The organism is Streptomyces sp. NPDC020917, assembly GCF_044333795.1.
Lineage (GTDB): Bacteria > Actinomycetota > Actinomycetes > Streptomycetales > Streptomycetaceae > Actinacidiphila.
On sequence record NZ_JBIRRR010000014.1, the window covers coordinates 172,185 to 229,680 of the forward strand.

Genomic DNA, 57,496 nt, shown 5'->3' on the forward strand with positions numbered 1-57,496 from the left:
GCGTGGATCTTTCCGATGGGGGTGCGGAGGGACAGGTTCCAGGTGCCTTCTGCGGACATGCTGAGGGTCTTTCTGACAGGTGGGACGTCTGGTCGACAAAGGGGGGCCGCCGAACCGGCGGCCGGGGCCCGGAGGTGGTTCAGAAAGCGGCGGGCGCCGGGCCTCGCGCGCGCCAGACGGTGCCGCGCCGCTCGTGGGCGAACAGCTCCTCGACGGCGTGGGCGACACGCGGGCCCACCTCGCGCTCCAGCAGGTACAGGCCCAGATCGAGTCCTGAGGTCACGCCAGCGCCGGTCACCAGGCCGCCGTCGTCGACGACCCGCGCGGCGACGGCGCGCGCGCCGGTGGCGTCGAGCATGTCCAGACCCAGGTGGTGGGTGGTGGCGTGGCGCCCCTCCAGCAGGCCGCACATGGCCAGGACGAGCGAGCCGCCGCAGACCGCGGCGACCGTCACCTCGGGGTCGTCCATCGCCCGTTTCAGCAGCGCGGGCAGTCCGGTCGTCAGCGTGCGGGCGAGCACGACCGGGATGAGCTCGTCCTCCCTCCCCGCGGCGGCTCCCACCGCGCCGTCCGGCCCTTCCCCGCCCGGTGCCTCCTGCTGCGGCACCTCGCCGGGTGCGCCCACGCGGCCGGATGCACCCGGGACCAGGACCAGGTCCGCGCGTTCCGGGTCGAGGGCGGCGGTGGCGCGCAGTGCCAGGCCCCCGGTGCCGCTGACCACCTCTCGGGGGCCTTCCGCGGACACCAGCTCCACGCTCACCGCGCCCCGCGAGGCGACGCCGCCGGCGTGCAGCACCTCGTAGGGGGCGACGACGTCGAGCGGGTCGAAGCCGTCGAAAAGGACGATCTGGATGTGCATCGACGTTCCTTCGGTGTCGATCTCTGTTGGTCGCTGCGAAGTCAACCCGCTGCCGGCGCGGCGTCCCAGTGGCGTGAGTGACGTGTTTCAACGGAATATCGCCAACCGCTGGATGAGGGCCCGCAACGGCGGTGACATGGGGATATCCGCGGATCCTGGCCGAAGCGGCAGATCGTCGAGGAGGTAGGTTCCTGCCATGCACACCGTCGCCGTGCTCGCGCTGGACCAGGTGATCCCATTCGACCTGTCCACTCCGATCGAGGTCTTCACGCGCGCCCGGCTGCCCGACGGGCGCCCCGGTTACCAGGTGCGCGTGTGCGCCGAGCGCGAGGAGGTCGACGCGGGGACCTTCACGCTGCGCGCCCGCTGGGGCCTCGACGGGCTCCGCGACGCGGACACCGTCATCGTGCCCGGTGTCAGCGACCCCACGGCCCCGCTGCCCCCGGACGTCCGCGACGCGCTCCGCGCGGCCGCCGCCGACGGCACGCGCATCGCCTCCATCTGCACCGGCACGTTCCCGCTGGCCGCCACCGGGCTGCTCGACGGGCTGCGGGTGACCACCCACTGGCTCGCGGCCGGGCTGCTTGCCGCCACCCACCCGGAGCTCGAGGTCGACCCGGACGTCCTCTACGTCGACAACGGCCTGATCCTCACCTCGGCCGGCGCCGCCGCGGGCCTGGACCTGTGCCTGCACATGATCCGCCGCGACTACGGCTCCGCGGTCGCCGCCGACGCCGCCCGGCTCTCCGTTATGCCGCTCGAACGGGAGGGCGGGCAGGCGCAGTTCATCGCCTACGACCACGCGCCCACGCCGCAGGGCTCCGCTTTGGAGGCGCTGCTCGACTGGCTGCGGGACAACCTCGGCCGCGAGCTGACGCTCGCCGACATCGCCGCCCAGGCCGGCACCAGCACCCGCACGCTGATCCGCCGCTTCCGCGAGCAGACCGGCAGCACCCCGCTGCAGTGGCTCCACCGGGCCCGCGTCCGCCAGGCGCAGCACCTGCTGGAGACCACCGAGCACTCCGTCGAGCGCATCGGCTCCCAGGTCGGCTTCGGCTCGCCGACGGCCTTCCGCGACCGTTTCAAACGCACGACCGGCGTCAGCCCGCAGGCGTACCGGCGCACCTTCGGCTGACCGCCCGCGAGACCCGCTGCCGAGGGCAGGAACTGCCCGAGCGCGAAGGATCTGCAAGGATGTGCGGTGGATTGTCCTCAGGAGGCCACATGCCGTACACCGTCGACTTCGAGAACGTCGCCACGACCGGCCTGGAATCGTCCCCGGTCGCCGATGCCCTGGCCGGACTGCGCGCCAACGAGGCACGCTACTACCGGAACAAGTACGACCACGTCTTCACCGTCAGCCCCGCGGGCGAGGCGCCCGAGGTGCTCGACTGGGTGAACCGCATCCTCTCAAAGGAGCGCGACCTCGCCATCTCCTCCCGCCCGCTGGAGGTGACGTCCTTCGAGGTGGACGGCCTCCGGATGGCCTACGTCTTCTACGAGTCCGGCCTGTCGATCAACGTGATGTACGGCATCGAGGACGGCAAGAAGCGCGCCGTAGGCTTCAAGCTCTCCCAAGGCATGGAAGTACCCGAGGAGTTGGCCTCCCGCTTCAAGTTCGCCCGCCAGAAGTCCAAACTCGCCGGCGAGATCCGCGGCTCCTTCTTCGTGATCAAGGGCGAGTACTGATCCGCGCGGCGCCCGGCCTCGGGAGCCGGGTGCCGCGCGGTGCGGCCGGGGTGCCGCCCGGGGAGGGACGGGGCGCGGTCAGGGGGTGAGCTGGGTGCGGGCGCGGGCGGCGGCCGCGACCACGGTGTCCTTCTGCGCCGCGGTGAGCAGGCCGCGGCCCTGGAAGTCGTCCGCGGTGCGGGCCACGGCCGAGACGAAGTCGCCGTGCGTGTGGAACGGGGCCTGGTCCCACACCACGTCCAGGAACGTGAGGCCGTCGTGGCCCGGCGAGGCGACGCCCTCGACCGGCATGTCGTAGGCGGGCAGCCCGTCGTCCCGCTTGACGTTGGGCACTCCGGTGGCGACCGGACCGAAGACGATGTCGGGTTCGACGCGGCGGAAGTAGGCCGACTGCGGCTGCGGGTCCCCGACGTACCACGGCTGCAGCCGCAGCGTCCCCGCGGTGAAGGTCGGGTCGCCCGCGGCGGTCGGCGCGCCCGGCGTGAGGGCGGCCCGGGTGTAGTCGCCGTCGCGCTTCAGGCCGGAGTAGAGCGTGAGCCGCCGGTACGCGCCGTTCCCCGGGTCGCCGAGGATCGACATCAGCACCGGCCCCCAGAACACCGACTGCGTGTCGGGCCGGTCGGTGGCGCGCTCGATGCGGATGCGGAACGGCATGGCGACGTCGATCACGTCGCCGCTGCGCCACGTCCTGCTGAGCGTGAGGTAGGTGCCCGGCTTCGCGTGCACTCCTGCGTCGACGCCGTTGATCCGGACGGTGAACCCGCCGGTGGCCCACGCCGGGACGCGCAGCTTGACGTCGAGCCGGCCGCTGCCGGTGATCGTCAGCCGGGAGGTGTCGCCGCGCGGGAACCGCGTCTGCTGGTCGACGGTGAAGCCGCGCTCGGGCCAGGTCAGCGTGGAGGCGAGGTAGAGGTTGACCCACAGCGTAGAGCCGTCCGCGGAGCGCGCGTACACCAGCTCCTGGTACTTGGTCTGGTCCTCCAGGCCCGCGCCCCCGTCGCCGGTGCCCAGGTTGCCGAAGTCCCGGCTCGCACCCGGGGCGAGCGACTGGAAGTAGGTGATGAGCGGATCGCCGGTGCTGTCGGAGTCCTGCCGCGAACCGAGGATCTGGTTGACCACCGCGCGCTCGTAGTAGTCGACGTACGCCGCGTCGGGCACGTGGAAGAACAGGTTGCGGACCAGCTTGACGAGGCTGTGGGTGGCCTCGGTCTCCGAACCGCTGTGGGTCAGCGCGTTGGCGATGTCGCCGCGGTTCTGGAACTGCTCGTCGTTGGCGTTGGAGCCCGGATACGTGCCGCCGGTGCCGCCGATGGCGTACATCCGGTGCGGGACGACCATGCCGAAGAAGTTCTTCGCGACCCGCAGGTACTCCTGCTCCCCGGTCTGCTCGTAGATCCGCAGGTAGCCGAGGTTGTTGGGGATGTGCTGGTTGGCGTGCAGGCGGTCAGGCCGCCGCGGGCCCGGGTTCCTGTCGTGCGTGACGGTGAGGATGTCCTCGTTCCGGTCGCAGGCGCCGAACAGCGACTGCCGGTTGTCGAAGAACTTCGCCGTCTCCAGGTACTTCGCGTCGCCGGTCAGCGCGTACACCTCCGCGATCGGCTCGGCGACCGCGTTGAACTCGCCCGCGATGTACGTGTCCCACATGAGGTTCAGGTCGGCCCGGGTGATCGGGCCCTGGTACTGCGGGTTGTTGACGTCGCCCAGCGTCAGCGTCAGATGCGCCCAGTCGGCCATCTTCGTCACGACCTGGAGGGCCTGCGCGTTGCCGGTGGCGTAGTGGACGTCGAGCAGGCCGCGCATCAGCATGTGCTGGGTGTACCAGGGGGCCCAGGTCCCGGTGTCGCCGCCGTAGGTGGCGAAGCGCGGCGGGCCGAGCCGCAGGACCAGGTCGTCGGGGAGCGCGCCCAGGTAGCCGGGGTGGGTGGGCACCCAGTCGGCGGGGTCGGGCGCGGGGACAACGGTGGCCGGGCGGTGGTGCGGCGAGGAGTCGACGGCCTCGGTGCCGCCGTCCTCGTCGAACCCGTACCAGGCGACGCTGCCGCCGCCGGTGGTCCCGGCCGCCGACCCGGTCAGCGACAGCACCTCCGCCTGCGTCAGCGCCCGGTCGTAGATCTGGAACTCGTCGACGGCGGCGTCCAGGGGCGGGTCGCCGTACTGGGAGCGGCCGATCCACACGTTGCCCGCGCCCGCCAGGTCGGACGGAGTGAGGGTGAGCGCGGTGTTCCGGGCCACCTGCTCGCCGCCGACGTACAGCGTGCCGGTGCCGCCCGCGAGGGTGACCGCGACATGGGTCCAGCCGGTGGGGATCGGGTCGGGCGCGTCGATCCGCTGCTCGCCCTGCGAGCCGCCGGTGGTGATCGCGAAGCGCGCGCCACCGCCTCCCGCGCTCACGGTGAGGAACATGTTGGTCCCGGTGCCGCTGCCGAAGTCGAAGACACGGGACCAGTCCTGACCGTCGGTCGAGGCCCGGTTGATCCAGGTCGCGACGGTGAAGTCGGTGAGGCCCGCGAGGACCGCGGACGGCAGCGCCACGTACTGGGCGGGAGCGTCACCGCCCAGCTTCAGCGCCTGGCCGAACCGGCCGGCGACGCGGCCGATCGGCGGCTGCGCCGCGCCGCCCCCGGCCGTCCTGGCGGAGATGGCGTCCTGCACCGCCGCCAGCTCGCGGACGATCCAGTCGCTCTTGTCCTTGAAGACCTGCTCGCCGTCGTCGCAGTAGGCGTGGGCCAGCGACGTCAGGTAGTAGCCGGTCCAGTGGCCGGTCAGCTGGCCGCCGTCCTCCCAGCCGCCGACGACGGGCACGCCCGGCGGGTTGGGCCGGCCGGCGTTCGCGTTGAACGGGACCAGGAAGCGGCGCTCGTCGAACTCCCGGATGAACGCCTTCATCCGGTCCCGCTTCTCCTGGAAGACGCTCGGGCCCAGCTTCACCTCCTGGAGCGCGAAGGGCCGCACCGGCGCGTTGCTGCCCGCGCCGGCGAACGGAGGCAGGGTGGTCGCGGCGGTCCTGCCCGCGGGGGCCGCGGCGGCCTGGGCGGGGCCGGCCAGCCCCCGGGTGGTCGCCGCGGCGGCGACCGCCACCGCGGACACCCGCATGAAGTCGCGCCGCCTCAGAGGACTCATCTGCATTCGTTCCCTTCGAAGGTGGTCGGGCAGGGTGAAGCAGCCCGTGGGTGCGTGTTGTGAGCGCTAACAATTTGTCCGGCTGGTGATCGCGGGCCTCCCGGCGGCTTGTGGTCGCGGGAATCGCAGGGGGGACATCGCCGCGGCGGCCGAGGGGCGAAACCGCGGGAGTCGTGAGGCCGAGCCGCCTGGCGCGTGGGTGAACTGATCCAGACGGCCTGAGAGTTGCTGGCGAACGGTAGGCAACTACTGGGGGAAAGTGCGGCGTTGGGTTCGCGGTGCAGCATGGCACAGCCCCCTGATCCATGCAATGTTACATGCTACGAATGCGGGGAAGGCATAAGAAGGGCTGACCGCAACTCGCCCTGCCGGTGCGGCATTTCGCCACGGTGTCGGCCGGGGGGCGGTCGTTGCTCCCCTGGTGGCGCCCTTCCCGCGGGCCGTCGCTTCTCGCGGACGTCGCGACGCCGGCAGGGGGCATCGCGCGGCCGGAGCGTCGCGCGGGCGCCGGCCCGGCCGCGCCGCACTCCGCGAGGCTGGCGTGACCAGTGGGGCTGGATTTCTCGCGGTGACCCATTGCTGTTCACTCAGCCGAGGCCCTATGGTCTGTGCAATGCCACATACCACTGGGAGACTCAATGACATCTGTGCAGATCAGGGCCGGTGCCGGCGACCGGCCGGGAGCGGTACGCACGCAAGCGGGGGCTGTGGCTCCGCTTGCGTCGGTGCGTATCACCGGCGGTTTGCTCGGTGAGTGGCAGGACCGGAACCGGCGCGCGACGATCCCGCACACGGTGGAGCAGCTGCGCGCGGCGGGCAACGTCGCGAACCTGAGCCGCCTGCTCGAGGAGGACCCGGCACCCTTCCGCGGGCGCTACCCGTTCCTCGACACCGACCTGTACAAGACCCTGGAGGGTCTGGCCTACGAGATCGGCGCGGACGCCGCCGGCGGCGCCGATGAGGAGACGCGGCGCTTCTTCGACGAGGTGGTCGGGATGCTGGAGCGGGTGCAGGCCGACGACGGCTACCTGAACTCCTTCTTCCAGGACCCCGCGGGCGAGAAGAAGCCGTGGGAGGACCTGTCCTGGGGCCACGAGCTGTACAACCTCGGGCATCTGATCCAGGCCGCGGTGGCGGCCGAGCGGCGGATGGGCGACGGCCGGCTCCTCGCCGTGGCCGTGAAGTTCGCCGACCTGGTGGTGCGCCGCTTCGGTGAGGGCGGCCAGGAGGCGGTGTGCGGCCACCCCGAGGTGGAGATGGCCCTGGTCGAGCTGTACCGGGAGACCGGCAACCGCGACTACCTCACCCAGGCCCGGCTGTTCGTGGACCGCCGCGGCCAGGGGAACCTCACCCACCGCATCTTCCCGCCCGAGTACTTCCAGGACCACCTGCCCTTCCGCGAGCTGCCGTCCGTCACCGGACACGCGGTGCGCATGGTGTACCTGGCCGCCGGCGCCACCGACCTCTTCCTGGAGACCGGCGACGAGACGCTGTTCGAGGCGCTCGACCGGCTGTGGGACGACATGGCCGCCACCAAGCTCTACTTCACCGGCGGGCTGGGCAGCCGGCACTCCGACGAGGCGATCGGCGACCGCTACGAGCTCCCGTCCGAGCGCTCCTACAGCGAGACCTGCGCCGCCATCGCCACCATGCAGTGGGCCTGGCGCATGTTCCTGGCCACCGGCCGGGCCACCTACCTCGACGTCTTCGAGCTGGTGCTGTTCAACGCCTACGCGGTGGGCCTGTCCGCCGACGGGAAGGCGTTCTTCTACGACAACCCGCTCCAGCGCCGCCCCGACCACGAGCAGCGCAGCGGCGCCGAGACCGGCGGCGAGCTGCTGCGCCGCGGCTGGTTCGGCTGCCCCTGCTGCCCGCCCAACATCGTGCGCTGGATGGCCCAGCTCCAGGACCACGTGGCCGCCGAGCGCGACGACGCCCTCTTCGTCGCCCAGTACGCCGAGTCCCGGATCGAGACCGCGTCGCTGGCGGTGACCGTGCAGACGGCCTACCCCTGGAACGGCGACGTGCGGCTGACCGTGGACCGCGCCGCCGACCGCCCGTACGCGGTCAAGCTGCGGATTCCCGCCTGGGCGCGGGACGTCACGCTGGACGGCGAGCCGGTGGCGGCCGAGGACGGCTGGCTCACGGTCGAGAGGCGGTGGACCGAGGGCGACTCGATCCTGCTGAGCATCCCGATGCCGGTCCGCGCCCACGGCTCGCATCCGCACCTGGACGCGACCCGCGGTGCCGTCGGCGTCGCCCGCGGCCCGCTCGTCTACTGCCTGGAGCAGCAGGACACGGCGCTCCCCGTCGACGACCTTGTTGTTAGCGCTAACGATGTTGCCGGGGCGGTCCCCGCGCAGCAGCCCGACGGCGAGGCGACCGACGACGCCCTGGCCGGCGCGGTCCTGCTGCGGGCCGCCGCGACCGCCGCCCCCGCGCTCTCCGCGCAGCTGTACCCCGAACTCACGGCGGGACGGACGGACGCCGCCCCGCAGGGTCCCGGCACGGCGGACGCCGCCGTACCGGAGGCCGTCCCCGTGACCCTCGTCCCCTACTTCCTGTGGGGCAACCGCAGGCCGGAGGCCATGCGCGTATGGCTCCGGGCCCACTGACCGCATCCACCCACCCCACCGATCAAAGGACTGCCCCATGAGGAGAACCACCGCCGTCACCGGCGTGACCGCCCTCGGAATGCTGATGCTCGCGGCCTGCAACGGCGGCCCGGGCGCGACCAACAAGGCCGGCGCCGGGCCCGGGCAGGCGGCCGCCAGCGGCGGCACCGTGCACGTGCTCGCCAACGCGGACTTCTCCCACCTGGACCCCGGCCTCGGCTGGGACGGCGGGGTCAACAACTTCTACCGGCTCATCTACCGCGGCCTGACCACGTTCGGCGCGGGCGCCGGTGCCAAGGGCACCAAGGTCGTCCCCGACCTGGCGACCGACCTCGGGACCCCGTCCGACGATGCCAAGACCTGGACCTACCACCTCAAGGACGGCGAGAAGTTCGAGAACGGCGCGCCGATCGACAGCGCCGCCGTCAAGTTCGGCATCGAGCGCGCCTGGGACCCGGAAATGGGCGGCTCGCCCTACCCGCGGCTGCTGATCGACGCGCCCGCCGACTACAAGGGGCCCTACCAGTCGGGTGATCTGAAGTCGATCGAGACGCCGGACGCCACGACGGTCGTCTTCCACCTCAAGAAGTCCTTCCCGGACTTCGCGAGCGCCCTGACCATGCCGAACTTCACGCCGTTCCCCAAGGGCACCGGCGCCGGGCACGCCTTCGACACCAAGCCGATCGCCTCCGGCCCCTACAAGGTGGCCAGCTACGTCCACGGTGCGTCCCTCAAGCTGGTCCGCAACCCCGAGTGGAACAAGTCGACCGACAGCATCCGCGCGGCCAAGCCCGACGGGTTCCAGTGGACCTTCGGTCTCGACGGCGCCACCATCGACGAGCGGATGCTGGCCGGGCAGGGCGCCGACGCCGACGCGATCACCGGCACCATCCAGGCGGCGACCGTGTCGCGGATCCAGACCCCGCAGCTGAAGGCCCGCACCCTGACCGGGCTGACCGGCTGTACCACCTACCTGTCGATGAACACCACGCGGAAGAACCTCGACAACCTCAAGGTCCGCCAGGCCATCGAGTACGCCGTCAACAAGGACACCACGGTGGCCGCGCTCGGCGGCTCGCAGCTCGCGGCCAAGGCGACCGCGATCCAGCCGCCGACCATGCTCGGCCGCAAGGAGTACGACCCCTACCCGTACAGCCTGGACAAGGCGCGCCAGCTGCTCGCCGAGGCGGGCCTGTCGAGCGGGTTCTCGCTGACCCTGGACGCCCGTCCGGTGGCCGCCCAGACCGCCGTCGCGGTCGCGGTGCAGGAGTCGCTCAAGCCGCTGGGGATCAAGGTCAAGATCAACAACATCGACACCTCGACGTTCTACGAGGTGATCGCGACGCCGGCCAAGCAGCACGACATGGCGCTCACCGGCTGGTGCCCTGACTGGGCGTCCGGCGCGACGTTCCTGCCGCCGCTGTTCGACGGCCGCACCATCACCTCGACCGCGAACAACAACCTGGCCCAGCTGAACGACGCCGGCGTCAACCAGCAGATCGACAAGATCGCCGCCATGAAGGACGTCGCCGCCGCCAACACCGCGTACGGCGACCTGGACCAGCAGATCATGGCGCAGGCCCCGATCGTGCCGCTGGACTACGACAAGGTCGTCACCGTCACCGGCTCCAACATCGCCGGCGCCTACCTGTCCAACTCCTACTCCGGCGGCATCGACCTGGTCTCGGTCGGCCTCAAGGACCCGGGAAAGTAGGCCCCCGATGACCACTGCCGCCGCCACCTCGCGTGACGCGCAGGCCGACCCGTCGGCGGGCGCACCCGGTGCGCCCGCCACGGCGGGGCGCCGGATCACCGGTGCCCTGCTGCACGACCGGGCGGCCGTGCTCAGCGCCGGCTTCATCGCCCTGATGGTGCTGATGGCGCTGTGCGCACCGCTGATCAGCGCGCTCACCGGCCACGGGCCGACCGCCTTCGACACCTCCGCCATCAACGTCGACAACGGCGGGCTGCCCAAGGGCTCGCTGGGCGGCATCAGCGCCGAGCACCTGCTCGGCGTCGAGCCGCTCAACGGACGCGACCTGCTGGCCCGCGTCGCCTACGGAGCGCGGGTGTCGTTCCTGATCGCCGCGGCCGCGACCGTGCTCACCACGCTGCTCGGGGTGGTGTTCGGCATGCTCGCCGGCTTCTACGGCGGATGGGTCGACCAGATCGTGTCCCGGGTCATGGACTTCCTGATGGCCTTCCCGGCGCTGATCTTCATGATCGCCATCCTGTCGTCGCTGCCGGCCGGCAACCGCTCGCTGCTGCTGGTCGTGGTGATCAGCGGCTTCGGCTGGCCGTACCTGGCCCGCGTGGTCCGCGGTCAGACGCTGACGCTGGTGAACCGGGACTTCGTCGAGGCCGCCCGTGCCTCGGGCGCCTCCACCAGGGCGCTGGTGTTCAAGGAGATCCTGCCGAACCTGCGCAGCTCGCTGATCGTGATGACCACCCTCGCGGTGCCCGGGTACATCGGCACCGAGGCCGGGCTGTCCTTCCTGGGCGTGGGCGTGAGCCCGCCGACCCCCTCCTGGGGCCAGATGATCTCCAGCTCGGTCAGCTGGTACGCGGTGGACCCGATGTACTTCGCGGTCCCCGGCGTCCTGCTGTTCCTCACCGTCCTGTCCCTCACCGTGCTCGGAGACCGCGTCCGGGCCGCCACCGACGCGGGGGAGGCCGCCTGATGGCGCGTTACATCTCGGGACGCATCGCGGGCCTGGTGCTGATCCTCTTCATGGTCTGCCTGTTCACCTATCTCATCTTCTTCGAGCTCTCGCCCGACCCTGCGCTGATGATCTGCGGGAAGACCTGCACCCCGGAGCGGGTCGACCAGATCCGCTCCTCGCTCGGCCTGGACAAGCCGTTCCTGGTCCAGTTCTGGGACTTCGTCAGCGGGCTGTTCGCGGGCCGGGACTACGGGTCCGGCGCCAACCTCGTGCACTGCGGGGCGCCCTGTCTCGGCTACTCGTTCCAGACCAGCCAGCCGGTGTGGCAGATGGTCACCGAGCGGCTCCCGGTCACCGCCACGGTCGCGGTCGGCGCGGCCGTGCTGTGGCTGCTGCTGGGCATCGCGGCCGGCCTGATCAGCGCCGTGAAGGAGGGCAGCTGGTGGGACCGCGCCATGATGGGCCTGGCCCTGGGCGGCGCCAGCATCCCCAACTACGTGCTGGCGCTCGCGCTGCAGTACGTCCTGGTGGTCAAGCTGCAGATCCTGCCGTTTCCCTCGGCGGTGTCGTTCTTCGACGACCCGGTGCTGTGGTTCGAGTCGTATCTGATGCCGTGGATCGTGCTGGCCACCGGGTACGCGTGCCTGTACGCCCGGCTGACCAGAGCCAACGTCATCGACACCCTGGCCGAGAACTTCATGCGGACCGCCCGGTCCAAGGGCCTGCCCCCGGCGCTCACCATGCGCCGGCACGCCCTGCGGCCGGCACTCACCCCGGTCACCACGATCTTCGGCATGGACTTCGCCGCGCTGCTCGGCGGCGCGCTGATCACCGAGACCGTCTTCGGTCTCAACGGCGTCGGCAAGATGGCCGCCGACTCGATCGCGAAGAACGACCAGCCGGTGATCATGGCGGTCACCCTGCTCGCCGCGTTCTTCGTGGTGGTGGGCAACCTCGTGGTCGACCTCGTCTACACCTGGCTCGACCCGAGAGTGAGGATCCGATGACCGGCGAACGCAAGGACGAGCTGCTCGTCGTCGAGCACCTCACGGTGACGCTGCCGACCTCCCGTGGGCCGGTGGACGTGGTCAAGGACGTGTCGTTCACCGTGGGCCGGGACGAGACCGTCGGCATCGTCGGCGAGTCCGGCTCCGGCAAGTCGATGACGAGCCTGGCCGTGATGGGACTGCTGCCGCGCGGCGCGCGGACCCAGGGCAGCATCCGGCTGGACGGTGTCGAACTGCTCGGCCGCAAGGACCGCGAGATGCGCGCGATCCGCGGCGAGCAGGCGTCCATGATCTTCCAGGACCCGCTGTCCTCGCTGAACCCGTACTACACCGTCGGTCTGCAGATCGAGGAGATGTACCGGGCCCACCGCGGCGGTTCGCGCAAGGCCGCGGCCAAGGTCGTCGTCGAGGCGCTGGAGCAGGTCGGCATCCCCGAACCGGAGCGCCGGGCGGGCTACTACCCGCACCAGTTCTCCGGCGGCCAGCGGCAGCGCGTGATGATCGCGATGGCCCTGGTCTGCTCGCCGGCCCTGCTCATCGCCGACGAGCCGACCACCGCCCTGGACGTGACCGTGCAGGCGCAGATCCTGCGCCTGCTGGCGGACCTGCAGCAGCAGACCGGCACCGGGATGGTGTTCATCACCCACGACCTGGCGGTGATCAGCTCGATCGCCACCCGGGTACTGGTGATGTGCCAGGGCGAGCCGGTGGAGTACGGCACCGCGGAGCAGGTCTTCGCCGAACCCCGGCACGCCTACACCCGCAAGCTGCTGGACAGCATCCCGCGCATCACCGACGACCTCCCGGCCGACGAGGTGACCCTGTGACCGACATCCTGCTCAGCGCGCGCAATCTGACCAAGCGCTTCACCACCCGCGGCCCCTACGGGCGCAAGACCGAGTTCACCGCCGTGGACGGCGTGAGCTTCGACGTGCGGCTGGGGGAGACGCTGGCGGTGGTCGGCGAGTCCGGCAGCGGCAAGTCCACCAGCGCGCGGATCGTCGCCAAGCTGATGGAACCCACCGCCGGCGTCCTGGAGTTCGAGGGCGAGGACGTCACCGGTGCGACCGGCGCGCGGCTCGCCCACTACCGGGCCAACGTGCAGGTGGTGTTCCAGGACCCGTTCTCCTCGCTCAACCCCCGCCACACCGTCGAGCGCATCCTGATGGCGCCGCTGGAGTACCAGGGCATCGCGCCCGCCGGCGGCCGCAAGGCGTACACCAAGGAGCTGATGGAGCGGGTCGGCCTCAACCCGGACCACTCCCAGCGCTACCCCGCGCAGTTCTCCGGCGGCCAGGCGCAGCGGATCGGCATCGCCCGGGCGCTGGCGGTCAACCCGAAGCTGGTGATCTGCGACGAGGCGGTGTCCGCGCTGGACGTGTCCGTCCAGGCGCAGGTCATCGAGCTGCTGCAGCGGCTGCAGCGGGAGAGCGGCTTCAGCTACGTCTTCATCGCCCACGATCTGGCGGTGGTCCGCCAGATCGCCCAGCGGGTGGCGGTCATGAGCAAGGGAAGGATCGTCGAGCAGGGCAGTTGCGAGCAGGTCTTCAACCGCCCGGACGACCCCTACACCCGGACGCTGCTCGCCGCGATCCCGCGGATCAACCCCGAATGGGAGCGCCGAAGGAGGGCTGCCACCGCATGAGCGGCATCGTCACCTACACCATCCCCGGCATGCGGGTCCGCGAACAGCTCGTGGACGTGCCGCTGGACTGGTCCGACCCCGGGCGCGGCACGATCCAGCTGTTCGTCCGCGACATCGCGGACCCGGTACGGGCCGGCGAGGACCTGCCGTGCCTGGTCTACCTGCAGGGCGGCCCCGGCGGTAAGGGCCCGCGCCCGCTGGACCGGAACGGCTGGCTCGGCGTGGCGCTGAAGACCCACCGCGTGGTGCTGGTCGACCAGCGCGGCACCGGCCGCAGCACCCGGATCGACGGCCGGCGGATGAGCGCGTTCGCGACCGCGCGCGAGGGCGCGGACTTCCTCGCCTGCTTCCGGGCGGACGCCATCGTGGCCGACCACGAGCACCTGCGCAGGACCGTCTACGGCGGCCGGCGCTGGTCCACGCTCGGCCAGTCCTACGGCGGCTTCCTCACCCTGACCTACCTGTCGCGGGCCCCCGAGGGGCTGAGCGCCTGCCACGTCGCGGGCGGGCTGCCCGGACTCGACCCGTCGGCCGCCGAGGTCTACCGGCGCACCTATCCACGGGTGGAGGCCAAGAACGCGCTGTTCTACCGGCGCTACCCGCACGCGGCGGAGTACGTCGCCCGGATCGCCGACCGGCTCGCCGAGGGCGACGTGCGGCTGCCCGACGGCGACCTGCTGACCGTCCGGCGGCTGCAGTCGCTCGGTATCGACCTCGGGATGAAGCCCGGCCACGAGCGGCTGCACTGGCTGCTCGACGAGGCGTTCAACGGCGGGGAGCTGTCGGCGACGTTCCTGCACCAGGTGCTTGCCAGGACCTCGTACAGCGACAACCCGCTGTTCGCGGCGATGCAGGAGAGCATCTACGGCCACGGCGCGGGAGCGACCGGCTGGGCGGCGCAGGCCGAGCGGGAGCGGCACCCGCAGTTCGCCGAGGACGCCAGGCCGCTGCTGTTCACCGGCGAGATGATCTACCCCTGGATGTTCGAGGAGATCACCGAACTGCGCCCGTTCCGCGGTGCGGTGGACTTGCTGGCCGCGCGGGACGACTGGCCGCCGCTGTACGACCTGGACCGGCTGGCGGCCAACGAGGTCCCGGTCGCCGCCGCCGTGTACCACGACGACATGTACGTGGACGCGGGCCTGCAACTGGACACCGCGGCCCGGGTCGGCAACACCCAGACCTGGGTCACCAACGAGTACGAGCACGACGGCATCGGCGACGAGCGGGTGTTCACCCGGCTCGGACAGCTGGTGCGCGACACAGGAGGAGGAATCACCAGTGCGTGAGGGCAAGCCCCCGAAGCTGACCGAGATCCCGGCGTTCACCGCGTACATGGGCACGCAGTGGGACACCCTGGACCGTACGCCGTCGGTCGTCCCCGGCGCCGCCGAGGCGGCGGCCGCCCACCGGGCCCGGCTCGCCGAGGCGCTGCCCGGCCGGACCGTCGTGATCGCCGCCGGCGAGGCGCCGATCCGCAGCAACGACACCGCGTACGACTTCCGCCCGGACAGCGACTTCTACTGGCTGACCGGCTGCGCGATCGAGAACGCCGTCGTGGTCGTGAACTCCGGCGACGCCGTCCTCTACATGCCGCCGCCGGCCTACCCGGGCGACCTGGGCTTCTGGTCCGACGCCCGGTACGGCGAGCTGTGGGTCGGGGCCGCGCCCGGGCCCGAGGACTGGGCGCGGGTGCTGGGCATCGACGTGCGGCCGCTGTCGGAGCTGCGCGACGAGGTGCTCGCCGACCAGGAGGCCGCCCGGACGCTGGCGCACCTGCGGATGTACAAGGACGCCTGGGAGATCGACCAGCTGCGGCAGGCGGTGGACCGCACCGTCGAGGGGTTCGCCGAGGTCGTCCGGGAGATCCCGGTCGCCGTCGCCGGGCGCGGCGAGCGCTGGCTGCAGGGCACGTTCGACCGGTACGCCCGCGCCTACGGCAACGGTCCCGGCTACGCGTCGATCGTCGGCAGCGGCAAGCACGCGCCCACCCTGCACTGGGTGCGCTGCGACGGCCCGGTGCTCCCCGAGGAGCTGCTGCTGCTCGACATGGGAGTGGAGGTCAACAGCCACTACACCGCCGACGTCACCCGGACGTTCCCGGCCTCGGGACGGTTCTCCGCCGCCCAGCGCCAGGTGCACGACCTGGTGGAGAAGGCCCACCGGGCGGGACTCGCGGCGGTCGGCCCCGGCCACGCCTTCACCGAGTTCCACCACGCCTCGATGGAGGTGATCGCGCGCGGGCTCGACGACTGGGGCCTGCTGCCGGTGTCCGTCGACGAGGCGCTGTCCGACGCCGGCCAGCACCACCGCCGCTATCTGATCTGCGGCATCGGCCACCACCTCGGCCTCGACGTGCACGACTGCGCCCAGGCCGCCCCCGAGGCGTACCAGGGTGCCACCATGGGCGAGGGGATGGTGCTCACCGTCGAACCGGGGCTGTACTTCCACGCCCACGACCTGACGGTGCCGCCGGAGCTGCGCGGGATCGGCGTGCGGATCGAGGACGACATCCTGGTGACCCGCGACGGGTCCGAGGTGCTGTCCCGCGCGCTGCCGCTGGACGCCGATGGCCTGGAGAAATGGATGGCCGGCCAGTGAGCCGGTAGACCCTCCAGGGTCTATGCGATGTGACATTGCACTGATAGTCTTTTGTTTACCATCACTCAAGGAGCCGCAGCATGACCAACCCCGCGAAGCCCTGGCACGGAGTCCACGTCGCCACCCCCACGCCGTTCCACGCCGACCTGTCGGTCGACTTCGACGCCTTCGCCGAGCATGTGCGCTTCCTGGCGGCCGGCGGCTGCGACGGCGTGGCGCCCAACGGTTCGCTGGGCGAGTACCAGACGCTGACCGTCGAGGAGCGTGCCCGCGTCGTCGAGACCGCCGTCCAGGCCGCACCGGAAGGGTTCGGCGTGATGCCGGGCGTGGCCGCCTACGGTTCCCAGGAGGCACGCCGCTGGGCCGAGCAGGCCGCCGAGGCCGGAGCCACCTCCCTGCTGCTGCTGCCGCCCAACGCCTACCGGGCGGAGCGCGCCGCGGTCGTGGAGCACTACCGCGAGGTCGCCAAGGTCGGGCTGCCGGTCGTGGCGTACAACAACCCGATCGACACCAAGGTCGACCTCACCCCCGACCTGCTCGCGGAGCTCTTCCACGAGGGCTCGATCGTCGGCGTCAAGGAGTTCACCGGCGACGTCCGCAGGGCCTACCAGATCGCCGAGCTGGCGCCCGGCCTGGACATTCTCATCGGTGCCGACGACGTGCTCCTGGAGCTGGGCATGGCCGGAGCGGTCGGCTGGATCGCCGGCTACCCCAACATGATCCCGCGCAGCACCGTCGAGCTGTACCGCCTTGCCACCTCCGGCGACCCCGCCGACCTGGCCCGCGCGCTGCCCGTCTACCGCGACCTGCACCCGCTGCTGCGCTGGGACTCCAAGACGCAGTTCGTGCAGTCGATCAAGCTGTCGATGGACATCGCCGGGCTCAAGGGCGGCGCCTGCCGGCCGCCGCGCCTGCCGCTGTCGCCCGAGCAGACCGCCGTGATCACCGCCGACACCGAGGCCGTCCTCGCCAAGGGCTACAAGTGAGGTCGCGCCGCACCTTCCACGCCGTCGACTCGCACACCGAGGGCATGCCCACGCGTGTGGTGGTCGGCGGCGTGGGCACCATCCCCGGCGCCACCATGGCCGAGCGCCGGCGCTGGTTCATGGAGAACAGCGACGACGTCCGCACGCTGCTGATGTACGAGCCGCGCGGGCACGGCGCGATGAGCGGCGCGATCCTGCAGCCGCCGACGCGCCCCGACGCGGACTTCGGCGTGCTGTTCATCGAGGTCTCCGGCCTGCTCCCGATGTGCGGGCACGGCACCATCGGCGTGGCCACCGTCCTGGTCGAGACCGGGATGGTGGCCGTCACCGAGCCGGTGACCACCATCCGGCTGGACACCCCGGCCGGGCTGGTGGTCGCCTCGGTGACCGTCGAGGACGGCGCCGCCACGTCCGTCACCATCGAGAACGTGCCGTCCTACGCCCACGCGCTGGACGCCACGGTGCAGGTGCCCGGGTACGGCGAGGTCCGCTACGACCTCGCCTTCGGCGGCAACTTCTACGCGATCGTCGAACTCGCCGACCTCGGGCTGCCGTTCGACCGGGCCCGGGCGGGCGACCTGCTCTCCGCGGGACTGGCGATCATGGATGCGGTGAACGCCGCGGACCTGCCGGTCCACCCGGAGCGCGACGACATCACCGGGTGCCACCACGTCTACCTCAAGGCCCCCGGATCGACCGCGGAACTGTCGCGGCACGCCATGGCCATCCACCCCGGTTGGTTCGACCGCTCGCCGTGCGGCACCGGTACCAGCGCGCGGATGGCGCAACTGCACGCCCGCGGTGAACTCGCCCTCGGGCAGGAGTTCGTGAACGAGTCCTTCATCGGCACCCGCTTCACCGGGCGCCTCCTCGGCGAGACCACCGTCGGACCGCGCACCGCGGTGCTGCCCTCCATCACCGGCCGCGCCTGGGTCACCGGAACCTCCCAGTTCCACCTCGACCCCAGCGACCCCTTCCCCGCGGGATTCCTGCTGTGAACGTACCTCCGACCCCCCACCTGCAGAGCCTCGGCCAGCGGGCGACGCTGCGTGAGCGCGTCCGGGACGCCCTGCGGGCCGCCATCATCTCCGGCGAGCTGGAACCGGGCGTGGTCTACTCCGCGCCCACGCTCGGCGCGCGCTTCGGCGTCTCGCCCACCCCCGTCCGGGAGGCGATGCTCGACCTGGTCAAGGAGGGCCTGGTCGTCGCGCAGCCGAACAAGGGCTTCCGGATCACCGAGGTGTCCGAGGAGGACCTGGACGACCTGGCCGCGGTGCGCCTGCTCATCGAGCCGCCGACGGTGCGCGCCTGCGTGCCCGTCATCCCCGAGGAGGACTTCCCCTCCCTGCGGGAACTGGCGCAGGCCATCGTGGACGCCGTCGAACGCGACGACCTGGTCGGCTACGTCCGGGCCGACCACGTCTTCCACCTGACCCTGCTCGGCTACAGCGGCAACCGGCACCTGGTGGACGTGGTGTCCGACCTGCGCACCCAGACCCGGCTGCTGGGCCTGTCCCCGTTGCTGCAGAGCGGCCGGCTGGGCCACTCGGCAGCCGAGCACCACGCGCTGATGGACCTCATCGAGGGCCGTGACGGGGCGGCCGCCGAGGAACTGATGCGCCGTCACATCGGGCACGTCCGCGGTCTGTGGGCGAGCGGCGCGGAGGAGTCGTGAGCGCCGCACCCCAGGGAGCCGGCCCCCGGCCGGCGGGCTCCGGGAGCGCGGACCTGGTCATCATCGGCGCCGGCGTCGTGGGGGCGGCCGCCGCGTACTTCGCGGCGCTCGCCGGCCGGCGGGTGGTCGTCGTCGAGCGCGGTGCCATCGCCGGCGGCACGTCCAGCGCGGGGGAGGGCAACCTGCTGGTCTCCGACAAGGAGGCCGGCCCCGAACTCGACCTGGCGCTGTACTCGCAGGCCGTCTGGCGGGAGGACCTCGCCGAGTACGCCGGCCGCTGGGAGTTCGAGTCCAAGGGCGGCCTCGTCGTCGCCGCGTCCGACAAGAGCGTCGCCGCGCTGCGGGAGCTGAGCGTCCACCAGCGGGCGAGCGGCGTCGAGGTCCAGGACGTCGAGCGGGCCCGGCTGCACGACTACGAGCCGCACCTGTCGAAGGAGCTGGCCGGAGCGGCGTTCTACCCGCAGGACGCGCAGGTGCAGCCGATGCTGGTCGTCGCGCACCTGCTTCGGCTGGCCCGGGACCTGGGCGCCTCGGTGCGCACCCGCACCGAGGTGACCGGCTTCCTGCGCAGCGGCGACCGCGTCACCGGGGTGCGCACGAGCGACGGGGACATCCCCGCGGGCGCGGTGCTCAACGCGGCGGGCACGTGGGCGGGCGAGGTCGCGGCCCTGGCCCGGGTGTCCGTCCCGGTCCGCCCGCGGCGGGGCTTCGTGCTCGTCACCGAGCCCATGCCGCCGCGCACCATCCGGCACAAGGTCTACGCCGCCGAGTACGTCGGCGACGTCGCCAGCTCCGACGCGGCCCTGCAGACCTCGCCGGTGGTGGAGGGCACCGACAGCGGCACCATCCTCATCGGCGCCTCGCGCGAGCGGGTCGGCTTCGACCGGACGGTGTCGGTGCCGGCGATCAGCACGCTCGCCGCCAAGGCCGTCGCGCTGTTCCCGATGCTGCGGCAGGTGCGGCTGATGCGCACCTACCACGGGTTCCGCCCGTACTGCCCCGACCACCTGCCCGTCATCGGCGCCGACCCGCGGGCCCCCGGCCTCTGGCACGCCTGCGGCCACGAGGGCGCCGGCATCGGCCTGGCCGCCGGGACCGGCAAGCTGATCGCCCAGGCGCTGACCGGCGGGCAGCCGGACCTCGACCTGGCGCCGTTCGCACCCGACCGTTTCCCCGACCGGCCCCACGACGCCGAGGGAGTTGCCCCGTGACCTACCGGATGACCTTCCGCGGCACCGAGATTCCCGCCGAGCCCGGCCAGAGCGTCGGCGCGGCGCTCGTCGCCGCCGGGATCCCCGACTGGCGCACCACCCGGAAGCAGGGCCGCCCGCGCGGCCTGTTCTGCGGGATCGGCGTCTGCTACGACTGCCTGATCACCGTCGACGGCGCCCGCGCCGAGCGTGCCTGCCTGATCCCCGCGGCCGACGGCATGCGGCTGGGCGACGCCCTGGAGACCGGCGACGGCTCGGACACCGGGCACGCCCCGGAGACCGGCGACGACGACCGCGACCGCGCCGCGCACCACGCAGAGGAGGACGGCGACGATGCCGCACACCCATGACGTGACCGTGGTCGGGGCCGGCCCCGCCGGTCTCGCCGCCGCCGTCGAAGCGGCCGAGGCGGGGCTCGACGTCGCCCTCGTCGACGCCGCAGGGCAGCCCGGCGGCCAGTACTGGCGGCACTTCGACGAGAAGCACGCCCGCCCGCAGGACCGCCGGGGCCACCACGGCTGGCCGGTCTTCACCGGCCTGCGCGACCGCCTGTACGAACTGAGCGCCGCGGGACGCGTCCGCTACCTGCCCGGCCACCAGGTGTGGCTGGCCACCCGTGACGACGGCGGGACGTTCACCCTGCGCGTCACCCCCACCGTGCACGCGCCGCAGGAGGCCGCGGGCGCGGAACCGGACGTCGCCGAACCCGTCGCCGCCCGCGCGCTGATCCTGTGCCCCGGCGGCTACGACCGCCAACTTCCAGTCCCCGGCTGGGACCTGCCCGGGGCCATGGCCGCCGGCGGCGTCCAGGCGCTGCTGAAGGGACACCGCACCCTCGCCGGCCGGCGCGCCGTCGTGGGCGGCACCGGGCCGTTCCTGCTGCCGGTGGCCGGCGGGCTCGCGCACGCCGGCGCCCAGGTCGCCGCGGTCGTCGAGGCCAACGCCACGCATCGCTGGCTGCGCGACCCGGTCGGCGCGGTGTCCGCGCCCGGCAAGGGGGTCGAGGCCGCGCAGTACGCGGCGACGCTGGCCCGGCACCGCATCCCTTACCGGACCAGGACTGTCATCCGCGAGATCCTCGGCGACGGCAGGGTCGAGGCGGTGCGGACCGCGAAGGTGGACCGCCAGGGCCGGCCGACCGGACCCGAGCGGGAGATCGCCGCCGATCTGGTGGCCCTCGGCTGGGGGTTCACCCCCTCGCTCGAACTGCCGCTGATGCTCGGCGCGGCCACCCGGCAGGACGTCGACGGCTCCCTCGTCGTCGAGGTCGACGCACTCCAGCGCAGCAGCGTCGCCGGCCTGTACGTCGCAGGCGAGGCCACCGGCGTGGGCGGCGCCGCCCTGTCGGTCAGCGAGGGCCGGCTGAGCGCCCTCGCCCTGGCCGCCTCGGTCGGCGCCGCGAAGGCGGGTTCCGGATCCGGCTCGGCCGCGGGATCCCCGGCGGCCGGCGGCCGAGCAGGGATCCGGCGCGCCCAGGCCCGGATCCGGCGGGCGCGGCGGTTCGCCGCCGCCATGCACCGCACCTACACGGTGCCGGCCGCCTGGCCGCAGTCGCTGCCGGACGCCACCGTGGTGTGCCGGTGCGAGGAGGTCACCTACGGCGACCTGCGCCACGCCCACGCCGACCTCGGCGCGACCGACGCGCGCACCCTGAAGATGCTGGCCAGGCCCGGAATGGGCTGGTGCCAGGGCAGGATCTGCGGCTACGCGACCGCGGGCATCGCGGCCTGCCTCGGCGGCCGCGAGGCCACCGCGGACGACCTGCGCCCGCTCTCCGGCCGCACCCCCGCGGTCCCGGTACGGCTCGGCGAACTCGCCGCCATAGCCGGGACCGTGACGGCGGAGCAGGCCGGCGGGGAACCCCAGACCAGCGAAGAACCAACGAACTGAGACGGTGAGTGACACGGTGACCGAAGTGCTGAGCATCGACCCGCGCACGGGGGAGTCCCGAGGACAGGTCGCGGTGGAGGCCACGGCGGCGGACGTCGACACCGCCGTACGGGCCGCCTTCGCCACCCGCGCGGCCCTCGGCGACCGCCGAAAGCGGGCCGAACTGCTGCGGACCGCGGCGGCGTTCCTGGAGAAGGACGGCGAGGAGATCATCGCGGCCGCCGACGCCGAGACGGCGCTGGGCCGGGTCCGGATCACCGGCGAACTCGCCCGCTCCTGCTACCAGTTGCGGGCCTTCGCCGACGTCGTCGAGGTCGGCGGCTACCTGGACGCGATCATCGACCACGCGGACCCCGCGGCGCAGCCCGCGCCGCGCCCGGACCTGCGCCGGGTCAAGGTGCCGCTGGGCGTGGTCGCGGTCTTCGCCGCGAGCAACTTCCCGCTGGCCTTCAGCGTTCCCGGCGGCGACACCGCCAGCGCGCTGGCCGCCGGCTGCCCCGTCGTCGTCAAGGCGCACCCCGACCACCCGCAGACCAGCGTCCTGTGCGCGCGGTCCCTGCGCGCGGCGGCCGCCGAAGTGGGGCTGCCCGAGGACGTGCTGGCCGTCGTGCACGGCTTCGACGCGGGTCCCGCGCTCGTGCGCCACCCGCTCACCGCGGCCGTCGGCTTCACCGGCTCGGTGCGCGGCGGCCGGGCGCTGTTCGACATCGCCTCCGCCCGTCCCCGGCCGATCCCGTTCCACGGCGAACTCGGCAGCCTGAACCCCGTCGTGGTCACCGCGCGCGCCGCCGCCACCCGGGCCGCGGAGATCGGCGCGGGGCTGGCCGCCTCCTACACCCAGGGGCTCGGGCAGTTCTGCGTCAAGCCGGGCCTCGTCCTGCTGCCGGCCGGCGAGGACGGCGACGCCGTCGCGCAGGCGGCCGTCGCGGCCCAGGTGCCGTCCGGCCCGCTGCTCGACCCGCGCATGCGCGAGGCGTTCCTGGCCGGTGCCCGCGAACGCGCGGCGCTGCCCGGCGTCGAGGAACTCCTGGCCGCGGGCGAGGCGGACACCGCCGGCGCGCCGCTGTCGGTGCGCCCGGGCGTGCTCTCCGTCCCCGCCGCCGCGCTGGCCGCCGGCGAGCTGCACCGCGGCCTGCTCGACGAGTGCTTCGGGCCGGTGACCGTGCTGGTCCGCTACTCGTCCGAGGCCGAACTGGGCGCCGTGCTCGGCACGTTGGAGGGCAACCTCACCGCGACGGTGCACCTCGCGGCCGACGAGCGGGGCGAGGCGGCCGCCGCCCTGGTGGCCCGGCTGACCGAACTGGCCGGACGCGTCGTCGTCGACGGCTGGCCCACCGGCGTCACCGTCGCCCCGGCCATGCACCACGGCGGCCCCTACCCGGCCTCCACGAGCACCTCGACGTCGGTGGGCACCACCGCGATCGAACGCTGGCTGCGCCCCGTCTGCTACCAGAACACCCCCCGCGAGCTGCTGCCCGCCGAGCTGCGCGACGGCAACCCGCTGGGCGTGCCCCGCACGGTGGACGGCGTGTACGAGGAGGCGAAGGCAACGGGCTGACGCCGGACCGCCGTTGACCTGAGTGGAGGCGGCGGACGCGAGCAGCCTTCGTGAAGTGGCCGTGGGGGGAGGGGGATCCGCCCACGGCCACCTTCAACGCCGCCCGCGGGGGCCGAGTTCGAGCAGGACGTCGGCGAGCTGGGGGGTGGTCAGGGGCGGGGCGGGGAGGGCCGGTGCGGCGGGGCCGGCGCGGAACCCGTCGAGGAGCAGGGCCAGCGGGCGGGTCCACGCGTCCGGGGCGACGGTGGTGAGCGCGGGCACCACCCTGCCCAGCGCCGCGAGGGCGAGCAGGACGTCCTCGGTGGTGACGTCCGGGCGGACCGTGCCCTGCGCCTGGCCGCGGCGGAGCAGGTCCGCGATCGTGGCGCGGTTGTGGGCGTGGACGGCCTCCAGCGAGGTCACGCCCTCCAGGCTCGTGGTCATCAGGTCGTTGGTGCCGCGGTCCGCGGCAAGGGTGGCGAACACCGCGTGGAGGTACTGCGTCAGCGCTGTCCACGCGTCCTCGGCGGTGCGCGCCCGCGCGCCCGCGGCCATGGTCCCGGTGAGGGCGTCCCGGAAGACCTCGTCCACGAGCGCCGCCCGGGTCGGGAAGTGGCGGTAGAGGGTCGCGTTGCCCACGCCCGCGCGCCGGGCGATGACGTCGAGCGGGGCGTCCAGGCCCTGTTCGGCGAAGACCTCGCGGGCGGTCCGTGCCAGCAGCGTCCGGTTGCGCAGCGCGTCACGGCGCCCGGTCGGCGCGTCGCCGCCCATCGCGTCTCCTCCTTCTTCGGTCCGCCCCCGTACCGGAGAGCACTCCCCGGTACGGATGCTACCGCCGAGCGGCAGCGGTGATCGTCTACCAGCGCACCGGCAGCTCCCGCAGACCCCGCATGAGGCTGGTGCGCCACTGCGGTGCGCCGTCACCGTCGAAGGCCAGGCCCGGACAGCGGTCCAGCAGGATCCGCAGGGCCACGGTCGCCTCCAGGCGGGCCAGCGGGGCACCCAGGCAGTGGTGCAGGCCGTGCCCAAAGGCGAGGTGGGCGCGGGTCGTGGCCGGGTCGCGGCGGATGTCGAACCGTTCGGGGGCGGGGAAGCGCGCGGGGTCGCGGTTCGCGGCGGCGATGGAGAGCACGACGCGCGCGCCCGCCGGTATCGCTGCGCCGCCGAGGGTGATCGGCTCCGCGGCGTAGCGGTACGTGCCCGCCGGCACGGGCGACTCGAAGCGGAGCGTCTCCTCCACGGCGCCCGCCAGCAACTCGGGTTCCGCGCGCAGAGCGGCGAGTTGCGCGGGATGACCGAGCAGCAGGTGAACCGCGTTGGCGATGAGGTTGACCGTGGTCTCGTGCCCCGCGACGAGCAACAAAAAGGCCATGCCGAGCAGTTCCTCAGGGGTGAGCCGGTCGGCGCCGTCCCCGTCGTGGGTGCGGACCAGGGCGTGCAGCAGGTCGCTCTCCGCCGCGTCCCGCAGCCGCCGCTTGGCCTCCGCCAGCCCCGCGAGGTACCCGGCCATCTCCTGCATGGCGCGGGTGGACTGCTCCGCGTCGTCCAGGGCGACGACCTGCGTGGACCACGCCCGGAAGGCGGCCCGGTCCAGGTCCGGCACGCCGAGCAGCTCGCAGATGATGGTGAGCGGCAGCGGGTAGGCGTAGGCGGCCACGAGGTCGGCACGGCCGCCGGCGGCCACGGCGTCCAGCAGCGCACCGGCCGCCTCCTGCACGCGCGGCCGCAGCGCCTGGACGCGCCGGGCGGTGAACTCGCGGGCCACCAGCGTCCGCAGGCGGGTGTGGTCGGGCGGATCGACCTGGAGCATGTTGCGGCCGACGGCGTACAGCCCGTCGTCCTCGAAGTCGGCGGAGTGCCGCACGTCGTTGCGCAGCCGGGGGTCCGCGAACGCGGCGCGCACCTCCTCGTGCCCGACCACCAGCCACGACTCGTCCCCGGTGGGGAACCGCACGTGGTGGACCGGACCGCGGGCGCGCAGGGCGGCGAACGCGGAGTAGGGGTCGGCGGTGAAGTCGCCGGTGAGGTCGGCGAGTCGGACGGTGGCGTGCTGGGTGCTCATCAGCGGCTCCCGGGCAGAAGTGGGGACCAGTCCCCGTTCGGTCGTCAGGCGCGACGGTAGCACGAAGCGGGGAGTACTCCTCGTTTTGGCCTGTGGGCGTCCGGCCGGCTACCGAGAGCTTCGCCCGGCCACTCCGTGTGGCACAGTTGGCCACACAACAGGCGGACGTACCAGCCGACTTGACGGGCCACACCTCCGGCTGCGAGGGGGCCCGGGCGCCGGCGGAGACGCGGAGGGGTGGCGTGGTGAGCGGTGCACAGGGTGAGGGAGCCGATCTGCCGGGGCCGCAGCGGCTGCCCGGTCCGGCCGAGCTGCCCGACGACGGGAGCCTCGGCGGACTCGACTTCGCGGGCATCCTCGACCTCGCGCGCGCCTTCCTCGACGCCGACGCGGAACAGCACGCCGCCACCCTGGCGGCGCGCGCCACCAGCTCCGACAGCACGAAGCAGCGCACGGCGGGCGTCCTCGTCACCGCCCTGGTGCAGCTCGCACGGAAGAAGCCGAAGGACGCGCTCAAGACCGTCAACAGCGTGGGCGAGTCCTCGGACCCGGACATCGCCGCCGAGGTCCTTCTCATCCGCGGCATGGCGATGCACGCCCGCCGCAAGTGGGCGGACGCCGACGCCAACTACCAGCTGGCGATGATGCTCCGCACCGGCGCCACCTCGGGCCTCGCCGCGATCCACCTCGGCTTCCTGCGCGTGGGCTTCGGCGACGACGAGGCGGCGGCGCAGGAGTTCGCCGCCGCCACCACCTGCGGAGACCCGGCGGTCACCGCACACGCCCAGCTCGAACTCGCCCTGATACTCGACCGCAGCGGTCGGCCCGACGCCGCGATCGGCCGGTACCGCGCCGCCATGAGAAGCCCGCGCCCCGGCGTCGCGCTGCACGCGGCGTTCAACCTCGCCGGGCTGCTCAGGGAAGCCGGCGACCCCGAGGCCGCCGAGGAGTCACGCGACCTCCTGGAACGCGTCCACGCCACGGGCCATCCCGGCTACGCGCCCAAGGCCGCGCTCGAACTGGCGGTCGGCCGCCTGGAGGAGGACCGGACCGACGGCGTGGTCGAGCTGCTCACCGCAGGCACCACGTCCGCCGACCCGGCGGTCTCCGCCCTGGCCCATCTCCACCTCGGCACCTGCCTCGTGGACCCCGCCCAGGCCGACCGGCACCTGGCCACCGCCGAGAAGACCGGGTCACGCGAGGTCAAGCAGGCCGCCTCCCGGGCCCGCAAGCTGCGGCGCGCAGCGCGCTGACCACCGGCCCGTCCGGGGGCGGTCCGCTCAGCGCGCCCCGGCCGGTGCGTAGGGGCTGATGTCGATGCCGGTGACGAGCCCGGCCTCGATGCGGAAGCGGACGATCCCCCAGGGATGGCCGCCGGGCGCGACGACCGCGGCCGGGCGGCCCTCGACCAGCATCGGGGCGGCGACGGCGATCCGGTCGATGAAGGCCCTGGTCTCCTCGGCGACCTCGGTGGCACCGTGGACGGTCGCGGGCACTCCAGGCGGGAGCAGGCCGGCGTCGGCGGTGCGGACCGCGTCGGGGGCCATCAGCCGGACCAGCCGCGCGATGTCCCCGCCGCGGGCGGCGGCCAGGAACGCGTCGACGATCCTCAGGTGCTCGGCGCGGTCCACGCCCCCGGCCGGCGCCGGTCCGTTTCCGCTCGTCACCGCCGCGTCGGAGCCGGCCTCCGCGTCGGCCTCGGCGGCGACCCCCGCCTCGTGGAGCCGGATCCGGGCGCGGCTCGCGAGCTTCTTCGCCGAGGGGGTGCTGGTGTCCAGCACGGTGGCGATCTCGTCGAACGGCACGGCGAACAGGTCGTGCAGGACATAGGCGACGCGCTGCCGGGGCGACAGCTCGGCCAGCAGCACGAGGAGGGCCCGGGACAGGTCCTCGCGCCGCAGGAAGGCCTCGTCGGCGCTCATCCGCCCGCTGGGGACGTCGTCGGCCAGCAGCGGGAGCTCGGCGCGCCGCCGGCGGCCGCGGAGGATGTCCAGGCAGGCGCGGGCCGTGACGGTGGCGAACCAGGCGTCCGGGTTCTCCACCTGCGCCGTCCCGGCCGCCTGGGTGCGGGCCCATGCGGTCTGCACGGCGTCCTCGGCGTCGTGGTGCGATCCGACGATGCGGAAGGCCAGCGACATCAACCGGGGGCGTGCGGACTCGAAGGCTTCGACTGCTTCCACGAGCGAGGTCACCTTTCGTACGTGCTCGGCGTCAGGAAGGGCGAGCCGGACCCATCCCTGATGCGAACGCAAGTCGAGGAGACACCCATGAGCCTACAGACCCGCCCACAAGGCACGGCGCGCAGCCCGCTGCCGGGCATCGCCGCGGCGGCCGTACGAGGGGGATGCTCCCGGTGAGCGCGGCCGTGGAGACCGTCCTGCTCGTCGCGACCGTCGCCTGCGTCGCGGCCAACACGTTCGAGGTGGGCGCCAAGGTGTGCGGAGCGCAGTTCGTCGTGCAGAACTCCGCCGAGGTCGGCGTGGACCGCAGGTGGATCCCCTACCTCGCGGTGATCGAAGGCTCCGGCGTGGCCGGGCTGCTGCTGGGCCTCTTCCACCGGCCGGCCCTGGGGCTCGCGGCGGCGGTCGGGCTGCTGGTGTTCTTCGTGCTCGCCGTCCTCGCCCACGTCCGGTCGAGGGTGCTGCACAACATCGCCTTCCCCGCGACCTTCCTGGTGCTCGCGGCCGCCGCCGTCGGCTACTTCGCGGGGGCCCCGGGCTGACCAGCCCCGCGCCCGTGCCCCCGGCCCGCCCGCCGGCCGGCCGAGGGGGCTCCCGCACGCCCCTCCCCGGGCGCCGCCGGGGCCTCGCGGTGCAGCGCGACGCCGGCGACCACCGCGGCGACGCCCACGACGTCGCGCCACGTCGGCACCTGGCGCAGCACCAGCAGCCCGATGACGGTGGCCGACGCCGGCAGCAGCGCCAGCAGGAACGCGAACGTCGCCCGGGGCAGCCGGGCCATCGCCAACTGGTCGCTCACGTAAGGGATCACGGAGGAACACAGCGCCACCCCGAGGCCCCACAGCAGCCACAGCGGATGGGCGAACGCGGTGGCCCCCTGCACGGCGCCGAACGGGGTCGCGGCCAGCGCGGCCACCACCATGCAGGCGCCGAGCTGGTCGACGGCACGGGCCCCCCCGCGCCCGGCACCGGGCGGCCCCTCGACTGCCGGCCCGCCGCCGCCCGGCTGCGCACCCGGCGCCTCCCTGCCCGGCGGCTCCGCACCCGGCGCGTCCCCCCGCACCGGCTGCTCGTCCCGCGGGTCGGTCGACGCGATCCTGTGGCCGAGCACGATGTAGAGCACGAATCCGGCGCAGTTGGCGAACGCGAAGGCGAACCCGGCGGGTTCGCCGGCCAGGCGGACGTCGGCGAGCACGGCGACACCCGCGACCGCGCAGGCGAGCGCGACCAGGTTCCGGCGGCTCCTGGTGCCCGCCAGCGCCACGGCGATCACGCCGAGGAACTCCACCGCGCCCACCGTGGACAGCGGCAGCCGGTCCACGGCGAGGTAGAACATCGCGTTCATCGCGGCCAGCAGGACGCCCAGGGACACCAGCAGCCGCCGCCGGGCCGGTGGCGCGTCCCGCAGCACCCGCAGCGGCCGCCGGACAGCCAGGAAGAACGCGGCCGCCCCGGCGATGCGCAGCCAGGCGACCCCGAGGACCCCGACCCGCGCGAAGAGCAGCACCGCGAAGGACGGTCCGAGGTAGTGGAACACGGCGCTGGAGACGACGAACACCCAGGCGGGCGCCGCCTCGACGGGGTGCCGGAGACGGCGGACGCCCGGCAGCGACGGCGTACCGGGCACGCCGCTACTCCAGCCCCAGCACCCGGTGCGGGCGGTAGGGCGCCTCCAGGGCGCGCACCTCGTCCTCGTCGAGCACCAGGTCCAGCGCGGCGACCGCGTCCCGCAGATGGTGCGGGCGGGTCACGCCGACGATCGGGGCGACCACCCCCGGGCGCCCGGCCAGCCAGGCCAGGGCGACCTGCGCCGGCGGCACCTCCCGCGCCGCCGCGACCTCGGCCAGCGCGTCGACGACGGCGAAGTCCCCGGCGCCGTAGTGCCGATCGGCCAGCGGGTCGTTCCCGCCGCGCGGTGTGGCGCGCTCCCCGGTGGGGGACCTGGTCCCGGCCAGCAGCCCGCGTGCCAGCGGGCTGTACGGCAGGACGCCGACGCCCAGGTCCCGGCACAGCGGGATCATCTCGCGCTCCTCCTCGCGGTACGCGAGGTTGTACAGGTTCTGCATGGACACGAACTCCGTCCAGCCGGCCGCGCGCGCGGTGAACTGGGCCTGGGCGAACTGCCAGGCGTACATGCTCGACGCGCCCAGGTAGCGGACCTTCCCGGCCCGCACCACGTCGTGGAGGACGCCCATCGTCTCGGCGATCGGGGTGTCCGGGTCCCAGCGGTGGATCTGGTACAGGTCGATGTGGTCGGTGCCGAGCCGGCGCAGGGAGGCGTCCACCGCGGCCAGGACGTGCTTGCGGGACAGGCCGCGCCCGGTCGGGGCGTCACTCGTCGGGTAGTACACCTTCGTCGCCAGCACGTAGGCGTCCCGGCTGCCGAAGACCGAGGCGAGCAGCTTGCCGGTGACCTCCTCGCTCGCCCCGCCGTCGTACATGTCGGCGGTGTCGAACAGGGTCACCCCGGCCTCGGCCGCCGCGCGCACCAGCGGCTCCGCCTGCCCGGCGTCCAGGTGCCAGGCCCGCCGCGACCGGTCGCCGAAGCCCATCATGCCCAGCGCCAGCCGGGAGACCACCAGACCGCTTCCACCGACCCGCACGTACTCCACTCCGGCTCCGTTCCTCGCGACGTCCTGCCCGGCCGTTGCCTCCGGCTCCGGCCTGCGTCTAGAGTCCCAGGACGCCGCGCAGCCGTGAAGTGTACTCTGAAGGTCCGAGGTGCCAATTGCCTGGAAAACAGAACCACGAAGGCCCGCATACTTACAGCTCTCCCGATCCGCACCCGGATCTCGACGCGGTGAACCTGCGGCTGCTCGCCGAACTCGCCGACGACCCGCGGCTGTCCATGTCCGCGCTCGCCCGCCGCGTCGGGATGTCGGCGCCCGCGGTCACCGAGCGGATCCGCCGGCTGCAGGAGGCCGGCGTCATCTCCGGGTTCCGCATCGTCGTCGAGCCCGCCGCGCTGGGCCTGCCCGTCTCCGCCTTCGTGCGCATCAGGCCCGGGCCCGGACAGCTCCCCAGGCTCACCGCGGTCGCCGCGAGCCACCCGCAGATCAGCGAGTGCCACCGCATCACCGGCGAGGACTGCCTGCTGGCCCGGGTGCACGCCCCCACCGTGGCGCAACTGGAGAGCGTCCTCGACGACCTGCTGCTGTACGGGCAGACCACCACGTCCATCGTCGTGGCGACCCCGGTCGCGCCGCGGAACCTCCCGCTGCCACCGCTTCCGGAGTGACCGCCGCCCCCGGGGCGGTCAGCGCGCCTGGAACACTGGGCGGATGACCTCCGCGGACCCCCGGACACCTCAGGAACGGGCTCTGGGCCATGTCGCGGACCTGGCGTCCGGTCCCGCGATGGACCCCGCGCTGCGGGTGACCCTCAACTTCCATCCGGACCGCCTGCTGCACGGCACGCCGATCCTGGACGCGATGGCCGAGGACGGCGTCTACCGCTCGCAGTTCGTCACCGGGACTAGCAACGGCGGGCTGACCGCGCATCCCGGCGGTGACCGGTGGCGGTGGGAGAGCCGGATCTTCCACCGCGCGTACGACGACGCGCCGGCCCACGAGCGGCCCGTCTACGGGGCGTTGAACTTCCGCCGCAAGCCGGTCGGCGGGGCGCCGCGGTTCGGGTCCGCCCACTTCCGGCTGGCCGCCGGGACGCTGCCGCGGACCACCTTCTGTTATCCCGACAGCTTCCTGGAGCCCGTGCACTTCGGCGTCGCGGCCCGCATGGCGCTCATCGAACTGGCCCTCGCCGACCGCCAGGACGCCCTCGACGACTACGTCGAGGCGCAGGTCCACGGGCCGGTGCGCCCGGACCGCCACGCGGAGGCGCTCGTCCTGGACCCCTGCTACCGGGGCACGGCCGTCGAGGCGGCCGCCCTGCGGCTGGGCTGCCCCGTCGAGTTCCACCCCGGCTTTCGGCTCACCGTCGACGAACTCCGCCGCCACCCCGCTTACCGCGGCCGGGAGTTCGTCGACCTGGGCGCGCGCCTCGCCGTCGACGGCGTCCTCGATCCGCGCATCGTCGGCGACGCCGCCCGCACCAGCCGCCACGACCCCCAGGCACTCAAGAAGGTCTGGCACCTGCTGGCGCGTTTCGGCGCGCCCATGACGGCCGTCGACGACACGACGCCGCGGCCGCCGTGGGAGGGGGAGTCCCGGCCCGGCCTCACCGCGACGACCTGACGAACCGCGCCCGCGCGGCCGGTGAGAGCCGCTCCGCGGCATGCCGCACGGTGACGCGCGGCAACCCGGCGAGATGGCGGTCGAGGAAGGCGACCACGAGCGGCTCGTCCCGGCGGCCGATCTCGCGCAGCATCCAGCCGAGCGCCTTGTGGATCAGCGGTTCCCGATCCTGGCGCAGCGTCAGCGCGAGGTGGAACGTGGGCTCGAAGCATCCCTCGCGGATCAGCGCCAGCGTGGCGATCACCGCGATCCTGCGGTCCCACAGCCGCGAGGACGCGGCCAGTCGGTCCAGCACCTGAGGACCGTCGGGAGGGCCGTCCACCAGCCACGGCCCGAGGACGACGTGCGCGGAGCCGTCCACCAGGTCCCAGTTGTCCACGCAGCCGGTACGCGCCAGATAGAAGTCGACGAGCGCCCTGCGGTCCGCGCCACGTGCCGTCCGCACCTGCTCGGCCAGGACGAGGAGCCCGGCGAACCGCTCCTCGTGGACGCTGCTGCGCAGCAGGGCGTCCACAGCGCCGGTCCCCAGATCGCGGTACGCCCGGGCCAGCCCGCGCAACAACGGCACGCGGACACCCAGCAGTTCGTCGTCCGTGGGGCTGAGCACCCGCAGGTGCTGTGCCCGGATCCCGGGCTCCGCCAGGCTCCGCAACTCGGCCCGCAGCGCCTCGGGCGAAACGATCGTCATGGCCGCGGACGGTACCGCAGGAAGCCGCCATCCCTCACGCCGAGAGTGTCAGTCCGGATTGACAGTGCCGGCGTCCGTCCCTTCAGACCGACAGCCATGGCGTGCCTTCGAGGATCGACTGCGACGCGGGAATCGACTTCGGCCACGGCTACGTGTCACGCCCGGAGTTCGCCCCGGCCGTCGTCCGCCGCGAACCGGAGATCATCCGCGACGATCCGCACGCCACCGCGGTGCGCGTCTCCGGCACCGACCAGGACCGGACGCTGGCCGCCGCCCAACCCGCCCTGGAAAAAGGCTCAAGGGGAGGCGTCCCGACCGGCGCCGGCCGGCCCCGCGGGGACGTCGATCCAGCGGGCCGCCGCCTCGAAGGTCTCCGCCGGGGTGTGGTTGAAGGCGATCGCCGCGCCGGGGGCAAGGCGCCGGATCAGGTTGAGCACCTGCTCGAACAGGTCGAGCTGCTCGCCGGACGAGCGGCGCACGGCGCCGCCGACGACCACGCACTCCCAGGGCCGGGCGGCCAGGGCGGCGCCGACGACCGCGAGCACGTCGTCGCTGCCGTCGAGCCCGAACAGGCAGGTCTCGACACCGACGCCGTGTTCGGCGAACCGGGCGATCCCCACCGCGATCGCCTCGGCCACCGGCGCGGGGTCCCAAGGGCCGGGCACCCGGTGCGGATCGAGGCCGATCACCAGGACGCGGGGTGTCGGGTCCGTGCTGTCCATGCCTGGACCCTACGCGGCCACGGCGGGGCGGAACGGCAGGACGGCCCGGGCGCGCTCGGCGGAAGGGCCGGCGGGCGCGGGGGAGACGCGCCCTCGCGCCCGCCGGCCGGTGGTGCCGTGCGTCAGCGGGTCGTGCCCGGCGTCGCGGACACGCCGCGCAGACCGTCGCCCGCGGACGCCGTCTCCAGGGTCGTGAACGTCGCGCCCGCGGGCCGTCTCGTGGCCGCGAGGTCGTCGGTGACGGTGACCAGCTTGTTCGGGTCGGCCCCGTAGTCGGACACGCCGCCGACCGAGGTGGTCACGCCGTACAGGCTCACCGAGCCGTCGGCGTTGACCCTGCCGGTGAAGTTGCGGATGCCGTCGACGGCCGGGGTCCAGGGCCTGCCGGTGACCGGGTTGGTGCCGGCGGGCAGGCCGGGGACGGTGTAGGGCACGCCCAGCCCGAGACCGGTGTTGAGGGTGTAGTCGTAGGTCCAGGTGCCGTTGACTAGCGACCACTTCTGGATGCCGGCGAGGTTCTGGGCCGCGGCGGCGGTGAAGGTGCCGCCGGCGTAGGTGTCGTCGCCGTTGCCCGCGTCGCCGACGTACATCGTCGTCGGGTCCGCGAACCAGATCGCGCCGAAGCTGGCGGCGTTGGACGGGGCACCGGTGTCCGGGGTCTTGACGGACTTGGCCGGCGCGGTCGGGAACCCGGACAGGATGCACATGTTGTCGGCCGGCTGACCGGTCGCGGCGTCGTAGGTGTCGGCCTCGGTCGGCAGCGGCGCGCCGGGCGCGGGGGTGCCGACGCCGTTCGGGCAGGCGGTGCCGGTGGTGTCGACGAAGTAGACGGTGTCGACGCCGTTGCTGCCGGATCCCTTGGTGTAGTAGAGCACGCCGTCGTGGAGGGTGACGCCGGCGAAGTTGGTGTCTTTGCCGAGCTTGTCCGCCTTGGTGATCCCGGGCAGCTGGGTCACGCTGAACCCGCCGACCGGGGTGGGCTGTCCGGGGTCCTGCGCCTGCTCGGGCCTGCCCGCCGGGGTGACCAGCTGCGCGCCCGTGCCGTAGATCGTGCCCGGCACCGACGTGCCGTCGCCGTTGTTGGAGTTCCCGGCCGTGTAGTACCGGCCGGTGGAGTCGTCGAGGACCGCCGCGCGGCCGTTGTCGCCGCTGTAGGCGTTGGTCTCGGTGACGGAGAACTTCCCGTTGGTGTCGAGCTCGCCGACGGCCCGGTACACCGACTGGGCGTCGGGGTTGGTCGGGTCGAACACGCCCGGGGTGTTGCTGTTGGACGCGTCGAGGGTGTTCGGCGGGGCGACGTAGCCCATGAACGTGACCGCGTTGCCGCCGGTCGAGAGGTTGAGCGCCAGTTCCGACTTCGAGGAGAAGCTGCCCACCAGCTGGTCGTGCCCGCGGCTCGCGGCGTCCGGATTGCCGACCGGCGCCGTGACGGAGCCGACGACCTTGCCCGACGGGGTGATCTGGTCGAGGTGGATCGGCGCGGTGACGCCGAAGTTCTCGTCGACCGAGACGTTGTCCCACACGTGCGCGAACGAGCCGTCCGCGACGGCGACGGCACCGGTCGGCAGCACGGTGGTACCGGGGGTGATCAGGGAGGCGGTCCCGGTGTAGTGGACCCGGCTCACCAGCAGGTTGCCCGGGACCAGCGGGGCCCTGCCCGCCGAGGCGGCCTGCGCCGGGCCGCCGGTCGCGCACACCGTGCAGGCGACGATCGCGAACGAGGCGGCGGCCCCGAGGACGCCGCGCCGGGCCAGGCCCGCCGGGCGGCTGGAACGGTCGAACATGGGTGTTCTCCTTCGTGCTGACGCATCCCCAAGCCGTGGAGATCGCTCCGGATCACACCATCCGCACGCCGCCGCGTGAGGAGACGGCCGGTGAACGGCAGCCGAAACTTGGGGCGTTGGCGGATCCGGGCCCAGGGGGACCAGCCGCAGGCCCCAGGGCAGTGCCGGCCCTGGAGCAGCCGGGCCGTCCCGTCCCTTGACCCGCAGGGCCCTCCCTCTCGCGCCCTCGGATGTACTAAGGCTGATTGATAAAGTAGCCTTAGTACATGAAGGACGACGACGTGGACCCCGACGCGGTCGCCGCGGCCCTGCTGGCGAGCCTGAGCGTGCTGGTGCGACGGGTGCGCCAAGTGCCCGTCGAGGGCGGGCTCTCGATGCCCGAGCGGACCGCCCTGTCCCACCTGGACCGCTCGGGCCCCACCACGTCCTCGGCGCTGGCCCGCGAGGTCCAGATCACCGCCCAGGCGATGGGAGCGACGCTCGCCGCGCTGCGGGCCCGCGGTCTGGTCGAACGCCGCCCGGACCCGGATGACGGCAGGCGCGGGGTGCTGAGCGTGACCGGCGCCGGCCGGCAGGCGCTGAAGGACAAGCGCAACGCCCGCACCGAACTCATCACCCGGGCCCTGACCGGTGGCACGTTCACCCCCGCGGAACTGGAGCGACTCGCCGCCGCCGCACCCCTGCTGGAGCGGCTGGCCCAGAACATCTGACGACCGGACCACCCGGCGCCCGGTCCACGGCCGGACGCCGACGGAACCCCGAGGCCGCACGCCGATGACCGATCCCCCCGGGACGCCCGCCCAGCGTGGCCGGCGCGGTATGCGCATACCGCGCGCCCCGCGCCGCTCGCGCACCTCCGGCCGCTCGCCCGCCGACCGCTACAAGTGGACCGCGCTGGCCAACACCACCGCCGCGGTCTTCATGTCCGCGCTGGACGGCGTCGTCTTCGCTTTCGGCGCGGTACTGGCCCTGCTCGCCGCGATCGCCTCCCTGCTGCGCGGCACCGGATCCACCGCCGCGACGTCCCCGAGCCCGGCACCGAGCCGACCTCCACAGGAGAAACACCCATGGCACTGACAACGCTCGACCCCACCTCCGCGCTGGTCGTGATCGACCTTCAGAAGGGGATCGTCCCGGCCCGGACCGGCCGCGCGGTCACCGCCGCCGTCGGGCAGGCAGCCCGGCTGGCGGGCGGGTACCGCCGGCACGGCCTGCCCGTGGTCCTGGTCAACGTCACCGGCCGCGCACCCGGCCGCACCGACGCCGGCCGCAGAGATGCCGGGCGGTCCGGGAACGGTGCCGCCCTGCCCGACGGCTGGGCCGACCTGATCGACGAACTCGACGCCCAGCCCACCGACCACCGGATCACCAAGCGGCGGCGAAGCGCCTTCCACGACACCGGGCTCGACACCCTGCTGCGGGACCTGGGCGTCACCCAGGTCGTGCTCGCCGGCATCGCGACCGGCTCGGGCGTCGAGTCGACGGCCCGCGCGGCCTCCGACCACGGCTACCACGTCGTCCTGGCCACCGACGCCATGACCGACCCCGACGCCGACGCCCACCGCCACAGCGTCGAACGCGTCTTCCCCAAGCTCGGCGAGACCGCCACCACCGCCGAGGTCCTCGACATGATGGAGGCGACGCGATGACGCTCCTGGGCCGGCTCCTGAAGAACCGCCGCGCAGGCGACACCCACACGGCGTGGAACCTGACCAACCTGCAGGGCCCCGAACTGCTGACGCTCACCAGCCGGCACTTCGGCGACGGCGGCACCCTGCCGCTCGAGCACTGCGCGAAGCACATAGGCGGCCGCGACGTGTCCCCGCACCTGGCGTGGACCCCGCCGCCGCCCGGCACCGCGCAGCTCCTCCTGGTCGTCGAGGACATCGACGTGCCGATCGCCAGGCCCGCCGTGCACTGCGCCGCCCTGATCGACCCGTCCTGCGAGCACCTGGAGCCCGGCGCCCTCGACGCACGGCAGCCGGCCACCGGGGTGCGGCTGCTCCGGTCCACCATCGGACGCGGCTACCACGGTCCGGCGCCCATCAAGGGCCACGGGCCGCACCGCTACGTCTTCCAGCTGTTCGCCCTCGCCACCCCCGTGGGCGGTGTCGGCGACACGACGCCGCCCGAGCGGGCCCGGCCCCGGGCCCTGCTGCCCGCCGTCCCCGCACCCGTCCTCGACCGCGGCCGGCTGACCGGCGTCTACGAACGCTGACCCGGCTCCCGGACGTCACGCCCGCGGCGGTCCCCGTCTCCCGACCGGGCGTCGGGGACAGCCGCGGGTGGCGGCCCGGGCCCTCGGTGGAACCGCCGGCGACACCGGAGCCGGCCGCCGCGCGGTGCGGGCGGGGACGGCGGCGCGGCCGGCCGCCGGCGTGATCGTGGATACTGCACCGATGAGCTCTCACCGGGTCCTGGTCGTGGAGGACGATCACGGACTGCGCGCCATACTCGCCCGCGGCCTGCGCGAGGAGGACTTCGACGTCCTCACCGCGGGCGACGGCGCGAGTGCGCTGAAGGCCGTGCGGTCGGAGTCGCGGGTGGACGCCGTCGTGCTGGACATCGGCCTGCCGGACTCCGACGGACGTGACGTGTGCCACGCGATGCGGGCGGACGGCATTGACGTCCCCGTGGTCTTCCTGACCGCCCACAACAACCTCCCCGACCGGCTGGCGGGCTTCACCGCCGGCGGCGACGACTACCTCGCCAAGCCGTTCCACCTGGTGGAGCTGGCTGCCCGGATCCGGGCGGCGCTGCGCAGGGCGGGACGGGAGGCGGCGGTCGAGGCCTCCGGCGTGCGGCTGGACCCCGTCGCGCACGTGCTGGAGGTCGGCGGACTGCAGGTGCCGCTGACGCCGACCGAGTTCCGGCTGATGGCCTGCGTGATGGCCGCGCCCGGCACCGTGGTCCGCCGCCGGGCCTTGCTGCGCGCGGCCTGGCCCGAGGGCGCCCAGGTCAGCGACAACACCCTCGACCAGTACATGACGCGGCTGCGGCGCAAACTGCGGGAGGCCGGCAGCCCCGAGGCGATCAGCACCGTACGGGGCGTCGGGTACCGGTTCTCGTGAGGCGGCGCTTCCTGTCCGGCCTGCGCCCGCGCACCCTGCGCGGGCGGCTGGCCCTGCTCGCCCTGGCCACCACGGCGGTGTGGGTGACGACGCTGACCGTCGCCGCCAACCTGGTGCTCGGCGCGCAGCTGCGCGGGCAGGCCGACGGCCTGCTGCGCACCCGGTCCGCCGCGGTGGCGGCGACCCTCGAAGCCAGGCCGGACGGCCGGATCCTGGTGCACGAGCCCAGCGACGACCAGGCCCTGGACGCCGGGGTGTGGATCTACCAGGGCCGCGTCGCCGTCGAACGGCCCGCGGAGCCGGCCGCCCTCCAGCAGCAGGCCGACCGGCTCGCCGGCCGCTCGGCGGTGTTCGCCGACGCCTCCGAGCCCGTTCCGCACCGGCTGTTCGCGCTGCCCGTCATGGCCGCGACGGGCGGGCGGCAGGTGGGGACCGTGGTGGCGACCGTCGCGCTCGATCCCTACCAGTCCACGCAGAAGTCGGTGCTGCTGGGATCGATAGCCCTCGCGGTCGCCCTGCTGGCCGGCGCCTACTGCGTGGCGCGCGCCGTCGCCAACCGGGCCCTGGTCCCGGTCGGGGTGATGAGCGCCCAGGCCGCCGAGTGGAGCGAGCACGGCACCTCCCGGCGCTTCGGGACCCAGGAGCGCCCGGAGGAACTGGCACGCCTGGCCGGGAACCTCGACGGGCTGCTCGACCGGTTGGCGGCCGTGGTCCGCCACGAGCAGCAGCTGTCCGCGGAACTGTCGCACGAGCTGCGCACCCCGCTGGCCCGGATCACCGCCGAGGCCGAGTGGCTGACGGCGCGGCCGCGCACCCGCGCCGAGCAGGCGGCCTCGCACGAGGCCATCGCGGCGAGCGCCGCCGCGATGGCGCAGATCTGCGAGGCGCTGCTGGCCGACGCCCGCGCCGGGTCCACCGACGGCGGTCAGGCACCGCCCGGACGCTGCGCGGTCGACGAGGTCGCCCAGGACCTGGCCGGGCGGCTCGCCGCATCCGCGCCGGTCGACGTCACCGTCACCGGTCGTGCCGTCACCGCCGGCGTCCCCGCCGCGGTCGTCGAACGGATCCTCGCGCCGCTGCTCGACAACGCCGGCCGCTACTGCGTCCGCGAGATCCTCGTCGAGTGCGCGGCCCGGCCGGGCGGCGCGGAGATCTCGGTCACCGACGACGGCCCGGGCGTGCCGCAGGAGACGGGCTCGGGCGTCTTCGAGGCCGGCCGGCGCGCCGACCCGGCAGACGGCCACGACGGAGCCGGCCTCGGCCTGGCGCTGGCCCGCCGCCTCGCCAGGAACGCGGGGGGCGACATCGTCCTGTCCGGCACCCCCGGCCCGCTGGGCGGGGCGCGCTTCGTCGTGTCGCTGCCGGCCGGCTGAGCCCGTCGAGCGCCCAGCGCTCCCGGCACGGCGGCGCCCCCACCGGGATGGCCGGTGGGGGCGCCGCGGTCCGAAGTGCCCGTCGGGTGGTGCGGTCGGACGGTGCGCTCAGGCGGTGCCGGTCACCTCCGCGGCGTGACGGTGAAGGCCACCTTGAGGGGCGCCGTCACGTACGGCGTGTCCGTGACGAGGGACAGGACACCGCTGTAGACGCCCGGCGCGGCGACGGCCGAACCGTCCGCGGTGACCCGGATCCTGGCCGAGTGGCCCGGGGCCAGGTCCAGGGTCGTCCGGTTCTCCGTCAGCCAGGTGAGCTGGTCGTCGGCGCACTGCCCGAACCCGGGCAGGGTCTGGACCGGTCGGCTGCCCTCGGGGAACGACAGCGGGCCGGGGGAGAAGGCGCCGCCGGCCTGGGTGAGGCCGCAACCCCCGGCGCTGGTACGGAAGATCGCCGTGCCGGCATTGGGCAGGTCGGTCCAGGAGTCGCTCACCGGGTCGTACTGGAGGGCCCTGTTGGTGGCGAGGGCCATCACCCCGTTGTCGGTGACGCCGCCGGCGATCTGGAGCTGCCCGTTGCCGCCGTTGGCGGCCTCGGCCCATACGACGTACGGCACGTCGGCTCCCCGGGTCCACGTGTCGGTCCGCGGGTGGTAGACGTACGTGGAGTCGAGCGCGCGGGCGTGGTGGTCCTCGGTGAGGGCGCTGCCGCCCGCACAGGCGATCGCGCCCTCGGTGCCCGCGCAGCCGGTCCAGTGCACCGGGACCGGGTAGTCCGCCAGTCGCTGCCAGGCGTTCGACGCCGGGTCGTACCGGTAGACGTGCGCGCTGACGGTGGCGCACCCGTCGGGGCAGCCGCCGATCACGTACAGCCGCCCGTCGAGGACGGCGGTGCTCGCCGCGGCGATCGGCGTCGGCAGGTCCGCGGCCCGCGTCCAGGTGTCGCTCGCCGGGTGGTAGGCGTACACGGTGGAGACGGGCGAGGCGGTGGTGCCCTCCAGGGCCCAGCCGCCGACCACGTACAGGGTGCCGTCGACGAACGAGGCGGCCGGGGACTCCAGCGGCACCGGCAGGGGCGCGATCTTCGACCACGCGGCCGCCGACGGGTCGTAGACGTAGGAGTTCTTGACCCAGTGGCCGCCGAGGACCTTGTCGACGCCGCCCACCGAGTACGTCCGGCCCTGGTAGGTCGCGGACGCGTTGTCCATGACCGGTTCCGGGTAGTCCGGCAACTCCTGCCAACCGCCGCCGGAGGCCGCGGCCGTCGCGGGCGCCGGAGCGCGGGCGGCGCCGGCCGCGGGCTGCCCGCCGGCCGCCGAAGCGGCCGGGGTGGCCGGGCCGTCGGGGAAGGTGCCCGGGACCAGTTGCGCGTCGGCCCCGTGGACGGTGGGCACGGTGGTGTCGCCGCCCGCGCTCTGCTCGTGGAGGGTCAGGTGCAGGGGCGCGCCGCCGGTGTTGGTGACGGTGATCTCGCGGCCGGCGCGGTGACCGAGGTCCGCGCTGAGGTCGATGTCTCCGCCGGAGACCGCGAGCCGGCCCGCGGCCAGCGACGGGGAGATACTGCGGACGGAGTCCGCGGCGATCGTGGTCCGCGCCGTGGCGGTCGCGTGGCGCGGCGCCGCGGTGGTGACCGTCGCGGCGCCGGTGCCGGGGGCGAACATCCAGTAGTAGCCGTCGCCCAGCGCCGGGTCGTCGGGCATGGCCAGCGAGGCCGTGGTGGCCGTGCCGGCGGTGACGGTGGCGCCGACCAGCGGCTGACGGGTGTTGGCGTCGGTGACGGTGCCCTCCAGGATGCCGCCGGCCAGGGTGCCGCAGCTGCCCACCGAGACGTTGTCGACCTCGAAGAGCGTCGTCCCGGAACCGGAGTAGTGGAAGCGGACCCGCACGTCGCGGTGGCCGAGCGCGCCGGTGAGCGGCACGTCGACGTGGCCGCCGAAGTCGGCGTCTTCCGAGTGGTAGACCGTGGTCCAGGTCGCGCCGCCGTCGACGCTGAACGCGGCGTCCGCCTCGGCGCCGGGCGCGTACAGGAAGCCGGCGTCGAACCGCAGGTGGCCGTCGGTCTCGTGGGACAGGTCCATGACCGGGGACAGCAGGTCGGCGTCCTCGGCGGCCCCGTTGTTGTCGTAGGGGTCGGCCGTGGCGAAGTCGCCGCTGCCGCCGGTGAAGTTCCACTGGCCGTGCGGGTCGCCGAACTCCCAGGCGTGGCCCGAGGATCCGTGGTCGACTGCCGTCCAGCCGTTGCGCGTGCCGGTCCAGCCCTCGAAGTCCGCCTGCGCCGGGTAGGCGTAGCCGGGCGCGACGCATCCGGTCCGCTCGACGCTGACGGGGAGGTCGGCGCGGACGTCGGCCGTGCCCAGCGTGACCGTGGCGGTGCCGGCCACGTATCCGGCCTGGTCCGGCGTCACGTGCAGCGTGTAGTCGGCCTGCTGGGGCAGGTCCACGCGGTACTCGCCGGTCCGGGGATCGGTGTGGATCGCACCGCCGGGATAGCCGTCGACGGTGATCCGGGCGTACAGCGGCCAGCCGTGCCCCGACGCGTCGGTGACCTTGCCGGACAGGGTGCGGGTGGGCACCTTGTGCAACGTCAGGTCGCCGGTGCCGGTGCCGCCGTCGGCCACGGTGAGCGTGGCGTGCGCGTCGCCGGTGTAGCCGTAGGCGGTGGCGCTCGCGTCGTAGGTGCCCGCGCCGACGGTGATGTGGAAGGCTCCGGACGCGTCGGCCTTGGCGTGGTACGTCAGGCCGTTGTCCTGCCCGGTGAGCAGCACGCCCGCGCCCGCCACGGGAGCGCCGGCGGTGTCGGTCACATGGCCGGTGGCGGTGCCGTGCGGGCCCATCGTGAGGGCGCCAACGCCGTCCGGCGAGCCGAGCCCGGTCGGGCCGTCCCAGCCGGGTCCCGCGTCGCAGAGCACGGTGCCGCAGGTGCCGCTGCTGCCCCTGGTGACGTCGAAGAGGTGGTTGCTCTGGTAGGCGTACGGATACGTCACCGGGTAGGTGCCGGCGGCCGGTTCGCCCGCCAGCGCGTACATCGCCGCGACCAGCGGCGAGGACAGGCTCGTACCGCCGACCTGGAGCCAGCCGCGGGTGTCCAGCGAGTCGTACACCGCCAGGCCGCTGTTCGGGTCCGCCACCGCGGAGATGTCGGCGATGGCCCTGCGGGAGCACGCGGTGGCCACGTCCTGCTGGTAGGCGGGCTGCGGCTCGTACGCCGAGCAGCCGCTGCCGCTGGAGGACCAGGCGCTCTCCGTCCAGCCGCGCGCGGTTCCCGCGTCGCGGGTCAGCAGCGTGCCGCCGACCGCGACGACGTCCGGGTCGGACGCCGGCCAGTTGACGACGTTGGCGCTGTCGCCGGCCGACGCGGTCACGACCACCCCGGCGTGCTTGTAGTCGTCGTCGGCGACCAGGGACGGGTCCTCGCCGGGCAGGCCGTAGGAGTTGGAGACGTACTTCGCCCCCATCGCCACGGCGGTGCGGGTCGCGGCGCCCAGGCTCTCGACGGCCGCCGAGTCGCCCTCCACGAGCAGGATGTGGCAGTCGGGACACGCCGAGGAGACCGCGTCCAGGTCCAGGGCCGTCTCCACGGACCAGCCCTCGTCGTCCGCCGGGTAGTCGACGCCCCCGCGCTGGTCGACCTTACGGAAGCAGCCGTTGCCGGTGGTGCAGGCCGGCAGCCCGAACTGCGCCCGGAACACGGCGAGATCGGCCTCGGCGGCGGCGTAGCCGAAGGCGTCGACCACCGCGACCGTGCGGCCCTTGCCGCCGTCGGGCAGGCGGTAGGCGGAGCGGATGTCGGTCGGGGTGAGGGCGGTTGCCGCCGGTCCTGAGGCCGCCGGCGCGGCGGCGCGGGCCTGCTGCTGCGCGCCGGTGCTCACCAGCGCGAAGCAGCGGGCGGTCCGCGGGCCCGAGGACCGGCTGCAGTCGGCCGGCGCGTAGTCGGGCCGGCCGGTGGCCGCGGGCAGCGGCTTCGCGGTCGTGTCCGCCTGCGCCGAGGAGGCGCCCGCGGAGTTCCCGGCGGCGGCCCGGTCGGCGGAGGTGCTCCCCGCGGCGGGTGACGCCGCGGCGACGGGGGCCTGCACGGCGGCGAACAGGCCCAGGCAGGCGGCTATCAGCAACGAGACAGGCGCGCGCACGCGCCCACGTCGGGACATGGGGAAGGATCCCTTCCTTCGGGGGAGTCGGCCGGGGGTGCGGCCGGAGCGGGGACGGGGGTGGGACGGGGTGGGACCGGTCGTGCGGGAGCGTGCGGGTGCGTGCCGGTGCGTGCGGCCTCCGGCCTTCGGCCTGGTCAGGGCGCGGCGGCGGGTGGGTGGCGCAGGTTCACAGCGGTTCGTAGCGGGCTGCCGGTTCACCCTCGCCCGGCCCGTCGACCGGCTTGCCGCCGGCCCCCGGGGCCGGGCCGGGCAGCGGATCCGGGCCGGCGCCGGGCCCCGATTCGGGTTCCTCGTCGCGGATTTCTCCGGACGCCCGCTCGGCGTCCTGTGAACCGGGCATCGACAGCCTTTCCACCGGTGCGCCCCCGGACGGGGCGCGTCACCCGGCGAGTATGGCCGCACACGGCCACCCGGAACGATCGGTCAGATGACCTAAAACCGCAGGTGGCCAGGGCCCGGGGCGGAGAGGCGGCGCCGTGCGGCCCTTTCGGGGGCCGGTGTGCGGTGGCGCGGTGGGTGGTTCCCGGGGAGGTGTGGGGAGTTGCCTCAGCGCCGGTTGGGGTCTGCGGGGTCGTCGTTGGCGGGGCGTTGCCGGGTCATGGAGACGGCGAGGGCTGTCCGCGAGGTGACGCCGCGCTTGCGCATCGCGGAGTTCAGCTGGGTCGCCACCGTCTTCGGGGAGCGCGACAGCGCCTGCGCGATCTGGCGGTTCGTCATGCCCTCGGCGACCAGGCGGACGACCTCCAGCTCGCGCGGGGACAGCTGGTCGCCGTAGCCACGGCCGCCACCGGTCAGCGCCCGGCGGGCGCGCTGCTCGTCGTGGGTCGCCCCCAGGGCGCCGTACCCGGTGACCACCGCCTCCGTCTCCCGGACCGCGGCCACCCGGTTCCCGGCGGCGCGCAGGCAGGCCGCCGCACGCTCCCGTGCCCGCAGCGCCTCGTACGGCCGCGGCACCTTCTCCCATGCGTCGGCGGCCGCCTGCCAGTCGCGGGCCGCGGCCTCCGCGCCGTGCTCCGCTTCGGTCAGCAGCGCCGTGCACACCCGCAGGGCCGCGCCCGGTGCGGGCGCCCGCCGTTCGCGCTCGGCCGCCGCGAACCGCTCGACGAGCGCCCGGGCCTCGGCGGCCCGACCCAGCGCCAGCAGCGCGGCCACCCGGGGCGGCGCGACGTCGGTCGCCCACAGCCACAGCTCCTTGACCGTGACGAGCCGCATCGGGGCGGCGGTCAGGTCGAGGGCGGACCGCGCGTCCCCGGCGGCCAGCCGCAGCGCGGCGAGCGCGGCCACCGGCTCCAGCCACAGGTCGACGATCCCGCGCCGCTCGCCCTCCGCTGCCACGTGGCGCAGGTCCTCCTCGACCTGCGGGTCCGGGCCGTCCACCGCGATCCGCAGCTTCGCCGACACCAGCAGCGCGTCCAGCCGGAACAGCGGCTCCTCCGGCGCGTCCTGCCAGAGGGCGGCGCGTCCGGCGAGTCCGTCCCACGCCCCGCCGAGCAGGTCGAGGTGGACGAGGGTGAGCAGGGCCGTGTCCCGCACCCGCAGGTAGCCGTGGCGTCCGGCGAGTTCGACGGCGGCGGCCAGGCCGGGACCCGCCTGCTCGGGGCGGCCCCAGCGCATCCCCGCGTTGCCGAGGTTCAGGGCGCCGCGTGCGACCTGCACGGCGACCCGCGGAGGAAGGTGCTCGGCGCCCGCCAGGCGCATCAACTCGGCGGCGCCCTCCCAGCCGGACTCCTCACCGAGGTCCAGCAGCGCGGTCGTCCGGTCGACGAACAGCGAGATGCGGTCGTGCTCCGGGAGCGAGGACTCCTCGGCCATCTGCCGGGCACGCTCCAGCCAGTGCAGATGGTCGGCGGTGGTCAGGTCGTCGGCGACCGGCACGCCGAGCGCGGTCATCGCCCAGGCGACCGCGAACGACGGCTCGCCGATCTCCGGGACCGCCTGCTCCAACTCGGCCGCCGCGGCCGCGTAGTCGCCCAGGTGCCGCAGCAACCTGCCCAGCTGGCCGCGAACTTCGGCGCGGTCCCGCGGGGCCAGCTGTCCGGAGTCCAGCAACCCCCTGAGCCTGGCGAGGAGTTCGGCCCGCCGGATGTCACCGGTGAACGCCAGCAGCGGCAGCTTCGCCACCAGCGGGGCGACATCCGGCGCGGGCAGCGCCGGTTCCGCGATGAGGTCCAGCAGCAGGGTGGCGGCCCGGTCGTGGTCGCCGGAGGCGATGGCGAGGTCCGCGGCGCGCTGGGCGTAGCGGCTCCAGCCCCCGATCTCGCCCGCCTGCCGCAGATGGTGGGCGAGCCGGCCGACGGGAAGCGGGTGCGCGCCTTCGAGCAGCGCGGCCGCACGGGCGTGGAAGGTCCTGCGCTCGTCGGGGCGCGCCTGGTCGTAGACGGCGCGCGCGGCCAGGATGTGCCGGAAGGCGATGCGGCCGGTGGCGTCCTCCGCGAGCAGGCCGCTGCGCACGGCCTCGGCGACGGCTTCGGCGGCCGCGCTGAGGGGCGCTGCCGGGGCGTGCCCGGCAAGGGAGTTGGCGGCCGGGTCGTCCGCGGCCGGGGTGCGTGGATGTGCTCCGGCCGCGGGGCCGCCGGGCGCCTCCGCGGGGGCGGCGAGCGCGGCGAGGTGGGCGGCCGGGGCCGGGTCCGCGAGGACGGCGGCGGCCAGCAGCACGCGCCGGGCGGCCGGGCCCAGCCGGGCGGCCCGCTCGGTCACGGCGTCCCGGATCGTCGGCGGCACCGCGATCTCGTCGAGGGTGCGCCGCACCCACTCGCCGTCGCGCCGTACCAGGTCGGCCCGGTCGTGCATCAGCAGCACGCACTCCTCCAGCGCCAGCGGCACGCCTTCGGTGCGGTCGTGCAGGAACGCCGCGAAGGCCGTGGAGACGTGCTCGTCGGCCAGCATCGACGACACCAGGCGGCGGGTGTCGTCCACCGTCAGCGCCCCGAGCGCGACGCGGGCGTGGCGGACGTCGGGGGACGGCCGGGAGGACAGCCGCAGCAGCAGCGAGTCGGGCGGCACCTCCTCGGGGCGGTAGGTCAGGACGAGGCTGACCGGGTCCGGCCTGCGGGTCGCGAGGAACACCAGGAAGTCCAGCGTGGCCTCGTCCGCCCAGTGCACGTCCTCGACCACCATCACGCCGATCCCGGCCCGGTCCAGCACCTCGGCGAGCGCCCGCATCAGGCGGTGCCGGGCGACCGAGGCGTCGGCCGGCGCCGGGGGCGGCGGGGGGAGCTCGTCCGACCACTCCGGCAGCACCGGGTGCAGCGCACCGGCCAGCGCGGACAGCCCCAGTCCCGCCGGGCCGGCCACGGCCTGCCGCACGGCGTCGACGACGGGCCCGAGCGTGAGCGCCTCACGGAACGGCGGGCACATCGCGACCAGATGGCGGGAGCCGCCCGGTGCGGCCCGCACCAGCGCCTCGCGGACCAGCCGGCTCTTGCCGATGCCTGCCTCGCCCTCGACCAGCACGAGCGCGGGCAGCGCGGACAACGCGGCGGTGACCCGGCGCAGTTCGCGATCGCGCCCGACCAGGGACGGTGGCCCGACGCCGTCACCGCCCGCGCGACCGCGCTCCGCCGTCCCGCTCGCTCCGACCGTCACCCGCCCGCCTCCCGCCCGACCCCGCCGAGACCCCGTCCCGCCATCGACCAGCCATTCTCGACCAGGGCACGGCGGCAGCGCCAGCGCCGGATCGTTCGACGGCGGGCACGGCGGGGCCCGCGGGAACCCCGGGGCGGGGGATCCCGGCGGATTCCCGTGCGGCGCGGGTCCGCGTGGGGGAGGCTGGGGCGGGCGGGTGACGGTCGGTTGCCTGAGGGGTACCCGGGCGGTCCGTGGGACGGGGAGGCACACGATGGGCGGCACACTCGACGCGTCGGACGCGGACGCGCCCTCGTACCGGGGGTTCGTCCTGCTGGACAACACCACCGTGTTCGGCGCGCGCAACGCCTTCGAGTGGGACCCGGTGCGTCCCCGCGAGCTGCCCTCGGGCGTCAACCTGCGCTCGCTGATGGACGTGCTCGAGGCGATCGTGCTGTTCAACGACTTCGCGGTCGACAACTCCAGCCGCGAGTACTTCGCCTGGCCGCACCTGAACCACGTGTCGGAGGCCGCCGGTTCGTTCTTCCACGACACCGCGGTCCTGATCGACTCCTATGCGCTTCCCACCGCGATCACCGAGATCAGCACCGCGCAGCTCTCCCACCTGCTGGACTCCGGCCAACTCGTCGCGCAGCTGGGCTTCATGCCCTCGTCCCGCGAACTCGACGTCCTGCCGCCGTTCTACCGGGACACCGACGAGTTCATGCGGCTCGCCTACAACGGGGTGTACCGCAGGTCCCCGGAGGGTGCGGCCGCGGGTGCCCGGCTGCGCGCGCTGGCCGTCTCGCTGGAACGCCAGCACCCGTCCGTCCGCAACTTCGCGTACTTCGCCTTCCGCGGCTTCTACTACCAGCAGTTGGCCCATCTGATGAGTGCCTCCTACATGCCGCACTCCTGGCGGTCGGGCCTCATCCGCTCCCAGATCGACCGTCCGGTGGTGAAGTTCGGCGACCTCGTCCTCGACGAGACCGCGTCCATCCGCGCGGCGCTCAGCGAGCGGATCAACAACGAGTTCGGGGCCGCCGCCCTCTCCGCGGAGTTCCCGCTCATCGCGTCCTACGTCATCGGGCAGTGCAGCACGCGCCGTTCGCTGCTCACCACCGCCGTGGAGATCCGCCGCACCGCGAAGGCGACCGCGTTCCGCAACTGGATCTACGCGATCGAGGAGAAGCTGCGCAACCAGCACGACCTCGTCGCGATCCGCACGGCGCAGGAGGAACTGCGCACCGTCGTCCGCGAACTGGAGCAGGAACTCGGCCTCACCCGCCGCGAGAAGCAGGAAGTGGTCGTCAAGCTCGGCATCCCGCTCGCCTCCGCCGAGACCACCACCCATGTCCCCACCGTCAAGCCCTGGCTGTCCCGCCTCTTCCGCCGCCGCACCCACCTGGTCTTCCTCCGCGACCTGGCCCGCGAGTCCACCCGCCTCACCCCCTTCGCCACCGCCTTCCGCCAACTCGCCCCATAGCGCCACCCGTACGGACCCGCGCAGCCTGCCGGGGGCTCACCGGCTGGACAGGACCGCGCGGAGGCGGGTGGCGAGGGTGGCGGTCTCTGCAGGGGGAGATGGAGGACGCCGATCTCCGACATCAGGGCGTGGAACTGCTGCTGGTGGTAGGGCGTGCCGGGCGGGAGGGCGGCGATGTGCCAGTGGAGGTGGGCGTTGCCGGACTGGCTGCCGAGGGAGTACCCCGGGCTCCTCTCGTCGACGTGTCCCAGCCTGCCCCGGCCGCCGCTGCGGGCGGTGTCTTGTGGGGAGTTGGGGACTTCGGAAGGATGTGCGGGTTCGCAGCCCCCCGGCAGCCACGGCCCTCGGCCGCGGTCCGGCCCGGCGCCGGGTCCCGCTCGGCGCGGGCGTCACCTCACCGACTCGGAAGGCCGATCCTTGGCTCCTGCGACACCCGGCCGCGGCGGCCGGTCCGGCATGAGGATGTTCCTGGCAGTGGCGTGGCGGGCCGGCCCCGGACTGTGCCTGCTGGCCGGGCTCGCCGTCGTCGTGTCGGCGCTGGCGCCGGTGGGAGTGGCGGCGGCCGTCGGCGCGGTGGTGCGGGCCGCGCCCGGGCTGGCAGGCCACGGGCTCGGGTCGGCGCCCGGACGTGCCGCCCTGGGATGGACGGCGGTGGCCGGGGCGTTCATGGTGCTCCAGTGGGCCGGGTCGTCGCTGCGGGCCGCCGCGGGCACCGCGCTCGGCGACCGCGTCGACGCCGCCCTGCAGCGCGACCTGATGGACGCGGTACTGGCCCCCGAGGGGATCGCGCACCTGGAGGACCCGGCGATCGCCGACCTGGTGAGCGTCGGCCGCGACACCTTCCGCGGCGCGTGGGGCCGTCCCGGCAGGCTGGCCTCGACGGTCGGCGGCCTGCTCGCCGCGCAGTTGACGCTGCTCGGCGCGTGCGTGCTGGTGGCGGGCTTCCAGCCGCTGCTGGGCGCCGCCCTGCTGGCCGCCTGCCTGTGGGCCGCACACGAGGACAGGGCCGCCTCGCGGACCGAGGCCGCCCACCACTACGGCAGCACGGAGACGGCGCGCAGGCTGGACTACTACCACGAGTTGGGGACGACGCCCCGCGCGGCCAAGGAGGTGCGGGTCTTCAGCCTCTCCGGCTTCCTCGTCGAGCGCTTCTCGGCGACGTGGCGGCGGACGATGGAGGCCGTGCTCACGCCGATGCCCGTGCGGCCCGCCGTGGCGACGGCCGTGCTGGGCGCCGTGGTGTTCGGCGGGCTGGCCTGGGTCGCCGCCGGCGCGGCCGCCGGCCGGGTCGGCGCGGGAACCGCCGCGGTGTGCGTGCAGGCCCTCGGCGTCGCCGTCGCCGGCTCCCGGCAGGCCTCGTGGACCGGCCTCCAGACGGAGTTGGCGATGGCGTCCCTGCGCCGCTTCGACGAGGCGGCGCGGGCCGTGCGGGCGGCGGACGCGGGGACGCCGTCGCACCAGGGCGGCCGCCCGGCGGAGGGCCTGCCGCACGACGGGATCCGGTTCGAGAACGTCTCCTTCCGCTACCCGGGCACCACCACCGACGTGCTCGGCGGACTGGACCTGGAGATCCCGGCCGGCCGTTCCCTGGCGGTGGTGGGCGCGAACGGCGCGGGCAAGACGACGCTGGTGAAGCTGCTGGCGCGGATGTACGAGCCGAGCGGGGGCCGCATCACGGTCGACGGCGCCGACCTGCGCGGTCTCGACGCGTCCTCGTGGCGCGGCCGGCTCGCCGCGGTGTTCCAGGACGCGGCGCGATTCGCGCTGCCGGCCTGGGAGAACGTCGGGCTCGGCCACGTGTCCGCGGCTTCGGACCGCGAGGGCATACGGACGGCGGCCGCCGAGGCCGGGGTGGCGGGCGCGGTGGAGGCGCTGCCGTCCTCCTGGGACACGGTGCTGTCACCGCAGTTCGCCGACGGCACCGACCTGTCCGGCGGGCAGTGGCAGCGACTCGCGCTCGCCCGGGCGCTGTTCGCCGTACGGCACGGCGCCGGTGTGCTGATCCTGGACGAACCGGCCGCCCAGCTCGACGTCCGGGCCGAGGCCCGGCTCCACGAGCGGTTCCTGGAGCTGACGCGCGGGCTCACCACGATCGTGATCTCGCACCGGTTCTCCACGGTGCGCCGGGCGTCGTCCATCGCGGTCCTCCACGAGGGGCGGCTCGCCGAACAGGGCACGCACGACGAGCTGATGGCCCGGGAGGGCCGGTACGCGGAGATGTTCCGCCTGCAGGCGGCCAGGTTCACCGACCCGGTCGGCGCCGAGCCCCGCCCGGCGGAAGGGAGCGAGCGATGAGGTCATGGCTGCGCACCTGGCTGCTGCTGCTCGACATCGGGCGGGAGATCGGCACAGCGGTCTGCGTGCTCTACGTCGTGGTGAGCGCCACCGCCTTCGTCTCGCCGCTGCTGCTCGCCCTGGGACTGCGGCCCCTGGTTGACGGCGCCGCCGGCCACCACACGGGCCAGGTGGCGGCGGGGGCGGCGCTGACCGGGGCCGGACTGGTGCTCAGCGTGGTGGCGCCGATCGGCTACCGGTGGGCGACGATCCGGATGCGCGAGCGCTCCCACATGGTGGTGCAGCGTCGCGTCCTCGCGCTGTCCTCGACGGCACCGCGCCTGGAGCACTTCGAGCGGCCCGAGTTCTGGGACCGGCTGCAACTGCTCAAGCGCGGGTTCGAGGACCTGGCCGGCGGCATGGCGCTGACCTTCGTCACCCCGGTGGTGATCGCCCAACTCGCCGTCACCGCTGTCCTGCTGGGCCGGCTGCACCCGCTGCTGCTCCTGGTGCCCGCCGTCGCCCTGCCGGCCACCTGGCTCAGCCGGCGGGCGGAGGGCATCAGACGTGCCGCCGAACTGCGCACGGCCGAGGGGCGCCGGCTGGGGCAGCACCTCTTCGAGCTGGCCACGTCGGCCGCGGCGGGCCAGGAGCTGCGGGCGTACGGGCTGCGGGAGGACATGCTCGCGCGCCACGAGAACGCCAGCGCGCGGGTGCACCGCGGCATGGAGTCGGGCCTGCTGCGGTCGACGGCCGCCGCCGCGGGCAGCTGGCTGCTGTTCGGCGCCGCCTACGTCGGCGCCATGGTGCTGGTGCTGCACCGGGTGGCGGCCGGCGCGGCCTCCACCGGCGACGTCGCGCTCGCCCTGGGGCTGGCCGCGGCGGTGGTGGGCGGCGCGGGGCAGCTCGCCGATCTGACCGGCTCGGCCCTGCGCGTCCACACCGCCGCCGGGCACTACCGCTGGCTGGAGACCCGGAGCGGGCGCGAGGCCCCCGGCGCCGGAGCGCAGCCCCCGGCAGCTCTGGTGGACGGCATCACCCTCGACGGCGTCTCGTTCGCCTACGAGGGCGCCCGGACGGTGCTCGACGACGTCACGCTCCGGCTCCCCGCCGGCGCGGTCGTGGCGTTCGTGGGGGAGAACGGCGCGGGCAAGACGACGCTGGTCAAACTGCTGACCGGGATGTACGCACCGACCGGCGGGCGGATCCTCGTCGACGGAAGGGACCTGGCGGACCTCGACCTGGACGCCTACCGGGCCCGGCTCACCGCGGGTTTCCAGGACTTCGCCCGCTTCGAACTCCCCGTCCGGGAGTCGGTGGGCGTCGGAGACCTCGCCCGGGCCGGCGACGGCGCCTCGTCCGACGCCGCCGCGGTCGATGCGGCAGCCGGGAAGGCCGCCGCGGTCGATGACGCCGCCGTGGAGGCCGCGCTGGCGAGAGCGGGCGCCGGATTCGTCGACCGCCTTCCGCACGGCGCCGGCACGGTGCTGGGCACCTCGTGGGAGGGCGGCGTGGACCTGTCGGGCGGCCAGTGGCAGAAGCTCGCCATGGCCAGGGCCATGATGCGCACCGCGCCCCTGCTGGCGGTGCTGGACGAGCCCGCGTCGGCGCTCGACCCGCAGACCGAGCACGCCCTGTTCGAGCAGGTGGCGCGCGACGCGCGCCGGGGCGGGGCCGCGGACGGCCGGATCACCGTACTGGTCTCGCACCGGTTCTCCACCGTCCGGAGCGCCGACCTCGTCGTGGTGCTGGAGGAGGGGGCCGTCCGCGAACGGGGCTCGCACGGCGAGCTGATGGCGCTGGACGGCCTGTACGCGGAGCTGTACCGCCTGCAGAGCCGCGCCTACCGCTGAGGGGCCGGGGACGCCGGCAGGGCCGGGTGGAGCCGCCCGGAGGCGGTTCCACCCGGCCCTGCCGTCGGGGTGGTCGGATCGCAGGGCCGTGCGGCCGTCAACCCGTCAGGAGGGGAAGTTCCACTGCTGGTCGGGAGTGCCCTGGCAGGCCGCGATCTGCAGCCGCGTGCCGTTGGCGGTCGCCCCTCCCGCCGCCGTCAGGCATCTGCCGAGCGACGACTTCAGGGTGCGGGCGTCCCGGTCGTAGGTCCACTGCTGGGATGGACTCGTGGTGCAGGTCGAGATCTGGACCGGTGTCCCGTCGGCGTCGGAACCGCCGCTCACGGCCATGCACTTGCCCATGGCGCGCACCGTGCCGTCACCGGGCATCGACCAGGTCTGGGCGACGGTGCCGTTGCAGCCGTAGAGCTGCAGGGGAGTCCCGTCGCCGTTGTTGCCGCCGGCGATGTCGATGCAGCGGGTGCTGGCCACGCCGGTGACGGGCGTGTTGCAGATGACGGGGCCGGACGTCGCGGCCGGGTGGCGGGTGGCCAGGTGGAGCGGCGTGCCCGGGGTGACCTTGTGCAGCGCGCCGCTGCGGTCCCGCACGGTCAGCGGCGGTCCGGTCCGCTCGGTCACCGTCGTGGTCGTCTGCCCGACGGAGATGTCGAACGTCCGGCCGTGCCACTTCACGCCGGTGATGTCGACGCCCGGCAGTTGCTGCGGCAGGAACGGGTCGACGGTGACCGCGTCGGTTCCCCAGCGCAGCCCGGTGAACCCGTAGAGGAACTGCTGGAGGTAGCCGCCCTCGCCGGTGGTGAAGGTGAACGCCCCGCCCGAACGCGTCTCGTGGAACTGGTCGAACGGCGCGGCGATGAACGGGTCGACGCTGCTGCGCAGGTGGTCGTAGGCGGTGCAGCCCGGCGAGCCGAGCGCGGCGGCGTCGATGGTGGCGATCGCGTCGGTCATCGACGGGCCGCCGGGGTCGGTGTGCTGCGCGTAGTAGTCCAGGTCGTTCTGCGCCAGCGCGGCCGGCATCGGCACCGCCCACGGGTACTGGAGCAGCGTGACGTCGGCCTGCTTGACCTGCTGGCCGCTGTAGCCCTGGTACTCGGGGTGGATGCCGGCGGCGGTGTCCACCGGGATCTTCAGGCCGTCGGCGACCGTGCTCCACGCCGGGTCGGCCGCCTTGCCGAGGATGCCGGCCGCCTGCACGGCGATCCGCAGCGACGCCTGCGCGCCCGCGTTGGTGCTGGCGCTGTTGTCGACGTGGGCGTGGTACTCGTCGGCGCCCTGCACGTCCTTGACGTCGTAGCCGCCGGCGGCGTCCGGTACGGCCCGGGTCGCCCAGTAGTCGGCGATGTCCTTCAGCACCGGCCACGCCTTGTCCCGCAGCCACGCGGTGTCGCCGGACGCCTGGTAGTACTGCCACTGGGCGAGCGCGATGTCGGAGTTGATGTGGATCTCCTGGTCGCCCTCGGGGTTGCCGGGCGGGATGGTCTCCTTGCCCGTCAGGGAGCTCTCCCAGGGGAACTTGGCGCCCTTGATCGGGTGGTCCGCGGTGGACAGCGCCGCGGCCGCGGCCTCGGCCGCCGGAAGCAGCTTCTGCCGGTAGGTGTCGGCGGTCTGCGCGATGTCGGGGAACTGCGCCAGCAGCGCCGGGTACATCCAGGTCTCCATGTCCCAGAACACGTGGCCGTTGTAGCCGTCGGAGGACAGCCCGCCGGGGCTGGTGCTCCAGGTGACGCCGGAACGCATGCTGGCCAGCAGGTAGAACATGGACGCGTGGATCTGCGCGGTCATCGCCGTGTCGCCGGGGACCGAGATGTCCGACTGCCACAGGCTCGCCCAGGCGCTGTTGTTGCGGGCGAGGGTGTCCTGGTAGCCGTTCTCCGCCGCGTCGGCGGCCGTCCTCGCGGCGGCCTGCTGGGGCGTCGCGGCCTTGAGAGCCCGGTCGGTGTCGACGCTGGAGGCGACGCCCACGTACTTGGTGATCTCGTACGCCTGACCGTCGCGGACCGCGAAGTCCGCACTCTGCCCGGCGCTGCCGTCGCCGGCGGCGGCGGTCGGCGCGGTGCGCGGGGCGCGCCCGTCGACCCGCAGCACGGAGTTCAGCCCGGCGGTGACCAGGCTGCCGTCGGTCACGACGCTCTCCGACAGGGTCCCGGTCCTGCCGTCCACCGCCGGGTTCACGGCGGAGGCGTGGTCCAGGCCCCGGCCGTCGAACTCGTCCACGACGGTCGCCGTTCCGCTCCAGTGCGGCACGGCGCGCACGGTCACCGTGCCCAGGTGGCCCTGCGCGCGGTTGGCGTTGACGGCGTAGACGAAGCTCGTCCGGTCGCCCTGCGCGGACGTCCAGTCGAACGAGGTGGTGAGCACCCCGGTGCGCAGGTCGAGCGACTGCCGGTAGCCGCTGGTCGTGCCGTTGGTGGCGGGGGCGATGTCCGTCGGCGGCTGGGCGCCGCTGGCGTACGGCGCGAGGTAGTCGACGTTGACCCGCGCGGTGTCGTCCTGCGCGACCGTGATCTCCAGCGTGTTGGAGCCGGCCGCCAGCGTGACCGGCACATGGGCCACCGACCAGGTGTCCCAGCTGCCGGTGGGCGCCAGCGACAGCTGCTGCAGCGTGCCGTTCACGCCCAGGTGGACGGTCTGCGCGGTGCCGGTGCCGTTCGCGTACCGCACGTCCACCACGGCCTGGCCGGCGGGCGCGTCGCGGACCACGATGCGGTCGGTGCCGCCCACCGTCGGCGTGTTGTTGGTGTTCAGGCCGGCCAGGTAGCCGCCGGCGACGGAGCCGCCGTGGGAGGTCTCGACGAACGCGCCGCCGGAGATCTGGCCGTCCTTGGCCGGGCAGATCTGGTCGAACCCGCACGACCAGTTGCCGGGCACGCCGTAGACGTCGCCGGTGCGCCCGAAGCCGAGCGTGGTCCAGGAAGGCAGGCTCGCGCGCCGCTCGTACTGGCCCGCGGGGGAGGCGTAGAAGCCGGCGAGTTCGGACTGGGTGACCACCGGGCTGTTGGAGAATCCCTCGCCGGCCGCGGGCACGCGGGCCGCCAGGTAGCCGTTGCCGACGAACGTCGGCGCGTAGTCCTTCGTGGTGTCGGTGGTGCTGAGCACCCACCCGCCCGCGCTGTTGGCGGCGGCGGTGGCCGGCTGCGGGGTGGAGGACGCGGGTGTCGCGACCACACCGCCGCCCAGGAGGCAGCCGAGGGCCAGCACGAGGCCGGCTCTGCTCGCTCTCCGTCTGTTCCTGGTGCTGCTCCGGCTCCCCCCGGACGGGTGCCGGAGTGACGGTCTGCTGTTCAAGGCAACGCTCCTCTGGGACGTGCTTCTGCGTTCCCAGAAGCAGCGACGGGGCGGTCTGGCCAGACACCGGGAACCCTGCCGCTGACGGAAGATCACGTTCGGGGGTCTCCGGAGCCTTGCGGAGCCTCACGCTACGGTTCGCCTATTAGGCCGTCAAGAGTTCGAAACTGCTTCCCCATTCTTCCTGTTGACGGTGGAATTCCGGCGTGGATCGCCCGACTTGGCCCGGATCCCCGCCACCACCGGACGTCCCGTGCGGTCGGCGACAGAACTCGCCGGCGAGGGGGTGCACGCGCCGACGCGACGCGCCGGTCTCCCGCCGCGGCGCCGCGGAGCCGCGGCGACCGGTGCCGCGCGGACCACCCCACGGCCACCCCGTAGGATCAGCCCGTTCCACGCCGTCCAAGGAGAGCTGCCCGGTGAGCGCCGTCATCCCGCCGCCCCGCCACGCTCCCGGGCTGCTCCGGGTGGAGCGCCTGGCCCGCACCGAGGACGGCGAGCGGCTGCACGCCCTGCTGTGGCGGGCCGGCGGCGGCTGGCGGATGATCAGCAGCGCGGTGCTCGGCGGCGGCCTCGGCCCACGCGAGTGGGTCCTCAACGCGCAGGTCTCGCACGGCTACCGGCGCACCGACCCGGACCGGCACCTCGCCGAGCTCGCCGCGGCCGCCGGTGCGGGCGGGCCGGGAGTCGGGCTGATGACCGCCGCCGATGTCACGGCGTTCGGGCACGGACGCGACGGCGGTGCCGACGCGTTCGCCACCGCCGGTCTCGGCGTCCGCGGCTGGGCCGCCTCCCCGGCCGAGGGCGGCCCGGCGCCGGCACCTCCGGGCACCATCAACATCGTGGCCGCCGTGCCGGCCGCGCTGACCGACGCCGCGCTGGTCAACGCGGTGGCCACCGCCACGGAGGCCAAGGTCCAGGCCCTGCTGCAGGCCGGTTACGACTGCTCCGGCACCCCCACCGACGCGGTGTGCGTCGCCGCCCGCACCCCGCAGCCCGGCGGCGAGGTCCACGCCTTCGCGGGCCCCCGCTCCCTGTGGGGCGCCCGGCTCGCCCGTGCCGTCCACGCCGCCGTCCTCACCGCGACGCCCACCCCGTAGCGGCCCGGCTGCGGCCGGGACGGCGGGCCGGATTCGTGCGGGGCCCGCCTGATCGCTAAGGTGCAGGTCACGACCGCACCCGGTTCGATCCACGGGCCGGTCAGGGCTCTGCCGCGGCCGGTGGCACCTCCACGGCCGCCGTGCCGGACTCTGCCCGCCCGGGCCATGGAGCGGGGCGACTTCACGGCGGGGCAGTACGGCCCCGGCCGACCCGTCAG

General features: G+C 74.0%; 46 protein-coding genes (1 of these 46 running past the window's edge). 31 read left to right on the plus strand and 15 right to left on the minus strand.

Annotated elements, in window-relative coordinates:
- Together ACH4TG_RS27045 and ACH4TG_RS27050 are read right to left on the minus strand one after the other, a co-directional pair.
- Positions 1 to 59 carry the 5' end (the start) of a hypothetical protein gene (locus tag ACH4TG_RS27045; RefSeq protein WP_398245133.1) on the minus strand. Its footprint begins 259 nt before the window's first position, so 59 of the gene's 318 nt are visible here — the first part of the coding sequence; its start codon is at positions 57 to 59; its stop codon lies off the left edge, out of view.
- Positions 60 to 139: 80 nt separating this feature from the next.
- Positions 140 to 859, minus strand: a complete 720-nt coding sequence (locus tag ACH4TG_RS27050) for a DJ-1/PfpI family protein (RefSeq protein ID WP_398245135.1) — start codon at positions 857 to 859, stop codon at positions 140 to 142.
- Between the two features lie 196 nt (positions 860 to 1,055).
- Here ACH4TG_RS27050 and ACH4TG_RS27055 point away from each other — a divergent pair, with 196 nt between their 5' ends.
- Positions 1,056 to 1,994, plus strand: a complete 939-nt coding sequence (locus tag ACH4TG_RS27055; protein WP_398245136.1) for a GlxA family transcriptional regulator — start codon at positions 1,056 to 1,058, stop codon at positions 1,992 to 1,994.
- An 89-nt stretch (positions 1,995 to 2,083) separates the two neighbouring features.
- Positions 2,084 to 2,548 (plus strand): phage tail protein, encoded by a 465-nt coding sequence (locus ACH4TG_RS27060; protein ID WP_398245137.1) that lies wholly within the window; start codon positions 2,084 to 2,086, stop codon positions 2,546 to 2,548.
- A gap of 78 nt (positions 2,549 to 2,626) precedes the next feature.
- Here ACH4TG_RS27060 and ACH4TG_RS27065 read toward each other — a convergent pair whose 3' ends face one another.
- Positions 2,627 to 5,668: a beta-L-arabinofuranosidase domain-containing protein gene (locus tag ACH4TG_RS27065; RefSeq protein ID WP_398245138.1), complete on the minus strand. Its 3,042-nt coding sequence runs from the start codon at positions 5,666 to 5,668 to the stop codon at positions 2,627 to 2,629.
- Positions 5,669 to 6,393: 725 nt separating this feature from the next.
- On the opposite strand from ACH4TG_RS27065, the gene ACH4TG_RS27070 reads away from it, so the two are divergent.
- The 15 genes from ACH4TG_RS27070 to ACH4TG_RS27140 all read left to right on the plus strand — a co-directional run bounded on the left by ACH4TG_RS27070 (position 6,394) and on the right by ACH4TG_RS27140 (position 23,519).
- Entirely contained in the window at positions 6,394 to 8,283 is a 1,890-nt protein-coding gene (locus tag ACH4TG_RS27070) for a glycoside hydrolase family 127 protein (protein ID WP_398245139.1), read from the plus strand.
- A gap of 37 nt (positions 8,284 to 8,320) precedes the next feature.
- Positions 8,321 to 9,997, plus strand: a complete 1,677-nt coding sequence (locus tag ACH4TG_RS27075; protein WP_398245140.1) for an ABC transporter substrate-binding protein — start codon at positions 8,321 to 8,323, stop codon at positions 9,995 to 9,997.
- Positions 9,998 to 10,004: 7 nt separating this feature from the next.
- Positions 10,005 to 10,964, plus strand: coding sequence for an ABC transporter permease (locus tag ACH4TG_RS27080; protein ID WP_398245141.1), 960 nt, complete (start codon positions 10,005 to 10,007; stop codon positions 10,962 to 10,964).
- On the plus strand, positions 10,964 to 11,953 hold the full coding sequence (locus tag ACH4TG_RS27085; RefSeq protein ID WP_398245142.1) for an ABC transporter permease: 990 nt from the start codon (positions 10,964 to 10,966) through the stop codon (positions 11,951 to 11,953). Before ACH4TG_RS27080 ends, ACH4TG_RS27085 begins: the two co-directional genes overlap by 1 nt.
- Positions 11,950 to 12,780 carry an ABC transporter ATP-binding protein gene (locus ACH4TG_RS27090; RefSeq protein WP_398245143.1) on the plus strand — a complete coding sequence of 277 codons (831 nt, stop codon included), beginning with the start codon at positions 11,950 to 11,952 and terminating at the stop codon, positions 12,778 to 12,780. The genes ACH4TG_RS27085 and ACH4TG_RS27090 overlap by 4 nt, the downstream gene beginning before the upstream one ends.
- Entirely contained in the window at positions 12,777 to 13,598 is an 822-nt protein-coding gene (locus ACH4TG_RS27095) for an ATP-binding cassette domain-containing protein (RefSeq protein ID WP_398245144.1), read from the plus strand. The genes ACH4TG_RS27090 and ACH4TG_RS27095 overlap by 4 nt, the downstream gene beginning before the upstream one ends.
- Positions 13,595 to 14,887 carry an alpha/beta fold hydrolase gene (locus ACH4TG_RS27100; RefSeq protein WP_398245145.1) on the plus strand — a complete coding sequence of 431 codons (1,293 nt, stop codon included), beginning with the start codon at positions 13,595 to 13,597 and terminating at the stop codon, positions 14,885 to 14,887. Before ACH4TG_RS27095 ends, ACH4TG_RS27100 begins: the two co-directional genes overlap by 4 nt.
- Positions 14,880 to 16,199 (plus strand): aminopeptidase P family protein, encoded by a 1,320-nt coding sequence (locus ACH4TG_RS27105; RefSeq protein ID WP_398245146.1) that lies wholly within the window; start codon positions 14,880 to 14,882, stop codon positions 16,197 to 16,199. The genes ACH4TG_RS27100 and ACH4TG_RS27105 overlap by 8 nt, the downstream gene beginning before the upstream one ends.
- Positions 16,200 to 16,279: 80 nt before the next feature.
- Positions 16,280 to 17,185, plus strand: coding sequence for a dihydrodipicolinate synthase family protein (locus ACH4TG_RS27110; protein ID WP_398245147.1), 906 nt, complete (start codon positions 16,280 to 16,282; stop codon positions 17,183 to 17,185).
- On the plus strand, positions 17,182 to 18,183 hold the full coding sequence (locus tag ACH4TG_RS27115; protein ID WP_398245148.1) for a proline racemase family protein: 1,002 nt from the start codon (positions 17,182 to 17,184) through the stop codon (positions 18,181 to 18,183). Before ACH4TG_RS27110 ends, ACH4TG_RS27115 begins: the two co-directional genes overlap by 4 nt.
- Entirely contained in the window at positions 18,180 to 18,860 is a 681-nt protein-coding gene (locus tag ACH4TG_RS27120; protein ID WP_398245149.1) for a GntR family transcriptional regulator, read from the plus strand. Before ACH4TG_RS27115 ends, ACH4TG_RS27120 begins: the two co-directional genes overlap by 4 nt.
- Positions 18,857 to 20,071, plus strand: a complete 1,215-nt coding sequence (locus tag ACH4TG_RS27125) for an NAD(P)/FAD-dependent oxidoreductase (RefSeq protein WP_398245150.1) — start codon at positions 18,857 to 18,859, stop codon at positions 20,069 to 20,071. The genes ACH4TG_RS27120 and ACH4TG_RS27125 overlap by 4 nt, the downstream gene beginning before the upstream one ends.
- The gene (locus ACH4TG_RS27130; RefSeq protein ID WP_398245151.1) at positions 20,068 to 20,421 is read left to right on the plus strand and encodes a (2Fe-2S)-binding protein; all 354 of its coding nucleotides are present in this window, start codon (positions 20,068 to 20,070) and stop codon (positions 20,419 to 20,421) included. The genes ACH4TG_RS27125 and ACH4TG_RS27130 overlap by 4 nt, the downstream gene beginning before the upstream one ends.
- Positions 20,405 to 21,961 carry an NAD(P)/FAD-dependent oxidoreductase gene (locus tag ACH4TG_RS27135; protein WP_398245152.1) on the plus strand — a complete coding sequence of 519 codons (1,557 nt, stop codon included), beginning with the start codon at positions 20,405 to 20,407 and terminating at the stop codon, positions 21,959 to 21,961. The genes ACH4TG_RS27130 and ACH4TG_RS27135 overlap by 17 nt, the downstream gene beginning before the upstream one ends.
- Before the next feature lie 4 nt (positions 21,962 to 21,965).
- A complete protein-coding gene (locus ACH4TG_RS27140; protein WP_398245153.1) occupies positions 21,966 to 23,519 on the plus strand; it encodes an aldehyde dehydrogenase (NADP(+)) in 1,554 nt (517 codons plus the stop codon).
- 93 nt (positions 23,520 to 23,612) lie between these two features.
- Here the strand turns inward: ACH4TG_RS27140 and ACH4TG_RS27145 are convergent, their stop codons facing one another.
- Together ACH4TG_RS27145 and ACH4TG_RS27150 are read right to left on the minus strand one after the other, a co-directional pair.
- A complete protein-coding gene (locus ACH4TG_RS27145) occupies positions 23,613 to 24,269 on the minus strand; it encodes a TetR/AcrR family transcriptional regulator (RefSeq protein WP_398245154.1) in 657 nt (218 codons plus the stop codon).
- An 85-nt stretch (positions 24,270 to 24,354) separates the two neighbouring features.
- Positions 24,355 to 25,560, minus strand: coding sequence for a cytochrome P450 (locus ACH4TG_RS27150; RefSeq protein WP_398245155.1), 1,206 nt, complete (start codon positions 25,558 to 25,560; stop codon positions 24,355 to 24,357).
- Positions 25,561 to 25,805: 245 nt separating this feature from the next.
- On the opposite strand from ACH4TG_RS27150, the gene ACH4TG_RS27155 reads away from it, so the two are divergent.
- Positions 25,806 to 26,813, plus strand: coding sequence for a hypothetical protein (locus ACH4TG_RS27155; RefSeq protein ID WP_398245156.1), 1,008 nt, complete (start codon positions 25,806 to 25,808; stop codon positions 26,811 to 26,813).
- Positions 26,814 to 26,840: 27 nt separating this feature from the next.
- Here ACH4TG_RS27155 and ACH4TG_RS27160 read toward each other — a convergent pair whose 3' ends face one another.
- Positions 26,841 to 27,740 carry a sigma-70 family RNA polymerase sigma factor gene (locus tag ACH4TG_RS27160; protein ID WP_398245157.1) on the minus strand — a complete coding sequence of 300 codons (900 nt, stop codon included), beginning with the start codon at positions 27,738 to 27,740 and terminating at the stop codon, positions 26,841 to 26,843.
- Between the two features lie 173 nt (positions 27,741 to 27,913).
- On the opposite strand from ACH4TG_RS27160, the gene ACH4TG_RS27165 reads away from it, so the two are divergent.
- Positions 27,914 to 28,282, plus strand: coding sequence for a DoxX family protein (locus tag ACH4TG_RS27165; RefSeq protein WP_398245158.1), 369 nt, complete (start codon positions 27,914 to 27,916; stop codon positions 28,280 to 28,282).
- On the opposite strand, the gene ACH4TG_RS27170 is transcribed toward ACH4TG_RS27165, so the two are convergent.
- Complete coding sequence (locus tag ACH4TG_RS27170) at positions 28,258 to 29,367, minus strand: EamA family transporter (protein ID WP_398245159.1); 1,110 nt, start codon at positions 29,365 to 29,367, stop codon at positions 28,258 to 28,260. The two genes, ACH4TG_RS27165 and ACH4TG_RS27170, sit on opposite strands and share 25 nt — an antisense overlap.
- 4 nt (positions 29,368 to 29,371) lie before the next feature.
- Positions 29,372 to 30,352, minus strand: a complete 981-nt coding sequence (locus ACH4TG_RS27175; RefSeq protein WP_398245160.1) for an aldo/keto reductase — start codon at positions 30,350 to 30,352, stop codon at positions 29,372 to 29,374.
- A 116-nt stretch (positions 30,353 to 30,468) separates the two neighbouring features.
- Here ACH4TG_RS27175 and ACH4TG_RS27180 point away from each other — a divergent pair, with 116 nt between their 5' ends.
- A complete protein-coding gene (locus tag ACH4TG_RS27180; protein WP_398245161.1) occupies positions 30,469 to 30,978 on the plus strand; it encodes an Lrp/AsnC family transcriptional regulator in 510 nt (169 codons plus the stop codon).
- Between the two features lie 43 nt (positions 30,979 to 31,021).
- A complete protein-coding gene (locus ACH4TG_RS27185; protein ID WP_398245162.1) occupies positions 31,022 to 31,933 on the plus strand; it encodes a DUF3626 domain-containing protein in 912 nt (303 codons plus the stop codon).
- Here ACH4TG_RS27185 and ACH4TG_RS27190 read toward each other — a convergent pair.
- From ACH4TG_RS27190 to ACH4TG_RS27200, 3 genes are all read right to left on the minus strand, one after another.
- A complete protein-coding gene (locus tag ACH4TG_RS27190; RefSeq protein WP_398245163.1) occupies positions 31,917 to 32,621 on the minus strand; it encodes a DNA alkylation repair protein in 705 nt (234 codons plus the stop codon). The genes ACH4TG_RS27185 and ACH4TG_RS27190 overlap by 17 nt on opposite strands.
- A 296-nt stretch (positions 32,622 to 32,917) precedes the next feature.
- On the minus strand, positions 32,918 to 33,343 hold the full coding sequence (locus ACH4TG_RS27195; RefSeq protein ID WP_398245164.1) for a hypothetical protein: 426 nt from the start codon (positions 33,341 to 33,343) through the stop codon (positions 32,918 to 32,920).
- 122 nt (positions 33,344 to 33,465) lie between these two features.
- Entirely contained in the window at positions 33,466 to 35,127 is a 1,662-nt protein-coding gene (locus tag ACH4TG_RS27200; protein WP_398245165.1) for a hypothetical protein, read from the minus strand.
- Between the two features lie 266 nt (positions 35,128 to 35,393).
- Here ACH4TG_RS27200 and ACH4TG_RS27205 point away from each other — a divergent pair, with 266 nt between their 5' ends.
- The 6 genes from ACH4TG_RS27205 to ACH4TG_RS27230 all read left to right on the plus strand — a co-directional run bounded on the left by ACH4TG_RS27205 (position 35,394) and on the right by ACH4TG_RS27230 (position 39,571).
- Positions 35,394 to 35,837 (plus strand): MarR family winged helix-turn-helix transcriptional regulator, encoded by a 444-nt coding sequence (locus tag ACH4TG_RS27205; protein WP_398245166.1) that lies wholly within the window; start codon positions 35,394 to 35,396, stop codon positions 35,835 to 35,837.
- A gap of 109 nt (positions 35,838 to 35,946) precedes the next feature.
- Positions 35,947 to 36,204, plus strand: a complete 258-nt coding sequence (locus tag ACH4TG_RS27210; RefSeq protein WP_398245167.1) for a hypothetical protein — start codon at positions 35,947 to 35,949, stop codon at positions 36,202 to 36,204.
- Positions 36,195 to 36,776 (plus strand): isochorismatase family protein, encoded by a 582-nt coding sequence (locus tag ACH4TG_RS27215; RefSeq protein ID WP_398245168.1) that lies wholly within the window; start codon positions 36,195 to 36,197, stop codon positions 36,774 to 36,776. Before ACH4TG_RS27210 ends, ACH4TG_RS27215 begins: the two co-directional genes overlap by 10 nt.
- The gene (locus tag ACH4TG_RS27220; protein WP_398245169.1) at positions 36,773 to 37,345 is read left to right on the plus strand and encodes a YbhB/YbcL family Raf kinase inhibitor-like protein; all 573 of its coding nucleotides are present in this window, start codon (positions 36,773 to 36,775) and stop codon (positions 37,343 to 37,345) included. Before ACH4TG_RS27215 ends, ACH4TG_RS27220 begins: the two co-directional genes overlap by 4 nt.
- Positions 37,346 to 37,526: 181 nt before the next feature.
- Complete coding sequence (locus tag ACH4TG_RS27225) at positions 37,527 to 38,198, plus strand: response regulator transcription factor (protein WP_398245170.1); 672 nt, start codon at positions 37,527 to 37,529, stop codon at positions 38,196 to 38,198.
- Positions 38,195 to 39,571, plus strand: a complete 1,377-nt coding sequence (locus ACH4TG_RS27230; protein WP_398245171.1) for an ATP-binding protein — start codon at positions 38,195 to 38,197, stop codon at positions 39,569 to 39,571. Before ACH4TG_RS27225 ends, ACH4TG_RS27230 begins: the two co-directional genes overlap by 4 nt.
- Positions 39,572 to 39,693: 122 nt before the next feature.
- Here ACH4TG_RS27230 and ACH4TG_RS27235 read toward each other — a convergent pair whose 3' ends face one another.
- The 3 genes from ACH4TG_RS27235 to ACH4TG_RS27245 form a co-directional block, all read right to left on the minus strand.
- Positions 39,694 to 43,713 (minus strand): carboxypeptidase regulatory-like domain-containing protein, encoded by a 4,020-nt coding sequence (locus ACH4TG_RS27235; protein WP_398245172.1) that lies wholly within the window; start codon positions 43,711 to 43,713, stop codon positions 39,694 to 39,696.
- Between the two features lie 169 nt (positions 43,714 to 43,882).
- The gene (locus tag ACH4TG_RS27240; protein ID WP_398245173.1) at positions 43,883 to 44,056 is read right to left on the minus strand and encodes a hypothetical protein; all 174 of its coding nucleotides are present in this window, start codon (positions 44,054 to 44,056) and stop codon (positions 43,883 to 43,885) included.
- Between the two features lie 206 nt (positions 44,057 to 44,262).
- Positions 44,263 to 47,301, minus strand: a complete 3,039-nt coding sequence (locus ACH4TG_RS27245) for an ATP-binding protein (RefSeq protein WP_398245174.1) — start codon at positions 47,299 to 47,301, stop codon at positions 44,263 to 44,265.
- Between the two features lie 253 nt (positions 47,302 to 47,554).
- Between ACH4TG_RS27245 and ACH4TG_RS27250 the strand changes: the two genes are divergently transcribed.
- The 3 genes from ACH4TG_RS27250 to ACH4TG_RS27260 all read left to right on the plus strand — a co-directional run bounded on the left by ACH4TG_RS27250 (position 47,555) and on the right by ACH4TG_RS27260 (position 52,893).
- Entirely contained in the window at positions 47,555 to 48,766 is a 1,212-nt protein-coding gene (locus tag ACH4TG_RS27250) for a hypothetical protein (RefSeq protein ID WP_398245175.1), read from the plus strand.
- Between the two features lie 462 nt (positions 48,767 to 49,228).
- Positions 49,229 to 51,061, plus strand: a complete 1,833-nt coding sequence (locus ACH4TG_RS27255; RefSeq protein ID WP_398245176.1) for an ATP-binding cassette domain-containing protein — start codon at positions 49,229 to 49,231, stop codon at positions 51,059 to 51,061.
- Positions 51,058 to 52,893, plus strand: a complete 1,836-nt coding sequence (locus tag ACH4TG_RS27260) for an ABC transporter ATP-binding protein (protein ID WP_398245177.1) — start codon at positions 51,058 to 51,060, stop codon at positions 52,891 to 52,893. Before ACH4TG_RS27255 ends, ACH4TG_RS27260 begins: the two co-directional genes overlap by 4 nt.
- Positions 52,894 to 52,998: 105 nt before the next feature.
- On the opposite strand, the gene ACH4TG_RS27265 is transcribed toward ACH4TG_RS27260, so the two are convergent.
- Positions 52,999 to 56,091: a ricin-type beta-trefoil lectin domain protein gene (locus ACH4TG_RS27265; protein WP_398245178.1), complete on the minus strand. Its 3,093-nt coding sequence runs from the start codon at positions 56,089 to 56,091 to the stop codon at positions 52,999 to 53,001.
- A 506-nt stretch (positions 56,092 to 56,597) separates the two neighbouring features.
- Between ACH4TG_RS27265 and ACH4TG_RS27270 the strand changes: the two genes are divergently transcribed.
- Positions 56,598 to 57,278, plus strand: coding sequence for an adenosylcobinamide amidohydrolase (locus ACH4TG_RS27270; protein ID WP_398245179.1), 681 nt, complete (start codon positions 56,598 to 56,600; stop codon positions 57,276 to 57,278).
- Positions 57,279 to 57,496 lie beyond the last annotated feature (218 nt).

What these genes read in the sequence shown, in the direction of transcription:
- ACH4TG_RS27075 (WP_398245140.1), top strand. Translation starts at nt 8,321, where the DNA reads ATGAGGAGAACCACCGCCGTCACCGGCGTGACCGCCCTCGGAATGCTG.
- ACH4TG_RS27200 (WP_398245165.1), bottom strand. Translation starts at nt 35,127, where the DNA reads ATGTTCGACCGTTCCAGCCGCCCGGCGGGCCTGGCCCGGCGCGGCGTC.
- ACH4TG_RS27150 (WP_398245155.1), bottom strand. Translation starts at nt 25,560, where the DNA reads ATGAGCACCCAGCACGCCACCGTCCGACTCGCCGACCTCACCGGCGAC.
- ACH4TG_RS27235 (WP_398245172.1), bottom strand. Translation starts at nt 43,713, where the DNA reads ATGTCCCGACGTGGGCGCGTGCGCGCGCCTGTCTCGTTGCTGATAGCC.
- ACH4TG_RS27060 (WP_398245137.1), top strand. Translation starts at nt 2,084, where the DNA reads ATGCCGTACACCGTCGACTTCGAGAACGTCGCCACGACCGGCCTGGAA.
- ACH4TG_RS27110 (WP_398245147.1), top strand. Translation starts at nt 16,280, where the DNA reads ATGACCAACCCCGCGAAGCCCTGGCACGGAGTCCACGTCGCCACCCCC.
- ACH4TG_RS27220 (WP_398245169.1), top strand. Translation starts at nt 36,773, where the DNA reads ATGACGCTCCTGGGCCGGCTCCTGAAGAACCGCCGCGCAGGCGACACC.
- ACH4TG_RS27050 (WP_398245135.1), bottom strand. Translation starts at nt 859, where the DNA reads ATGCACATCCAGATCGTCCTTTTCGACGGCTTCGACCCGCTCGACGTC.
- ACH4TG_RS27195 (WP_398245164.1), bottom strand. Translation starts at nt 33,343, where the DNA reads ATGGACAGCACGGACCCGACACCCCGCGTCCTGGTGATCGGCCTCGAT.
- ACH4TG_RS27260 (WP_398245177.1), top strand. Translation starts at nt 51,058, where the DNA reads ATGAGGTCATGGCTGCGCACCTGGCTGCTGCTGCTCGACATCGGGCGG.
- ACH4TG_RS27215 (WP_398245168.1), top strand. Translation starts at nt 36,195, where the DNA reads ATGGCACTGACAACGCTCGACCCCACCTCCGCGCTGGTCGTGATCGAC.
- ACH4TG_RS27100 (WP_398245145.1), top strand. Translation starts at nt 13,595, where the DNA reads ATGAGCGGCATCGTCACCTACACCATCCCCGGCATGCGGGTCCGCGAA.
- ACH4TG_RS27055 (WP_398245136.1), top strand. Translation starts at nt 1,056, where the DNA reads ATGCACACCGTCGCCGTGCTCGCGCTGGACCAGGTGATCCCATTCGAC.
- ACH4TG_RS27065 (WP_398245138.1), bottom strand. Translation starts at nt 5,668, where the DNA reads ATGAGTCCTCTGAGGCGGCGCGACTTCATGCGGGTGTCCGCGGTGGCG.
- ACH4TG_RS27185 (WP_398245162.1), top strand. Translation starts at nt 31,022, where the DNA reads ATGACCTCCGCGGACCCCCGGACACCTCAGGAACGGGCTCTGGGCCAT.
- ACH4TG_RS27145 (WP_398245154.1), bottom strand. Translation starts at nt 24,269, where the DNA reads ATGGGCGGCGACGCGCCGACCGGGCGCCGTGACGCGCTGCGCAACCGG.
- ACH4TG_RS27225 (WP_398245170.1), top strand. Translation starts at nt 37,527, where the DNA reads ATGAGCTCTCACCGGGTCCTGGTCGTGGAGGACGATCACGGACTGCGC.
- ACH4TG_RS27240 (WP_398245173.1), bottom strand. Translation starts at nt 44,056, where the DNA reads ATGCCCGGTTCACAGGACGCCGAGCGGGCGTCCGGAGAAATCCGCGAC.
- ACH4TG_RS27085 (WP_398245142.1), top strand. Translation starts at nt 10,964, where the DNA reads ATGGCGCGTTACATCTCGGGACGCATCGCGGGCCTGGTGCTGATCCTC.
- ACH4TG_RS27090 (WP_398245143.1), top strand. Translation starts at nt 11,950, where the DNA reads ATGACCGGCGAACGCAAGGACGAGCTGCTCGTCGTCGAGCACCTCACG.
- ACH4TG_RS27080 (WP_398245141.1), top strand. Translation starts at nt 10,005, where the DNA reads ATGACCACTGCCGCCGCCACCTCGCGTGACGCGCAGGCCGACCCGTCG.
- ACH4TG_RS27250 (WP_398245175.1), top strand. Translation starts at nt 47,555, where the DNA reads ATGGGCGGCACACTCGACGCGTCGGACGCGGACGCGCCCTCGTACCGG.
- ACH4TG_RS27190 (WP_398245163.1), bottom strand. Translation starts at nt 32,621, where the DNA reads ATGACGATCGTTTCGCCCGAGGCGCTGCGGGCCGAGTTGCGGAGCCTG.
- ACH4TG_RS27210 (WP_398245167.1), top strand. Translation starts at nt 35,947, where the DNA reads ATGCGCATACCGCGCGCCCCGCGCCGCTCGCGCACCTCCGGCCGCTCG.
- ACH4TG_RS27205 (WP_398245166.1), top strand. Translation starts at nt 35,394, where the DNA reads ATGAAGGACGACGACGTGGACCCCGACGCGGTCGCCGCGGCCCTGCTG.
- ACH4TG_RS27255 (WP_398245176.1), top strand. Translation starts at nt 49,229, where the DNA reads ATGTTCCTGGCAGTGGCGTGGCGGGCCGGCCCCGGACTGTGCCTGCTG.
- ACH4TG_RS27135 (WP_398245152.1), top strand. Translation starts at nt 20,405, where the DNA reads ATGCCGCACACCCATGACGTGACCGTGGTCGGGGCCGGCCCCGCCGGT.